Origin of the sequence: Apibacter sp. B2966 (assembly GCF_011082485.1) — a bacterium.
Classification (GTDB): domain Bacteria; phylum Bacteroidota; class Bacteroidia; order Flavobacteriales; family Weeksellaceae; genus Apibacter.
Genome location: NZ_CP049714.1, coordinates 692,060 through 749,730, shown reverse-complemented (window position 1 = coordinate 749,730; position 57,671 = coordinate 692,060). Strand labels below are relative to the sequence as shown.

General features: G+C 32.6%; 49 protein-coding genes (2 of these 49 running past the window's edge). 30 read left to right on the top strand and 19 right to left on the bottom strand.

The features are described from left to right. From G8C43_RS03200 to purB, 6 genes are all read left to right on the top strand, one after another. Positions 1-168: the 3' portion of a TolC family protein gene (locus tag G8C43_RS03200; RefSeq protein ID WP_166004127.1), read on the top strand. 1,119 nt of this gene lie to the left of the window's left edge; only the last 168 of its 1,287 coding nucleotides appear in the window; its start codon lies off the left edge, out of view; it ends in the stop codon at positions 166-168. Positions 169-173: 5 nt separating this feature from the next. Then, complete coding sequence (locus G8C43_RS03195) at positions 174-1,256, top strand: efflux RND transporter periplasmic adaptor subunit (RefSeq protein WP_166004125.1); 1,083 nt, start codon at positions 174-176, stop codon at positions 1,254-1,256. Positions 1,257-1,262: 6 nt separating this feature from the next. Further along, positions 1,263-4,361 carry an efflux RND transporter permease subunit gene (locus tag G8C43_RS03190; protein WP_160566635.1) on the top strand — a complete coding sequence of 1,033 codons (3,099 nt, stop codon included), beginning with the start codon at positions 1,263-1,265 and terminating at the stop codon, positions 4,359-4,361. 31 nt (positions 4,362-4,392) lie between these two features. Beyond that, on the top strand, positions 4,393-5,082 hold the full coding sequence (locus G8C43_RS03185) for a response regulator transcription factor (protein ID WP_160543362.1): 690 nt from the start codon (positions 4,393-4,395) through the stop codon (positions 5,080-5,082). Beyond that, positions 5,082-6,446 carry a sensor histidine kinase gene (locus G8C43_RS03180; protein WP_166004123.1) on the top strand — a complete coding sequence of 455 codons (1,365 nt, stop codon included), beginning with the start codon at positions 5,082-5,084 and terminating at the stop codon, positions 6,444-6,446. The genes G8C43_RS03185 and G8C43_RS03180 overlap by 1 nt, the downstream gene beginning before the upstream one ends. 266 nt (positions 6,447-6,712) lie before the next feature. Continuing rightward, positions 6,713-8,140, top strand: a complete 1,428-nt coding sequence (purB, locus tag G8C43_RS03175; protein WP_160543364.1) for an adenylosuccinate lyase — start codon at positions 6,713-6,715, stop codon at positions 8,138-8,140. A gap of 163 nt (positions 8,141-8,303) precedes the next feature. On the opposite strand, the gene G8C43_RS03170 is transcribed toward purB, so the two are convergent. The 5 genes from G8C43_RS03170 to thiL all read right to left on the bottom strand — a co-directional run bounded on the left by G8C43_RS03170 (position 8,304) and on the right by thiL (position 12,467). Then, the gene (locus G8C43_RS03170; RefSeq protein ID WP_166004121.1) at positions 8,304-8,951 is read right to left on the bottom strand and encodes an HD domain-containing protein; all 648 of its coding nucleotides are present in this window, start codon (positions 8,949-8,951) and stop codon (positions 8,304-8,306) included. 207 nt (positions 8,952-9,158) lie between these two features. Next, positions 9,159-10,112, bottom strand: a complete 954-nt coding sequence (locus G8C43_RS03165) for an acetyl-CoA carboxylase carboxyltransferase subunit alpha (RefSeq protein WP_105297870.1) — start codon at positions 10,110-10,112, stop codon at positions 9,159-9,161. Positions 10,113-10,220: 108 nt separating this feature from the next. Further along, on the bottom strand, positions 10,221-10,739 hold the full coding sequence (rimM, locus tag G8C43_RS03160; RefSeq protein ID WP_160543366.1) for a ribosome maturation factor RimM: 519 nt from the start codon (positions 10,737-10,739) through the stop codon (positions 10,221-10,223). Between the two features lie 8 nt (positions 10,740-10,747). Beyond that, entirely contained in the window at positions 10,748-11,305 is a 558-nt protein-coding gene (locus tag G8C43_RS03155; protein WP_105297868.1) for a 30S ribosomal protein S16, read from the bottom strand. A gap of 106 nt (positions 11,306-11,411) precedes the next feature. Continuing rightward, complete coding sequence (gene thiL / locus G8C43_RS03150; protein WP_166004119.1) at positions 11,412-12,467, bottom strand: thiamine-phosphate kinase; 1,056 nt, start codon at positions 12,465-12,467, stop codon at positions 11,412-11,414. 601 nt (positions 12,468-13,068) lie between these two features. On the opposite strand from thiL, the gene G8C43_RS03145 reads away from it, so the two are divergent. The 14 genes from G8C43_RS03145 to G8C43_RS03080 all read left to right on the top strand — a co-directional run bounded on the left by G8C43_RS03145 (position 13,069) and on the right by G8C43_RS03080 (position 31,814). Further along, positions 13,069-17,316, top strand: coding sequence for a PAAR-like protein (locus tag G8C43_RS03145; RefSeq protein ID WP_166004117.1), 4,248 nt, complete (start codon positions 13,069-13,071; stop codon positions 17,314-17,316). A gap of 9 nt (positions 17,317-17,325) precedes the next feature. Next, positions 17,326-18,594 (top strand): hypothetical protein, encoded by a 1,269-nt coding sequence (locus G8C43_RS03140; RefSeq protein ID WP_166004115.1) that lies wholly within the window; start codon positions 17,326-17,328, stop codon positions 18,592-18,594. A 470-nt stretch (positions 18,595-19,064) separates the two neighbouring features. Further along, a complete protein-coding gene (locus G8C43_RS03135; protein WP_166004113.1) occupies positions 19,065-19,871 on the top strand; it encodes a hypothetical protein in 807 nt (268 codons plus the stop codon). Positions 19,872-19,881: 10 nt separating this feature from the next. Next, positions 19,882-21,183: a hypothetical protein gene (locus G8C43_RS03130; protein WP_166004111.1), complete on the top strand. Its 1,302-nt coding sequence runs from the start codon at positions 19,882-19,884 to the stop codon at positions 21,181-21,183. Between the two features lie 120 nt (positions 21,184-21,303). Continuing rightward, positions 21,304-22,653 (top strand): hypothetical protein, encoded by a 1,350-nt coding sequence (locus tag G8C43_RS03125; protein WP_166004108.1) that lies wholly within the window; start codon positions 21,304-21,306, stop codon positions 22,651-22,653. A gap of 9 nt (positions 22,654-22,662) precedes the next feature. Then, positions 22,663-22,809 carry a hypothetical protein gene (locus tag G8C43_RS03120; protein WP_166004105.1) on the top strand — a complete coding sequence of 49 codons (147 nt, stop codon included), beginning with the start codon at positions 22,663-22,665 and terminating at the stop codon, positions 22,807-22,809. Between the two features lie 72 nt (positions 22,810-22,881). Continuing rightward, positions 22,882-23,961 (top strand): hypothetical protein, encoded by a 1,080-nt coding sequence (locus G8C43_RS03115; RefSeq protein ID WP_166004103.1) that lies wholly within the window; start codon positions 22,882-22,884, stop codon positions 23,959-23,961. Between the two features lie 387 nt (positions 23,962-24,348). Beyond that, a complete protein-coding gene (locus G8C43_RS03110; RefSeq protein WP_166004100.1) occupies positions 24,349-24,969 on the top strand; it encodes a hypothetical protein in 621 nt (206 codons plus the stop codon). A gap of 9 nt (positions 24,970-24,978) precedes the next feature. Then, complete coding sequence (locus G8C43_RS03105; RefSeq protein WP_166004097.1) at positions 24,979-26,256, top strand: hypothetical protein; 1,278 nt, start codon at positions 24,979-24,981, stop codon at positions 26,254-26,256. Between the two features lie 487 nt (positions 26,257-26,743). Further along, on the top strand, positions 26,744-27,613 hold the full coding sequence (locus tag G8C43_RS03100) for a hypothetical protein (RefSeq protein WP_166004095.1): 870 nt from the start codon (positions 26,744-26,746) through the stop codon (positions 27,611-27,613). A 7-nt stretch (positions 27,614-27,620) separates the two neighbouring features. Next, entirely contained in the window at positions 27,621-28,892 is a 1,272-nt protein-coding gene (locus G8C43_RS03095) for a hypothetical protein (RefSeq protein WP_166004092.1), read from the top strand. A 193-nt stretch (positions 28,893-29,085) separates the two neighbouring features. After that, positions 29,086-30,300 (top strand): peptidoglycan amidohydrolase family protein, encoded by a 1,215-nt coding sequence (locus G8C43_RS03090; protein WP_166004088.1) that lies wholly within the window; start codon positions 29,086-29,088, stop codon positions 30,298-30,300. 17 nt (positions 30,301-30,317) lie between these two features. Next, positions 30,318-31,586 (top strand): hypothetical protein, encoded by a 1,269-nt coding sequence (locus G8C43_RS03085; protein WP_166004085.1) that lies wholly within the window; start codon positions 30,318-30,320, stop codon positions 31,584-31,586. Positions 31,587-31,652: 66 nt separating this feature from the next. Then, positions 31,653-31,814: a hypothetical protein gene (locus G8C43_RS03080; protein WP_166004083.1), complete on the top strand. Its 162-nt coding sequence runs from the start codon at positions 31,653-31,655 to the stop codon at positions 31,812-31,814. Positions 31,815-32,156: 342 nt separating this feature from the next. On the opposite strand, the gene G8C43_RS03075 is transcribed toward G8C43_RS03080, so the two are convergent. Then, a complete protein-coding gene (locus G8C43_RS03075) occupies positions 32,157-32,597 on the bottom strand; it encodes a hypothetical protein (protein WP_166004081.1) in 441 nt (146 codons plus the stop codon). A gap of 102 nt (positions 32,598-32,699) precedes the next feature. On the opposite strand from G8C43_RS03075, the gene greA reads away from it, so the two are divergent. The 4 genes from greA to G8C43_RS03055 all read left to right on the top strand — a co-directional run bounded on the left by greA (position 32,700) and on the right by G8C43_RS03055 (position 37,319). Further along, positions 32,700-33,170, top strand: coding sequence for a transcription elongation factor GreA (greA, locus tag G8C43_RS03070; RefSeq protein WP_105297865.1), 471 nt, complete (start codon positions 32,700-32,702; stop codon positions 33,168-33,170). Between the two features lie 19 nt (positions 33,171-33,189). Further along, complete coding sequence (locus G8C43_RS03065; protein ID WP_160564843.1) at positions 33,190-33,579, top strand: HIT family protein; 390 nt, start codon at positions 33,190-33,192, stop codon at positions 33,577-33,579. Between the two features lie 67 nt (positions 33,580-33,646). Then, entirely contained in the window at positions 33,647-34,306 is a 660-nt protein-coding gene (gene clpP / locus G8C43_RS03060; protein WP_105297863.1) for an ATP-dependent Clp endopeptidase proteolytic subunit ClpP, read from the top strand. 109 nt (positions 34,307-34,415) lie between these two features. After that, complete coding sequence (locus G8C43_RS03055; RefSeq protein WP_166004079.1) at positions 34,416-37,319, top strand: DUF5686 family protein; 2,904 nt, start codon at positions 34,416-34,418, stop codon at positions 37,317-37,319. Positions 37,320-37,389: 70 nt separating this feature from the next. On the opposite strand, the gene G8C43_RS03050 is transcribed toward G8C43_RS03055, so the two are convergent. Then, complete coding sequence (locus G8C43_RS03050) at positions 37,390-38,004, bottom strand: NUDIX hydrolase (RefSeq protein WP_166004077.1); 615 nt, start codon at positions 38,002-38,004, stop codon at positions 37,390-37,392. Between the two features lie 29 nt (positions 38,005-38,033). Between G8C43_RS03050 and G8C43_RS03045 the strand changes: the two genes are divergently transcribed. Continuing rightward, entirely contained in the window at positions 38,034-38,426 is a 393-nt protein-coding gene (locus tag G8C43_RS03045) for an SRPBCC family protein (protein ID WP_160564849.1), read from the top strand. A gap of 69 nt (positions 38,427-38,495) precedes the next feature. On the opposite strand, the gene G8C43_RS03040 is transcribed toward G8C43_RS03045, so the two are convergent. The 3 genes from G8C43_RS03040 to G8C43_RS03030 form a co-directional block, all read right to left on the bottom strand. After that, the gene (locus G8C43_RS03040) at positions 38,496-40,190 is read right to left on the bottom strand and encodes a S8 family peptidase (RefSeq protein ID WP_160564850.1); all 1,695 of its coding nucleotides are present in this window, start codon (positions 40,188-40,190) and stop codon (positions 38,496-38,498) included. A 14-nt stretch (positions 40,191-40,204) separates the two neighbouring features. Then, complete coding sequence (locus G8C43_RS03035; RefSeq protein ID WP_166004075.1) at positions 40,205-40,804, bottom strand: WbqC family protein; 600 nt, start codon at positions 40,802-40,804, stop codon at positions 40,205-40,207. A gap of 120 nt (positions 40,805-40,924) precedes the next feature. After that, on the bottom strand, positions 40,925-42,964 hold the full coding sequence (locus G8C43_RS03030) for a TonB-dependent receptor plug domain-containing protein (RefSeq protein WP_166004073.1): 2,040 nt from the start codon (positions 42,962-42,964) through the stop codon (positions 40,925-40,927). A gap of 125 nt (positions 42,965-43,089) precedes the next feature. On the opposite strand from G8C43_RS03030, the gene G8C43_RS03025 reads away from it, so the two are divergent. Further along, positions 43,090-43,755: a metal-dependent transcriptional regulator gene (locus G8C43_RS03025; RefSeq protein WP_105297856.1), complete on the top strand. Its 666-nt coding sequence runs from the start codon at positions 43,090-43,092 to the stop codon at positions 43,753-43,755. Positions 43,756-43,841: 86 nt separating this feature from the next. After that, complete coding sequence (locus tag G8C43_RS03020; protein WP_166004071.1) at positions 43,842-45,098, top strand: DUF763 domain-containing protein; 1,257 nt, start codon at positions 43,842-43,844, stop codon at positions 45,096-45,098. Between the two features lie 22 nt (positions 45,099-45,120). On the opposite strand, the gene G8C43_RS03015 is transcribed toward G8C43_RS03020, so the two are convergent. Further along, entirely contained in the window at positions 45,121-46,128 is a 1,008-nt protein-coding gene (locus tag G8C43_RS03015) for a chorismate-binding protein (protein ID WP_166004069.1), read from the bottom strand. Further along, positions 46,128-46,565, bottom strand: a complete 438-nt coding sequence (locus tag G8C43_RS03010; RefSeq protein ID WP_160564860.1) for a hotdog fold thioesterase — start codon at positions 46,563-46,565, stop codon at positions 46,128-46,130. Before G8C43_RS03010 ends, G8C43_RS03015 begins: the two co-directional genes overlap by 1 nt. A 163-nt stretch (positions 46,566-46,728) precedes the next feature. On the opposite strand from G8C43_RS03010, the gene G8C43_RS03005 reads away from it, so the two are divergent. Beyond that, complete coding sequence (locus G8C43_RS03005) at positions 46,729-48,714, top strand: heavy metal translocating P-type ATPase (protein WP_166004067.1); 1,986 nt, start codon at positions 46,729-46,731, stop codon at positions 48,712-48,714. A 138-nt stretch (positions 48,715-48,852) separates the two neighbouring features. Here G8C43_RS03005 and G8C43_RS03000 read toward each other — a convergent pair whose 3' ends face one another. After that, positions 48,853-49,851, bottom strand: a complete 999-nt coding sequence (locus tag G8C43_RS03000; RefSeq protein WP_166004065.1) for a tyrosine-protein phosphatase — start codon at positions 49,849-49,851, stop codon at positions 48,853-48,855. Positions 49,852-50,144: 293 nt separating this feature from the next. Between G8C43_RS03000 and pnuC the strand changes: the two genes are divergently transcribed. After that, the gene (gene pnuC / locus G8C43_RS02995) at positions 50,145-50,762 is read left to right on the top strand and encodes a nicotinamide riboside transporter PnuC (RefSeq protein ID WP_166004063.1); all 618 of its coding nucleotides are present in this window, start codon (positions 50,145-50,147) and stop codon (positions 50,760-50,762) included. 11 nt (positions 50,763-50,773) lie between these two features. Then, on the top strand, positions 50,774-51,013 hold the full coding sequence (locus tag G8C43_RS02990; protein WP_166004061.1) for a GlsB/YeaQ/YmgE family stress response membrane protein: 240 nt from the start codon (positions 50,774-50,776) through the stop codon (positions 51,011-51,013). A 46-nt stretch (positions 51,014-51,059) separates the two neighbouring features. Here the strand turns inward: G8C43_RS02990 and G8C43_RS02985 are convergent, their stop codons facing one another. From G8C43_RS02985 to G8C43_RS02960, 6 genes are all read right to left on the bottom strand, one after another. Beyond that, positions 51,060-51,662, bottom strand: coding sequence for a superoxide dismutase (locus G8C43_RS02985; protein WP_166004059.1), 603 nt, complete (start codon positions 51,660-51,662; stop codon positions 51,060-51,062). 168 nt (positions 51,663-51,830) lie between these two features. Further along, positions 51,831-54,428, bottom strand: a complete 2,598-nt coding sequence (locus G8C43_RS02980; RefSeq protein ID WP_166004057.1) for a DNA gyrase/topoisomerase IV subunit A — start codon at positions 54,426-54,428, stop codon at positions 51,831-51,833. A gap of 39 nt (positions 54,429-54,467) precedes the next feature. After that, on the bottom strand, positions 54,468-54,953 hold the full coding sequence (locus G8C43_RS02975) for a hypothetical protein (protein WP_160543187.1): 486 nt from the start codon (positions 54,951-54,953) through the stop codon (positions 54,468-54,470). A 49-nt stretch (positions 54,954-55,002) separates the two neighbouring features. Beyond that, positions 55,003-56,841 carry a DNA topoisomerase IV subunit B gene (locus tag G8C43_RS02970; RefSeq protein ID WP_105297845.1) on the bottom strand — a complete coding sequence of 613 codons (1,839 nt, stop codon included), beginning with the start codon at positions 56,839-56,841 and terminating at the stop codon, positions 55,003-55,005. 130 nt (positions 56,842-56,971) lie between these two features. Further along, positions 56,972-57,664 (bottom strand): hypothetical protein, encoded by a 693-nt coding sequence (locus G8C43_RS02965; RefSeq protein WP_160543185.1) that lies wholly within the window; start codon positions 57,662-57,664, stop codon positions 56,972-56,974. Continuing rightward, positions 57,654-57,671 carry the final stretch of an RNA polymerase sigma factor gene (locus tag G8C43_RS02960; protein ID WP_160543184.1) on the bottom strand. Its footprint extends 483 nt past the window's final position, so the window shows 18 of its 501 coding nt (coding positions 484-501); its start codon lies beyond the right edge, outside the window; the stop codon is at positions 57,654-57,656. Before G8C43_RS02960 ends, G8C43_RS02965 begins: the two co-directional genes overlap by 11 nt.

Below are 57,671 nucleotides of genomic sequence, written 5' to 3'. Positions count from 1 at the left end.
TTAGATGCTTATACCAGAAACCTGATGAAAAGAAACATTAGCATGTTGGAATTTATAGATTTCATGGATGCCTATAAAACCAATAAAGAGACCCTATTAAATACCCAAAAAAATCTTTATACACAATTTGAAGAGTTACAATATACTGTTGGAAAAGAAATAAGATAAATCCCATGAAAAAAAATATATACATACTTTCCGTTCTGGCACTTGCCCTATCTTGCACCCATGTAAAAGATAACCAATCAAAAACTCAGGAAGAAGCAGCAATAAACCGGTCGTTTTTTAAACATGTAAAAACCATAAAAGCGGAATTAAAGCCACAAGAAGAGGAGTTAACACTTACAGGTAAAGTAGAATATGATCCGGATAAGATCGTTAATTATGTTCCATTAATTAATGGGGTGGTAACAAAAACCTATTTTTCATTAGGAGACCAAGTAAAACAAGGACAAGTATTGGCAAATGTTCGAAGTTTAGAAGTAAATTCTTTACATTCCGAAAAATCCGGGTTACAATCTGAATTGGAAGTCGCTAGAAGAGAACTAAAAAGTGCGGAATCCATGTATAAAGACAACATGCTATCCGAAAGCGAATTGGTTGAAGCAAGAGCTAAAGTAAAACAAGCTGAGGCCTCTTTAGCAAGGGTACATACGGATATGTCTGTGGTAGGATCCAACGGAAGCGGCAGCTCTTCCATCGTTTCTCCTATGACCGGGTATATTATAAACAAAAATATAACATCAGGCAGTACCATATCTCCGGATGCTGAGTCTATATTTACGGTTGCAGACCTAAGTAAAGTATGGGTGATAGCCAATGTATACGCGAGTAATTTACAATTTGTAAAAGTAGGAATGCCCGTAGAAATGAGTTCTTTATCCTATCCGGGTGAAATATTTCACGGAACCATACAATCCATCTCTCAAGTTTTTGATTCTGAAGAAAGAGTTTTGAAAGCAAGAATAGTTATGGAAAATGCAGATTTGAAATTTAAGCCCGAAATGTCCATGACCATCAAACTAAAAAACAATACAGAAAATACCCATGTGTCAATTCCGGTAAACGCACTCATTTTCGATGACGATAAATACTATGTAATCGTTGAAGAATCCAAAGAAAATTTCAAAGTAAAAGAAGTTCAACTTCAAGGTCACAACGAAGAAACCGCATATATCCTTTCCGGTCTTTCCGAAGGAGAAAATGTTGTGGTTAACCATCAATTACTAATTTATTCAGCTTTAAAAAACAAATAACAAAACATGCATAAGTTTGTTGAAAAATGTATTGCCTTTTCATTAAGGAATCACATACTAATACTATTTCTTAGCGTACTCTTATTTATCGGCGGAATTGTATGTTATCTAAACACACCTATTGAGGCCTATCCCGACGTAACCAACACAAGAGTACGAATTATAACCCAATGGCCGGGAAGAAGTGCAGAAGAAATTGAAAAATTTGTTACACTTCCTATAATGAAGGAAATGAATACCATTCCCAGAAAAACGGAAGTTCGTTCTACTTCTCTTTTTGGTCTTTCGGTGGTAACCGTAATTTTTGAAGATGGAGTAGATGATTTCTTTGCTCAGCAATATGCTTCAAATCGTATGCAGGATATGGATCTTCCGGAAGGAGCCGATCCATCGATAGAACCGCCTTCCGGTGCTACCGGTGAAATATACCGTTATACTATTAAAAGTGACCTTCCTGTTCGCGAAATATCTGCTCTTAACGAATGGGTAGTAGAGCGTGAGCTCTTATCGGTTCCCGGAGTAGCCAGTATTGTAAGTTTCGGTGGAGAAGAAAAATGCTATGAAATAAAAGTAAATCCTACAGAATTAGCTAATTACGGACTTTCACCTTTAGAGGTTTATGAAGCTATTTCAAAAAGTAATATAAATGTAGGCGGAGATGTCATACAAAAAGGAAGTCAAGCCTATGTAGTACGCGGAGTTGGCTTACTGGACAATATCAAAGACATTGAAAATATACTTATTGAAGTAAAAGGTAGCACACCTATACGAGTAAAACAAGTTGCCAACGTTTCTGTTTCTTCAAAACCACGTTTGGGACAAGTAGGGTTGGATGATAGAGATGATGTCGTTCAGGGAATTGTGGTAATGTTGAGAGGACAAAATCCGGGAGACGTGATTAAAAATTTAAAGGTTAAAATAGCCGATTTAAATGATCGTATATTACCGGAAAACGTAAAAATCGTACCTTTTTTAGATCGAACAACCTTAGTAGATGCTACTGTTCATACCGTAATGAAAAACCTGATCGAGGGTATTGTGTTGGTTTCCATTGTAGTATTTATTTTCCTGTTTAACTGGAGAACCACCTTGATTGTGGCTACGGTTATCCCGCTTTCTTTCTTATTTGCCATTATTATGCTTCGAATACAAGGACTTCCGGCGAACCTTATTTCAATGGGAGCGCTAGACTTTGGATTGTTGCTTGAGGGAACATTGGTTATTGTTGAAATCATATTTGTCTCGATGGTAAAGAGAACGGAAGAGTTGGGAGGAGAACGATTTATAAAATCGTCTAAAGGGGGATTAATTAAAAAAAGTGCCGGAGGAGTTGCTTCCCACATATTTTTTGCTCAGATTATTTTGGTCGTTGCCTTATTTCCTATCTTTTCATTTCAAAAAGTGGAAGGTAAAATGTTTTCACCGTTGGCATTTACTTTAGGATATGCTTTAATGGGATCATTAATTTTATCTCTTACCTATGTGCCTGTTATGTGTAAAATTTTACTTACCAAACCGGTTAAAGAAAAATCAAATGCAATCAGCAGATTCTTTTCCTCCCATTTATATAAAATATATCTATTTGCATCCCGACATCGTAAAGGAAGTATTATAACCTTTTGTATACTGTTAGTGCTTTGCATCGTAAGATTTAGTTTTTGGGGTACGGAATTTATACCCAGTATGAACGAAGGAGCAATTTATATACGTGCTACCTTACCTAACAGCATTAATTTGGACGAATCAGTAAAAATCACTCAACAAATGAAAAAGAAGTTGAGGAGTTTTGATGAAGTACAATTTGTATTGTCACAGACCGGACGTCCGAATGACGGAACAGATCCAACCGGGTTTTTTAACATAGAATTCCATGCCCAGTTGAAGCCGGAAAATCAATGGAAGAAAAAAGTTAAAAAAGAAGAGCTTATCCGAGAAATGAAAGATTCTTTAGATATTTATCCCGGAACAGTTTTCGGCTTTAGCCAACCCATACAAGATAATGTAGAAGAATATGTAGCAGGAGTAAAAAGTTCCTTAGTAATTAAAATATACGGAGATGACTTACAAAAGTTGGAACAAATGGCAGATCATGCAGCTTCTATCATACAAAAAGTGAAAGGAGTAGAAGATGTGAATGTGTTCCGAAGCATCGGTTTACCTGAATTACAAATCCGTTTATCCGAAGATCGTATGGCCCGTTATGCGGTGTCCATGGCAGATGCTCAGGCAGTAGTGGAAATGGCAATAGGAGGTAAAGCTGCCACCCAGTTTTATGAAGGCGAAAAAATATTTGATGTCAGAGTACGATTTCAAAAAGAATACAGAGATAATGAAGATAAGATCGGGGAAATTTTAATACCTACCATGGATGGAAAACATGTTCCGTTAAAAGAAATTGCCGATATCAAATTTGTAACCGGCCCGACGTTTATCTATCGAGATGGAAGCAGCAGGTACATCGGAGTTGGGTTTAGTGTTCGCGACCGTGATTTAGGGTCTACTATCAAAGAAGCCCAAGAAAAAGTAAATAAAGAGGTCAAACTAGGTCGAGGAAACCGCATGGTTTGGGCAGGAGAATTTGAAAGCCAACAAAGAGCAACACAACGATTGATGATTATTGTTCCTTGTGCCTTATTATTGATCTTATTTTTACTCTATATGAATTTTAGGACCATCAAAGACACTTTAATTGCAGCAAGCGCCATGCCTTATGCCTTTATCGGTGGTTTTATTTCCCTGTGGATAACCGGTACCACTTTTGGAATTTCTGCAGGAATAGGATTTATTATACTCTTTGGAATTACCGCTATTGACAGCATTTTGTTGATTGCTTTGATGAAGAAAAAGATGAATTCAACCGGAAATTTAAGATTAGCCATAGATAGTGCAGTTAAAAGCAGGATACGTCCGGTGCTGATGATAGCCCTTATGGGATCGATGGGATTATTACCGGCCGCTATGTCCAATGGAATGGGTTCTGAAGTTCAAAAGCCTTTGGCAATTATGATAGTTGGGGGTATAATCACCTGTATGCTTTTATCATTTACTATTTTACCGCAAGTTTTTTATTTTGCTTACCGCAAGAAAAGAAAAATTAAATCATAAAATAGTAACTTTATAAAGCAAAAAGTAAAATATGGAGTTGTTATTGGTAGAAGATAATAAAAAAATCAGTGAGTTCATGATCAAAGGATTAGAAGAAAGCGGTTTTTCAGTCACTTTGGTTGAGAACGGTGTGGATGCAAGAAGTCGTTTAAATGATACCAATTGGAATATGATCTTATTGGATATTATGCTGCCTGATATTGACGGAATGGAGTTGTTGCAGTATATCCGCTATAAAAAAATAACCACTCCTGTTTTAGTAATCAGTGCTTTAGGAGATCCCGATGATAAAGTAAAAGCCCTTAGTTACGGTGCCGATGATTATCTGACCAAGCCTTTTCATTTTAAAGAACTCGTAGCACGAATTCATGCATTGGACAGAAGAAGGAAAATGAATTATGATTCTTCTTCCAATGTATTGGTTTGCGGAGATTTAAAAATGTATTTGGATGAGCATAAAATTCTAAGAGGAGATATAGAAATAGTTCTAACCCATCTTGAATTTAAATTATTAAAATTCTTAATGGAAAATAAAAATAAAGTTGTTTCAAGAACCCAAATTCTAACTAGTGTTTGGGGAATTAACCATGATATAAACACCAATATAGTAGAAGTATATATTTCTTACTTACGAAATAAAATTGATGGCGAGTTTGAAACAAAAATCATAGAAACCATAAAAGGAAGGGGATATCGTATTAAATCTTTATTAGCTGAATAATGAAAATACAGACAAGATTAAGTTTACTAAGCTCCGGTTTTTGGGGAATTGTCTTTATAGCCGTAGCGATTCTGATATTCAGCTTCTACAAAAGGAGCATTGAAAACTCCGTTTACAGAAATTTACAAAAGACCGCTCAAATTATCGGCTATTACTTTTTTGAAGAAGATGAAATAAGTGCAAAAGAATTTCAAAAAATAAAAAAGCAATACGAAAAAATAAACAATCCCTACTTTGAAATTTACGACGATCTGAATCAATTAAAATATGGAAATATACAAGATGTTCCCGAATCGGTAATTAATGAAATACGCTATCAAAAAAAATTGTCCTTTACCACCGATAACTTTTTATGTTATGGAATGTATTATAATGACAACGAAGGCAATTTCGTAATCATTGCTAAGGAAAATAAACAGGATGTGTATCAATACATCAATCCCCTTATAGGAATATTAGTATCCGCCTTTATTGTCGGGTTATTGGCTACCATATTGCTAAACCGTTGGATAGCCCATATAGCCTATCGTCCCATAAGAGAAGCCATTAACCAAGTAAAACAAATGACTCCGGGCGATTCCATGGAATTGAAGACGAGCCGAAATACAGTTAAAGACGAATTGTACGATCTAACTGAAACCTTTAATGAATTGCTAAAAAAAATTTCCGATTCAATTAAAATACAACAAAATTTTGTGAGCTATGTTTCACATGAGTTCAAGACACCTTTGGCAGCGATTCAAGGAAATTTGGAGGTATTTTCCATGAAAAACCGTTCACCTGAAGAATATCAAGCCCTAGCCCAAACATTGATGGAGGAAATAGAACGGCTTCAAGAAATATTAGATATTTTGCTCATTGTTTCCGATTTGCGAAAAAATACAGACATATCAGAACAAATACGTATTGACGAACTCATATTTGAAATTATTAAACGGGTTTCAGATAAATATTCCGACTGCAGTGAGATCATAGATTATACTTTAGATGTTACTTCGGAAAATATAGAGTTGCTTTACATTAATATAGATAAAACACAATTATTTATAGCCTTGTTCAATTTAATTGAAAATGCGGTTAAATTCTCACAAAGAAAATTAGTACGTATTCAACTGTATGAACGTGAAGGAAAATTACATCTTTTGATACAAGATCATGGGATTGGAATTCCCAAAATGCAATTAAGCCAAATAAGTCGTCCGTTTTATCGAGCCCCAAATGCTGAAAAAGTATCTGGATCGGGGATAGGGCTTTCCATTGCCCTTCGTATTTTAGAAAAAAACCATATAGAATATACCATAGAATCCGAAGAAAATAAAGGAACTAAAATTACCTTAACTTTTTTCGGCATGAATCAGGAGTAAATTTACACTCATATTTGTTTTAGCTGTTTATTGTTAAGTAAAATTAGTATCATTTAAATACTAATTCACTTAGCTGGAAAAGGTGAATTTTAAGTAATTCACCTTTTCATTTTTTAACAATAGAATCTTTCCAAAAAAAGATATTTTTAATAATTACAAAAAGCAAAGTGAGTTAGTAAACTTTCATAATTTAAAATTTTTAAAGGAGCATCTTAATTAAATCCTTATTTTTGAGCTGATTTAATCCATTTAACCAAGAAGATAAAATGAATACGTATCAAAATCCGTTGGAAAGCCGCTATTGCAGTGATGAAATGTTGTACAATTTTTCTCCTGAAAAAAAATTTACTACTTGGAGAAAATTATGGTTAGCCCTGGCAGAAATACAAAAAGAGCTTGGTTTAGATATTTCGGATGAGCAAATAAAAGAGCTTAGAGAGCAAGTATCGAAAATAGATTTTAAGAAAGCAGACGAATATGAAAAAAAATTTCGTCATGATGTTATGGCCCATGTACATGCATATGGAGATGCAGCACCGGCAGCACGTCCCATTATTCATTTAGGGGCAACTTCTGCCTTTGTAGGGGATAATACGGATCTTATCCAAATACGTGACGGTTTCGAACTGGTGAAGAAAAAATTGATTAATGTTATTAAAGGATTGCATTCGTTTGCACTTAAGTATAAAGACCATCCTACCTTAGGGTTTACTCATTTTCAACCGGCACAATTAACAACGATTGGTAAACGAGCTACTCTTTGGCTGCAATCGGTTTTATTAGATTTGGAAGATTTAGAATATCGTTTGGAAACGTTGCGTTTCAGAGGAGTTAAAGGTACTACCGGAACGGCTGCCAGTTTTAAAGAATTGTTTGACGGGGACTTTTCAAAAGTCAAGGAATTGGACCGGAAATTATCAGAACGTTTCGGCTTTAAAAAAGTTTTTAAAGTAAGTGGACAAACTTATGACCGAAAGATAGATGCTCAGGCACTAGAAGTACTTTCCAATATTGCACAATCTGCACATAAGTTTACGAATGATTTGCGCTTGTTGCAAAGCTTAAAAGAAATAGAAGAACCGTTTGAAAAGAATCAGATAGGTTCCAGCGCCATGGCTTATAAGCGTAATCCGATGCGATCTGAAAGAATTGCTTCATTAGCTAAATTTGTAATCTCTTTAGCAACATCTCCTGCAATGGTTGCGTCCACTCAATGGTTTGAAAGAACATTAGACGATTCCGCAAATAAAAGATTGAGCATACCTCAAGCATTTTTAGCCATAGATGCCATCTTATTAATCTGGAATAATATCTTGGACGGATTGGTCGTATATCCTAAAATGATTGAAAAGCATATTAATGAAGAACTGCCCTTTATGGCAACCGAATACATCATTATGGAAGGAGTTAAAAACGGAGGAGACCGACAGGAACTTCATGAAATCATTCGTCAACATTCTATGGAAGCAGCCAAAAAAGTAAAAATGGAAGGAAAGCCTAATGATTTAATCGAACGAATTATCAAAGATGAAAAAATAAATATAGACAAAGAAAAATTGATGAAATTGATTAATCCATCCAATTTCATCGGATTTGCTCCGGAACAAACAGAAGAGTTTTTAGATCAGGAAGTAAATCCTATTTTACTAAAATATGAACATCTACTAGGAATAAATTCCGATCTTAGAGTCTAAAAATATATATACTGAATTAACCACTGTGGCAGTCCTGATTGTTTAAACTAATTTAAACTAAACATAAACTAAATATTTATTCTATTCGCCGATTATATGGCAAAGTAACGATCTTCGTGCCCGGTGGTTTTTCAGTATAGAGTTTATTTTTAATTCGGTTTTGTTATCTAGGATATCCGATTTCTTTATAAAATTCTCCCAAAAATTTCAGCATAAATAAATGCCTTTCTTCAGCCATTTCTTTAGCAATATCGGTATTCATCAAGTCTTTCAGCTTCAATAGCTTTTCATAAAAATGATTGATCGTACATGAGGTACTTTTTTGATAAGAAGCACTTTCCGTATATTCGATCGGTTTTTCGTTCGGATCAAACAATTCTCGACCTTTGGTACCACCATAAGCAAATGCTCGGGCTATTCCTACAGCACCTATTGCATCCAATCGATCGGCATCTTGAACAATTTTTGCTTCAAGTGAAGTAGGAGGGGGATTATGTCCGCCCTTATACGAAACTTCGTTAATAATTTTAATGATATCTTCAACGAAACTTTTCGGATATGATAAAGAAGACAGTAATGGAAATACGAGTTCTTCAGTACGGTCCGTTCCATTATGGAGTTTATAATCTCCGACATCGTGAAGCCAGGCTGCCAGTAAAACTTTAGAACGATCAGCCTTTTCGTGAAGGAGAATATTTTGGGCGTTGGTTACTACTCGCTCGATATGCCAATAATCATGTCCACTTTTATCCGAAGAATGTTTATTTTTTATATAACCACGAATGATTAATATTGATTGGTCTAATTCCATGCTTAAATATAGAATTTTAATAAGAATTATATAAATATAAGTTCAAAAATTTAACAGCCCTTTTATTATATTAGAGAGGTATAAAGATATTGAATAGGACTTTTCCACTTCAATTGAAAGTATTGAAATGAAAGAATAAAAAAGAAAAAAGCCCCTTTAAAAAGAGGGGCTTGTATTATTTTTAATATGGAAAATGTATGTAGATAACTATTCGCTATATACACCCATATTTATAAATTTATTTTGTCTGTGTTCCACCAACTCATCAGGAGACATTTTAGAAAGCTCATTATAGGCCTCTAAAACTTGATTTTTTAGAGACATAAAGGCTCCTTCCGGGTTGTAATGAGCGCCGCCAAGCGGCTCCTTAATAATTCCGTCAATAATGCCTAATTCCAAAGAATTTTTAGGAGTTAAACGAAGATTTTCGGCAGCAACTTCTTTGTATTCCCAGCTTCTGAATAAAATTGAGGAACAACTTTCCGGGGAAATTACGGAATACCAAGTATTTTCCATCATGTAAACCTTATTTCCTACACCGATTCCCAACGCACCGCCACTGGCACCTTCACCAATAACTACACAAATAATCGGAACTTTAATTTGGCACATCTGAGCGATATTATACGCGATGGCTTCTCCTTGTCCTCTTTCTTCGGCATCAAGTCCCGGATAGGCTCCCGGAGTATCTATTAAGGTTAGAATAGGAATGTTAAATTTTTCAGCAACCCTCATCAAACGTAACGCTTTTCGGTAGCCGTCTGGATTGGGCATACCAAAACGACGGTATTGTCTTTCTTTGGTATTTTTACCTTTTTGTTGACCGATAATCATAAAAGTTTTACCGTCAATTCTTCCCAATCCCCCGATCATGGCTTTGTCATCGCCATAGTTGCGGTCTCCGTGTAATTCAATAAACGTATTATCAGTGATGGCACTGCAATAGTCTAACGAATAAGGACGAGAGGGATGTCTGGATAATTGTACGGTTTGCCAAGGGGTAAGGTTATCGTATATTTGATGTTTGGTTTGTTCGATTTTCTTTTCGATTTCTTTGCAAGTAGAATTGATATCTACTCCGCTTTCTTTACCAAGCTCGATCCATTTTTTAAGCTGGTCTTCTAATTCTTTTATAGGCAATTCAAAATCTAAATATTCCATTTTATGAGTATTAGTGACTAAATATACTAACTTTTAAATAAATCAAATTAAATTCTCATTTTTGAAACTACTTAGAAATGGTATTTTCAAAAATAAATTTCCAATGAATTATAAATCCAAAATTCCTTCAGGTAAAGTCATTGAAATGTAATGATCATTTCTGTTTACTTCAATAATCCAATCATTAATAATAGGAATGTAAATAAATTTATCATTTTTAGATAGTTTTATAATAAAAAGAGCTTGTGCGCTGTTATCGTTTATTTCAGTAATTTCTCCAATCTTTTGTAGGTTTTCGTCTACTAAAGAAAAGTGTATAACTTCATGATAATAAAATTGTTTTCCTTTTAATTTAGGTAATGTATTTAAAGGAAGGTACAGCTGCGTTCCTATTAAGTCTTGTGAATTGATAGAAGTATCTTCAAATTTTACACGTAATGAATCTTTATTATAGAGTTGACATTCATTTAGAAAAAAAGGAACCGGCATTTCATTGATATTAATAAATACCGATTCCAAATTATTGTAAGCCTCCGGTTCATCTGTGTCTAGTTTAACAATCAGATGACCTTTCAGACCATGAGTTTTAGTGATTGTGCCTAGGTAGTAACAATCTTCTAATTGCATGAATCTAATTAGGCTTTAGGTTCTTCATTAGTTTCAGCCTGAGCATCAGTAGCTGCTTCATCTTCTGCGATGATTGCTTCTACTACTTCTTCTGCATCGTTAGCTTCTGCTTCTTCTGCTTTTTGTTGAGCAGCGATACGGCTTTCATTTACTTTTCTTTCAGCTTCAAGCTTTTCTTTTTTCGCTTGTTGCTTAGAAGAAGCCAATTTGTCTTTTTTCGCTTGAATGGCTTTTTCTTTGTCTTCCAACCAAGCTTGGAATTTTTTCTCTGCTTCTTCAGCCGAAAAAGCTCCTTTTTTAACCCCTCCGTTCAAATGCTTTTTTAATAAAGCACCTTTGTAAGAAAGGATAGATTTTGCTGTATCTGATGGTTGAGCTCCTTTTTCTAACCAGCTCACTGCTCTGTCAACATTTAATTCAATGGTTGCAGGGTTGGTCGTAGGAACGTAAATTCCTAATTTTTCGATGTTTTTACCATCTCTTTTAGCTCTAGAATCTGCTACAACAATGTGAAAAACCGGTTTTCCTTTTTTACCGTGTCTTTGTAATCTAATTTTTACTGCCATAATTTTTTATTTTGGGATCCCGTCCCGTTATTAGTTAAGTTTGCAAATATACTACTTGTTTTACTATTGCTGCAAATTTTTGCGTACAAATTATCGTTTTATACTCTTAGTTTTTCTTGGAAAAATGAGCATCCCAGCCTTGAGCATTCAACGGAATGCGCTGTGTATTTCCTTTAGTTATCAAAACATTTTCAACCGTTTCGGTAGCATGACCGATAATGGTGAAGTTAGGATTATGTTTGATCTTATCATGATCTTCAATAGGGATGGTAAATAAAATTTCATAATCTTCTCCCCCGTTTAGTACCCCTGTTACGGGATTGATACCGAATTCTTCCGCTGTAGTAATTACCTGGCTGTCCATCGGGATTTTTTCTTCATAAATGGAGAAGCCAACGTTACTTTGTTGGGAAAGATGAATGATTTCAGAGGCCAACCCGTCGGAAATATCGATCATAGACGTAGGATGTACGTCCATTTCTTTAAGTAACGCTTTAATTTCCGTACGTGCTTCAGGTTTTAATTGCCTTTCCAAAATATAATTATACCCCGATAAATCCGGTTGAAGGTTTGGGTTAACTTTAAAAACAGAATTTTCACGTTCCAATACTTGTAATCCGAAGTAAGCACCGCCTAAATCACCGCTGACAACCAAAAGATCATTGGGTTTTGCTCCTTTTCGGTAGACAATCTCGTCTTTATGAGCATATCCCACGGTAGAAATATTTATTACCAATCCCAGGTTGGATGAAGTGGTATCTCCTCCGACTAAATCTATAGAATAGTGTTTACACGCCAGGTGAATTCCGGTGTATATTTCTTCCAATGCTTCTACCGGAAAACGATTGGATACGGCTATGGAAATCAGTATTTGTTCCGGAACGGCGTTCATGGCAACCAAATCGCTGAGTCCGATAACTACTGACTTATAACCTAGATGTTTTAAAGGGGTATAAGCCAAATTGAAATGAATATTTTCCAATAGCATATCGGTAGAAACTAACACCTTTTTATCTTTTGGATCCAACACGGCGGCATCGTCTCCAACTCCTTGTAGAGTAGAGGGATGTTTAGGTTTGAAATTTTGAGTAAGATGTTCGATCAGTCCAAATTCACCATATTCTGAAATTGAAGTTTTATATGGGTTCTTATTATCAAGCATACTGCGGATATCTATTAATTTATTTTGAATTCGATTTTCGAATTTACGGCTTTTTCGGGTATATGCCTTATTATTTGTATTGCGATCCGTAATTTTTTCGATTTTTTGCTAAATAGTAGGAGTGTAATTAAAAGATTTTACAAGGATTGAATAATATAAAGTTTTTTTTAGAAAAAAATATCCATACAGATTCAATGAGTAATTTTTAAGGCGGTTACCCATAACAAAAACAACACCCCAACACTGTAAATTCATAAACTACAACAAGATATCCCATACTTATTTTCAAAATAAGACCCGAACCAACCCATAATTTTGTTCAGACAACCCAACAGCATCTTTTTGATGATCAACAAGTTAAAGTAAAAATAACCGTAAAAGTTATAAATTCTGATAAAAAAATCTTTATCTTAGCCGAATAATTTTCACAAAGCCTAACGTATGAATATAACGTCTCGTTGTTTCGTGTATAGTTTATTTAGTGTAAATCGGAATCTAATTCTTATGGAATTTTTCCGCTTGTAAAGCTTAAAAAATAAAAAAGTAAAGGGAATTTTAATTGCTTTACTCCCACTAACTCAACCTTAAAAAAACTAACTCCATGCCCGATAAAAAACCCGATCATTTAGCCTTAGTAGTAGAAGGAGCTTGCGTAAGCTGCAACCGAGGAAGCATTCCCGAGTGTATTTTAAAAGTAAAGCATAAGGACGATGACAAGTACCTGGCCAACCAAAAGAAAATAGCCACCTGGCTGGAAGATGACCAAGACCACATGAATTTTGGATTGTGTAACCGAAGCAGTCCCCAGCCGGCCTGCACCCCTCAAATTTCATGGAAAGATTATTATCAAAACGCCGAATTCGGCAAACAAAAACCACTGACGGAAGCTTCCTACGGGGAGTGTAAGTATAAGGGGAAAATCACCATTAAAAACCACGGCCAAAGGGTCAAACTCTCGGCTAAAATTTTTAAAAAACACCTCAGGGAATCGTATGATATTTTTATGATAAGTCCGAAGATTGCGGCTTCATTAGGAAATACCATTCCTTCGGTAAGCAAAATAGATTTGGTTTCTTCAAGCGTTCCCAAGCAAACAATCCCCTCCCACCGAGAAGTGTGCTTTGAAATAGGCGGAGCGGTTAAAACAATCACCCTTCAGGCCACGGTAAGGGAAAAAGACGATGCCAGTCTGGTCAATTGGGCCTACTACAAAGGAGATACTCAAAAAGACCGAATAAAAACTTATCTGGAATACGGAAGCACACACCAAGTAAACCTGGAAGAGTTACCTGAAGGCAAGACCACCATCTTCGGTTACGGAAAGGTTCCCATAGGAGATTCTACCAAAATAATCATCCATCGCAAAGCAAACAAACTCGAGGAAATCGTTGTCAACGCAAAGCAGGTTTCCAAAGAGAAAATCGTGGAACTTCCCAAAAATACTCCCACCTATTTTACCCCTCGCTATACCTTTCCCGATTCGCTAAAAACCAAGTTCTTTATATTGCAAGGCATGCGATGGCGCATCAAAGATTTGAACGGGACGATCTTATATACGAATGCTCCGGGATTTTCTGCCGATCATAAAAACAGTCCTTTGGGAGCGCAGATTCTCTCGGGAAGTCTGATGGCTTCTTTTCGCAACAGCGGCTCTTATGTTATAGAGTTGGAAGACCATAATTATGTTCCGATGGGAATGTTGCTTAATCGGCGCATGTTGACCGTAAAAATAAAAAACCGATCGGCAGAAAATATAGTAAACCTGGGAAGCGACAAGATACGAAAAGACGGCATTTTTCATCTGAAAGTCTCGAAAATCAAGTATAATTACGAAGGAATGATCGGATTAGGGAATCGGGTTTTTTGGATTGTTCAAAAAGACGGGGGAAAAGCCATACGGTTAGGACTTAAAGAAGAGTTAAAGATCAGTGTTGCAGCGCTTGTCGAAGAATTCAAAAAACAAGGGCAGCCTGTAACCGACCTTTACGGGATTTATAAATTCCGAGCCTTCGGGGAAGATAAAGACTCGGCAGCTGTTTTGGGAAAAGGTCCGGATACGGCATGGATTGAAGTGGGCAAGAACCGTTTGGAAAGCATCAGCGGTCCTGAAAAACTACCCGTGGGAGCTGAAGCTGTCTATAAGATCCAACCCTTGATGCCTCTGCAAGCGGGAGAAATGCCACAATGGACCGAACCGCATTCTGTCGAGTTGAAATGGAGTCTGTCCTCCGACCGTCAACAAGCGGTTTTACGAATGGACAGGAAAGATAAAGTTACTTTTTCGGCCCAACTGAAGGGAGAGGAAGTAAGTGATCGTTCAGTAGAAAAAACCGTACAAGCGGAAGAGGTTTTTCTGGAAAGAGCCTTGTGGTGTTACAAAAACGGAACCAGAAGGACCGAGACGGGCTGGGAGGAAGAAAATTATTTCTACCTTAGTTTGAAAGGGCTGGAGAGCGTTGGAATTAAAGTAACGATTTGGGCAGAACATCCCAACTTTGAACCATTGGAAACCTTCCGCCGACAAGAATGTTTGATAAAAGAACTGGATGCCGTCTTGGATAAAAAAGGAAGTTGTCAACTTTCCTTTATTGTGGACCGGGAAAGTAAAGAAAAGATACAAACCATCAATCCCGACCCTAAAGTACAGACCAAACTTTTTTTTACGGTGGAATTTACCTCAAAACAACCGTTGGATCTTTCTCGCATATCCTTGATCCACCGGGCAGACGGTCAAGAAGTGGAAACGGTGCATATAGACGGGAAAACGTTATATTTGGTATTGGATCGCAGAGAATATTTGAAAGTCCCTGCTCCTGCGCGCATTACTTCTTTGTGTTTTTCTAATGAGGCAGCGGATGATGTTCAGATAAAGACTACTGAGTACGGCATAAAACATACGGTTTGGGTACATACCGTGGGTATGGCTAAGGAAAAACTGACGGTGGTTGTGTATAAAAAATTGGGGGCGGATGATTGGGCGGATTCTTATAACGAAAAGCAAAAGTCCTTTATGGTGGCAACACAGGCAAAAAGGTATGAGGCAGAGGTGGTGGGGACCGACGGCTTACTGTCGCTGGATTTTACCCCGGAGAGGGACTCGAACTTTCCGAGCCCTCAGGTGTTCTATATCGCCGTTTTTAAGGAGGAAAAGGATACGAACGATGCAACGGTTTGGGTGGAATTGGAATCTCAGCTGAAAACGGTAAACAGGGATTCGTATGAAAAGGTTTTTAATGAGGAGTATTCGCAGGTGGGCATAGCCATGCCCACTTTGGAGGAAGGGCAAACTCCTACCGCGGAACAATTAAAAAAGGTGGAATCTGGTTTTTTTCATTTTTTTAATCCGCTCTATGTTTCTGATCTGGGAAATCTTGAAGATTTATCTTCTGTTTCTTTGGTTACCGTGGCCAGGGGGAAGAACTTGATGAAAAAACGTAATTGTTATTGTCATCGAGATTTTACCGAAGAAGAAATGGAACAATTGCTGATCCATATGAACGGGAATACGAAACTGTGGACCGACGGATTGATTAATGACAACAGCGTAAAAAGTTTGACTAGGGAATTAAATCAAATGTTTCGCAGGTATGGTATTAATACTTGCATACAAAAAATTACTTTTTTGGCTCAAGTAAATGCAGAGACGGGATTTTTTAAATTATCGCAAGAAAAACCTAGTAAATATAAATCCAGTACTTCCTTTTATAAAGGGAGAGGATTGATTCAACTTACCGGTAATTTAAATAAGGATGGAACCGCTTATAGTGTTCCCGGACCTTATGAAAAGTATGGAAAATATTTAGCAGACAATGGATATCTGGAAAAAGAAGAGGAAGGAATATTTATCAGCGATCCTGATTTGATATCCAAAGATCTACATTATGCCATAGACAGTGCCGGTTGGGAATGGGAGGTTTTTAAAAGGGTTTCAACATGGGGAGATAAAAAAGATGATTCAGCTGAAATAAAACAAATCAAAGCATGGAAAAGGGTGCGTTTTAGTAAAGGATTAGATCAAAGTTTAAACCGATTGGCTTTGGTTATGGAAGAAAGTGGAGAAGAGGAAAATTATTTTTGGTTGCAATCTAAAATACTTAACGGATATTCGCCCGATCATAAAGATAAACCCGATCCGCATGGTTGGGAAAAGCGCAAAGAAGGACTTAGAAAGTTAAAAACATGGTTTAAGTACGACAAGGCTGTTTGTAGAGGGGAGAAAGAGTTGGAGTTTATAAACACCAAAGGCAGAGCGCCGTGGATGGAACTTGCAGAAAGTATAGCTAAAGAAATGAAAGGTTGTAAAGAAGGTAAAGAGCCCATGTACTCAAATGCTAAAAAGTATTTACAATACTGTGGACTTGAAACTAAACCCACAGATGGGGAAAATGGTCCTTGGTGTGCTGCTTTTATGAATTGGGTAATAGGACAGACTATAAATCCTAAGACAAATATGCCATATAACCATGCAAAATCAGCAGCCTCTTTAGCTCCTACAAAAGATGCAACAAAAAATAATTATAAGCAAATATCTGAACCTATTTATGGTTGTTTGGTTGTATACAAACATTCCAATGGCTCTAATGGGCATACGGGATTTTTAATGGGCAAAACGAAAGATGGAAGATATATTTTATTAGGTGGAAATCAAGATGATACAATACGTTTTGATGCTTATGGAGAATATACAAGCAAAAGTAAAATAAAAAAATTATATGGATTTTATGTTCCTAAAGACTATGAGATAAAAGATCAAGACAAATTAACGGATAATGATATATATGAAAGTGCAGATGCATTAAATATAAAATTCGGAATTATAGCAGAACCATCAACAGGAAAAACAAATTAATTATAACTTATGAAAAAACAGATAATAAATATATTATTTCTACTGGGAAATATTTTAACTATTTCTTGTCAGGAAACACCAAAAAACGAAACAGTACAAAAAAACAAAAAAGAAATTCAATCTATTGATACCCTTACTTTAAAAAAATCGGATACTATGTTGAATATAGAAGAAATTAAAAAGCATATAGAATTACAAAAAAGACTAGAAACAGCTGAATTAGAGTTTGATGATCCGTATGAATATACCGAAAAAGACTTAGAATTAGCCTTAAAAGTTATACATATAGGATTACTGAACAATGGTTTTAAAGATATAACTGATCATGATTTCAAATTAAAGATGCAAAAAATATTTAATTATGAAAGGAAATATAGTGATAAATGTGCTTATAACTGGTATTATTTAAACGATAATAATTATAATTATATATTATATGGATTATCATATAAATTGGATAATGAAATACTAACAGCTGAACGACTTAAGTTTGGATCTTTTATAGAAATAGGAAACTATTTTTTTAGCAAAGATTATCATTTTGTGACAATTATACCGTATCTAAAAAATTTAATCCAAATTAATCCCGATAATTCGTATAAAATAAAATTACCACAAGAATTAATCTCACGAAACAAATACTTATTTACTGACGATAAAAGCCAGTTTCCATGGTTGGTTACGCATGATAAGTTTTTTATGCGCAGTTTGGTAACAGACTTTGGATATACGGAAGATAAAAAACTATTACAATGGGTGATTGAAAATACCCATCTTCCACGCTTTTATACTTATGCAAAAAAAAATGACTTAGAAGAATTGGGGAAATTATTATGGACTAAAGATTGTAATGGAGAAATACGAGTTCATCAAAATACCTTAGATATTCTAAAAGAAATGTCTACACCGGATGAAAATTTATATATCATGTATGTAGCTGAGTATCTTACAAATATAGAATACCTAAATGCTAACGAAGAATTAAGTGATGCGCAAAAAGCAAAAATAGCAGCTCATTTATTGTATTGGGGAGAACAATATAAATACGATGAACTTTATGATTATAATCAAATGTTTATGGGGCATTTTTGGCATTATATGGATGATGGCACATATGATAAGGAATTTAAAAAGAACAATTATTACGGTTTACCCAAATTTAAAGAATGGTATGAAATAGCTAAAAATGAAAAAGATTTATTTTTAGATGATCAGACTATACCCGATTCACCACAACCATTAGATTATGAATTTAAATCAGATCGATTAAAACGATAATCCCTTTTTAAATAAAATTTAAAATAAAGACAACTTTAACATAGACACTTGTGCTCGAAAAGCACATTTTTTTCCATAATTTCGCGAAGAATCGGGCTTAGATTTGAAAGGAGCCTTGGAAGGTGAAAGTTTATATATAGTGCAAATATAATTCCAGCAAATCTAAATATAAAGGAAGAGGTTTCCATCAGTTAACAGGAAAACAAGATGATACCGGATTATATAATGAACCAGGACCTTATGAAAAATATGCGGAATTTGTAGAAAATAAAAAAATAGTAGAACAACCGGATTTAATTTGTACTCAAATTCACTATGCTATAGATATTGCCGGGTGGTTTTGGACTAATAAAGAAAGCTGAAAAACTGTACCTAATTGGTCTTCATTATCCCAAAAAGAATATATAAAATTCCGTGCAAAGCATTTTTCAAAAGCATTAGGTAAACCTTTAAATGAAGTATCTCATTTAGTGGAAGAAGATGAAAAATATTATTGGCTTCAAGCTAAGTTACTTAATGGATATCCAAAAGGACAAAAACTTGAAACAAATCCTATAGGATGGAACATTCGGGAAAAAGCATTTAAAATACTCAAAAATGAGGTTTTTGAGTTTGATAAACTTTGCAAAGGAGATAAAGAACTAGAATTTAGTATAAAAGAAAGAGCCCCGTGGATGGATACAGTCGTTAATGAAGCAAAAGTTTATGGAGGAAAGAAACAATCATTAATTGAAGAAAGAGTATCATTATATCATAGAAAGGGAGCTAACTACAATGGTGTAAAAGACGCTTGGTGTTCATCTTTTGCCTGTTGGTGTCTAGAAAACACCACACCACCATTTCAAACACCACATTCAGCAGCCTCCTCATCATTTATTAATCACAAGACTGTAGAAAGATGTGAAGCTTTCTTTGGTGCAATCGCTACTTTTTCAGATTGTGATAAAAATGGCAATATAGAAAGTACAGGGCATGTTACTTTTGTTTATGGAAAATTGCCAGGCTCTAAAATATATGCTGTATTAGGAGGAAATCAAAATAATATGATAAAAGTATCATTTTACGATTGTAGTGGTAATGTATTTTATAGCCATTATAGTGTAAAAAGAAAAAAACATGTATATAAAAAATTTAGAGGTTTCTTTAAACCAAAAAATTATGTTATTAAGTCTGAAGAACTATTAACAGATTCAGATAATTATAAAACGGTTGATGATGCAAATAAAAAAATCGGATTAGGTTTAATTAAAACTTCAACTGGTGAAAAAGATGATTAAAAAATTTATAATGAAATACAAAATATTTTTTATCGGTTTATTTTTATCTTCCTTATCATTATATAATTGTCAAGATAAAGAAAATAAATCATTTTTTGAAAAAAAGCAAATTAATATGAATATAGAAAATATATTTCCAATATTGGTAAAACAAATTGAAGCTGGAAATGATCAAAAATATAGTTGTTATAGCGAATATGGTAAAGAAGATTTAGACGCTTTAATATCTATTGAAGATACCTTATTAAAAAACAATGGGTATAAAATTCCTAAAAAAGAGATTTTTAATGATAAAATAAAAAATATTTTTGGAAGAATTATCGATAATAACTCTGAAAATCAATATTTAAAAATTGATACAAATGAAGAATTAATATGTAATAAAGAGTTAAAGTTTTACCCCTATTCAGTAGATGCACAATATCTATATGTTGATAAAAAACATTATTTTATTACTTATTTTTACGCTCTACCTCAAATTTTAGATTATATTAAGTTATATCCTGATATTAAAATATATGAGGAAGAAGATATAATAATAAAAGATGAAATTGAAAAAGTTCAGGTAAAAGCTTCTCAGTGGAAAGATGATAATGATTTACATAAAAATAGAAATTTTAATAAGCAACTATTAATTTCTAGAAACAAATATTTATTTAATGATGATAAAAGCCATTTTCCATGGCTGGTTACCCATGATGAATATTTTATGGAATCTTTAGTAACCGTTTTCGGCTATACAGAGGATAAAAGATTACTAGAATGGGCTTTTAAAAAACAAGGCTTTAAATATGTGAAATATCCATCAGATAAAATCTTGGAAAATTTCGGGAAATTTTTATGGACAAAACAATGTAATGGTGAAATTAAAATTCATGATACAACATTAAACCTAATAAAAAAATTATTAGTACCTTCTTCTCAATCAGGAAATGAAGTTAATATATTGTATTTAGCAGAATATATAAATTATTTGTCTAATGAAGATAAAGATATTCCTCTTGATTTTTCGCAAAAAGCAAAACTAATAGCCACATTATTAGCCTTTGGAGAACAATATAAATATAACAAAGAATATGGTTATAATCAAATGTTTTTAGGTAAGTTCATACATTATCAAGATATCGAAAAAAAATATAAAAAAGAATTTGAGAAAAACAATTACTACAACATACCTAATCTAAAAAAATGGTTTTTAGAAGCAGAGCAGGAAAAAGATATGTTTGAAAATGATCAAACCTTATCAGATGATCCACAACCTATGGATTATCTATACAAAGCTACATATAAGAAAGGGCCTTTTTCAAAATAGTTTAAAAAATTTAATATTCTCCAGTATAAATTAAAGGGTGAATATAAAATTTAAAAGAAAAAAGGTTGTTATTGTCATCGAGATTTTACCGAAGAAGAAATAGAACAATTGCTGATCCATATGAACGGAAATACGAAACTGTGGTCCGACGGATTGATTAATGACAACAGCGTAAAAAGCTTGACTAGGGAATTAAACCAAATGTTTCGCAGATATGGAATTAATTCTTGCATACAAAAGATTACTTTTTTGGCTCAAGTAAATGCAGAGACGGGATTTTTTAAATTATCGCAAGAAAAACCTAGTAAATATAAATCCAGTACTTCCTTTTATAAAGGGAGAGGATTGATTCAACTTACCGGTAATTTAAATAAGGATGGAACCGCTTATAGTGTTCCCGGACCTTATGAAAAGTATGGAAAATATTTAGCAGACAATGGGTATCTGAAAAAAGAAGAGGAAGGAATATTTATCAGCGATCCTGATTTGATATCCAAAGATCTACATTATGCCATAGACAGTGCCGGTTGGGAATGGGAGGTTTTTAAAAGGGTTTCAACATGGAAATATGATTCAAGAGATTCTAATCAAATAAAAGAAGTTAAGGCATGGAAAAGGGAGCGTTTTAGTAAAGGATTAGATCAAAGTTTAAACCGATTGGCTTTGGTTATGGAAGAAAGTGGAGAGGAGGAAAATTATTTTTGGTTGCAGTCTAAAATACTCAACGGATATTCGCCCGGTCATAAAGATAAACCTGATCCGCATGGTTGGGAAAAACGCAAAGAAGGGCTTAGAAAGTTAAAAACATGGTTTAAGTACGACAAAGCTGTTTGCAAAGGAGAGAAAGAGTTGAAACTAGATACAGGAAATAGGGCGCCATGGATGTTATTTGCTGAAGAAGAACTTAAAAAGTATGGAGGTATAAGACAAAATAGAACTCCTTTAAAAGAAAGAGTAATTGAATATTTTAGAACTTCTAAAGATACCTGGGATAATGAAAAAGGGTATTGGTGCGGAGCATTTGTTAGATGGTGTTTTGCACAAACAACAGATTATAATTATGTGTTTGATTCATATGATTCAGTAACGGCGTTTAATTGGCTTTCATCAGAGCATAAAACAAATAAAGGGATACATAGTAAAAGATCTAATGATGTTGAAGCAATCCTTAACATAAAAGATATATTTGTTGGTGCTATAATTATTTTTAGTTATAGCCACGTAGCTTTTGTATTAGGACAGTCAGAAGATGAAAAATTAATTTATTATTTGGGTGGAAATCAATCTGATAAAACTGATGATGATGGTCCTGGAAAAAGAACAATTTGCATCGGCAAAATTTCCAAGTCTAAAATGAATAGTGAATTTTGGTTATCTAAGCCTAAAAACTATACTCCGACAAATGAAGATAAACAATTGCCAAAACTAAATGTTTCTGCTTATACATTAGATTATACAAGTACTCGTTAAATATTATATATGAAAAAAATAACAATTATTCTATCTCTAATCATATTGCCAAACTGTAAAGGTCAAGATAGTAAATTAAGCGAAAGAATATCCGAAAATTTAAAAACTCAAAAAAATATGTTAACTGTAGAAAATATTTTGAAAGATCAATTATAGTCAGGCTCATCAGGCTTATATGAGGAAACAGCTGATGGAGAAACATATAATTATAAAAATAAAGATTTAGAAGTGACAATTCCTATATTAAAGGAAAAATTAGAAATTTCAGGATTTAGATTTCTTAATAATGAAGATTTTAATTCGAGAATTAAAGTATTATTTGGAAGAATAATAAATTCTAACTCAGATTTAAAATATTTATATTTATCTCCAATAGATAAATGTGAAAGAGTAATCAATTTTTATAGAAATAAAAATACTGCTAGTGCAAATCTACCATCATATTATATAATAAAGAATATAAATTTTATAACAGATTTGTATGCACTACCAGAATTAATAAATTATCAAAAAGAATATCCAAATTTAGCTAAAATTGAAGATTCAATTAAAATTCATATAGTTAAAGATGGTAACAATGTAAAATTGAATCTTTGGAAAAATGAAAAAGACTTAGCAAAAAGAAGGTTTATAAATCAACAATTATTAATTTCCCGAAACAAATACTTATTTAATGACGATAAAAGTCAGTTTCCATGGCTGGTTATGCATGATGAATTTTTTATGCGCAGTTTGGTAACTGAATTTGGTTATACTGAGGATAAAAAACTATTGAAATGGGTGATTGAAAATACGGATTTACCACTGTTTTCAAAGTTTGCCGAAACAAAACATTTGAAAGAATTGGGAAAACTATTATGGACCAAGGATTGTAATGGAGAAATACGAGTACATCAAAATACCTTGGATTTACTGAAAGAATTATCTACCCCACATGACGATTTATATATTATGTATGTAGCAGAGTATTTATCAAATTATATGGCATCCTTTGCAATTAAAGAAGAAAATTTGACAATAGAACAAAAAGCAAAAATTGCTGCTTATTTATTGTATTGGGGAGAGCAATATAAATACGATAAACATTATGATTATAATCAAATGTTTATGACCCGATTCTATTACTATCATTTTGAAAGAGAGGCTTACGAAAAAGAATTTAAAAAGAATAATTATTACGGTTTACCTAAATTTAAAGAATGGTATGAGGCAGCGAAGAAAGAAAAAGATTATTTTAATGGAGGAGAAGGAATGGAAGATGATCCAAACCCTTATGATTACAGGCGTATTGCAGAACCAATAAAATAAAAAATATATTTAAATATAACAGGTTTAATTCAACAAACAATGTATAAAAGAAGATGATCATATAAAATAAAAACACATTACAGTTTAAATTGAACTATATATATTAAAATAAAATTCTATGTCTATACGACATTTATGCTGTTATAACCAATTTTTTAAATATAGAGTTTATTATAAAATTCAAAAATAATCTCTAATAATATCTTTAAAAATATTAATTCAGAGGAAGAAAAATACTTTTGGCTGCAATCTAAAATACTTAACGGATATTCGCCCGATCATAAAGATAAACCCGATCCGCATGGTTGGGAAAAACGCAAAGAAGGATTTAGAAAGTTAAAAACATGGTTTAAATACGACAAAGCTGTTTGCAAAGGAGAGAAAGAGTTGGAGTTTATAAACACTAAAGGGAGAGCGCCGTGGATGGAACTTGCAGAAAGTATAGCTAAAGAAATGAAAGGTTGTAAAGAAGGTAAAGAGCCCATGTACTCAAATGCTAAAAAGTATTTACAATATTGTGGACTTAAGACTAAACCCACAGATGGGGAAAATGGTCCTTGGTGTGCCGCTTTTATGAATTGGGTTATAGGACAGACTATAAATCCTAAGACAAATATGCCATATAACCATGCAAAATCAGCATCATCATTAGCCCCAACACATAATTTAACAAAAGATAAATATAAACAAATATCAGAACCCATTTATGGTTGTTTAGTAGTTTACAAACATATAAAAGAATGGAAAGGGCATACTGGTTTTCTTTATGGTAAGACAAAAAGTGGAAGATATATTTTATTAGGAGGGAATCAAGATGATACAATACGATTCGATTCCTATGGAGAGATGATAGGAAATGTTAAAAAAATTCATGGATTTTATGTTCCAAAAGACTATGAAATTAAAGATCAAGACAAATTAACGGATAATGATATATATGAAAGTGCAAAAATATTAAATATAAAATTTGGAATTATAGCAGAACCATCAACAGGAAAAACAAATTAATTATAACTTATGAAAAAACAGATAATAAATATATTATTTCTACTGGGAAATATTTTAACTATTTCTTGTCAGGAAACCCCGAAAAACGAAACCGTACAAAAAAACAAAAAAGAAATTCAATCTATTGATGATACCGTCAAATTAAAAAAATCGGATACTATGTTGAATATAGAAGAAATTAAAAAGCATATAGAATTACAAAAAAGACTAGAAATAGCTGAATTAGAGTTTGATGATCCGTATGAATATACCGAAAAAGACTTAGAATTAGCCTTAAAAGTTATACATATAGGATTACTGAACAATGGTTTTAAAGATATAACTGATCATGATTTCAAATTAAAGATGCAAAAAATATTTAATTATGAAAGGAAATATAGTGATAAATGTGCTTATAACTGGTATTATTTAAACGATAATAATTATAATTATATATTATATGGATTCTCAACAGTGTTAGATGGAGAAGTAATAAAAGCTGACAATATAAAATTTAGCCCTTTTATTGATGTGGGAAACTATTTTTTTAGTAAAGATTATCATTTTGTGACAATTATACCGTATCTAAAAGATTTAATCCAAATTAATCCCGATAATTCGTATAAAATAAAATTACCACAAGAAATAATCTCACGAAACAAATACTTATTTACTGACGATAAAAGCCAGTTTCCATGGTTGGTTACGCAAGATGAATTTTTTATGCGCAGTTTAGTAACAGAATTTGGTTATACGGAAGATAAAAAACTATTGAAATGGGTGATTGAAAACACCCATCTTCCATTTTTTTATACTTATGCAAAAAAAAATGATTTAGAAGAATTGGGAAAATTGTTATGGACTAAAGATTGTAATGGAGAAATACGAGTTCATCAAAATACCTTAGATATTCTAAAAGAAATGTCTACACCGGATAAAAATTTATATATCATGTATGTAGCTGAGTATTTATCAAATTATTTGGTATCCTCTGCAATTAAAGAAGAAAAATTGACAATAGAACAAAAAGCAAAAATAGCTGCTCATTTGTTGTATTGGGGAGAGCAATATAAATACGATAAACATTACGATTATAATCAAATGTTTATGGGGCATTTCTGGCATATTATTGATAATGGCAATTATGAAAAGGAATTTAAAAAGAATAATTATTATGGTTTACCTAAATTTAAAGAGTGGTATGAAGCAGCGAAAAAAGAAGAAAATATATTTGAAGGTTATGAAGATTATTTAAATGATGAACCACAACCTTTAGATTATAAGCATAAAGCGAGACCGATAAAATAATAATCCCTTTTTAAATAAAATTTAAAATAAAGACAACTTTAACATAGACACATGTGCTCGAAAAGCACATTTTTTTGCACAATCTCGGGAAGAATCGGGCTTAGATTTAAAAGGAGCCCTAGAAGGTGAAAGTTTAAATTATGCTGCGCAAGATTTACCCAAACATTTTATTAACTTCAGCAGCACAGGAAAATTAGAGGGGCCTCCTAATGAATTAGCCTATCAATATGGAAGGACGGCTCAGCACCCGGCCAATCAAAGAAAAATAGCAGAAATAGCTTACGGCAATCGTAAGGAATTAGGAAATAAAGGAGGAGAAGACGGCTGGAGATTTAAAGGAAGGGGACTTCTTCAGATAACCGGAAGAGAGAATTACGGTAAAATTCAAGAGCAAATAGATCAACAAGCGCCCGACAGTGGTTTTAATGTATTTACCTCCGCAATTAATGAAAAAGGCTATACCCCATATCAGGCTGCCCTAACCGGAATGGCCGACTGGTATAAAGATAAAATGTATTTGGAAGCAGATGAAACCGGTAAATTTTCTGATGATGGTATAGTTGAGAATATTATTGAAATTTTAAATCCTGGAACTACAGAATTGTCAAAAAATAAAAGAAAAGTATGGTACAGAGGAGGAAAAGAAGGGAAATTATCCGTAGCCGTTGAAAACTCAACCAAAGTCCTATTTAAAGTAGCAGAATGTGGGAAAGTAGACGAACCTTTAAGTTTTTCAGAAGGCAGGGCGCCATGGATGGAAACCGCTATTCAAGAGATAATTAATTACGGCGGTAAACATGAGAAAGCAATTGACAAAAGAATAAGAGAATATCACAAAGCAGGAGGACTTTCAGGTAGTGGTAGTAAGATAGCATGGTGTGCCTCATTTGTATCCTGGTGCTTAGAAAATTCAATGCCCAAATTTGAATCACCTCATTCAGCTAGTTCAAGTATATTTTTCAATCACAGTACATTAGAGCCTTGTGAGGCGTTCTTTGGTGCCATAGCTGTATTTTCAGATTGTTATTCAAATGGAAAAATGAAAGGTTCAGGACATGTAACCTTAGTATATGGAAGATTATTAGATAAAAACACCTATATTGGTTTAGGGGGAAATCAAGGAAACATGATAACCCTTTCACCTAATTATAAATTTGATGGTAGCACATTCTATTCTTATACCGAAAAAGGAGTAAAAATATATAAAAAACTTAGAGGTTTTTTTAAGCCTAAAGGATACGTTATTAAAGAAGAAGATAAACTGAATAAAAATGATGAATATGCCACTATCAATGAAGCAAATAAAAAATTAAACCAAAAAACTCAAGATACCAGTAAAGGAGAAAGTTCAAGATAAAAAATATATGAAAACCAAATTATTATTAATTAGTACAATCACCCTTTTTGCAATAATGAATTGTCAAGAAAAAAAAGAAGTGAGTCTGACAAACAAAAAAATAGAAGAAAAAAAAATGGAAACATCTAAAATAAAAGACGTACTAATAAAACAAATTAAAGAAGGTGCTAGTTCAGAATATTGGGGGGAAACATATGGAAAGGAAGATTTAGATGCCTTAGTACAAATTGAAGACACTATTTTAAAAAATAATGGATATAAAACACCTGAAAGGGAGGATTTTAATCAAAAAATAAAAATGATTTTTGGAAGAATTATAGATAATAATTCTAAAAATCAGTATTTAAAAATAGATGCTTATGAAAATTCTAAATGTAATAAAGAGTTAGAATTTTATCCATATTCTGCAGATGCACAATATTTATATGTTGATAAAAAAGATCATTTTATAACTTATTTTGATGCTATCCCTAAAATTATAGATTATCAGAAAATATACCCTGAATTATCAAAATATGAAGAAAATTCATATACGATTGATACTGCAGATGGTGTAATTGAGGTATCGATGTGGAAAGATTTAAATAATTTACCGCAAGAAAGATATTTTAATCAACAGCGTTTAATCTCACGAAACAAATATTTATTTACTGACGATAAAAGCCAGTTTCCATGGTTGGTTACTAAAGATGACTATTTTATGAGGCGTTTAATAACTGTTTTTGGTTATACTGAAGATAAAAAACTATTGAAGTGGGCACTAGAAAATACCCATCTTCCATTTTTTCATACTTATGCTAAAGACAATGATTTGGAGGAGTTGGGAAAATTATTATGGACTAAAGATTGTAATGGAGAAATACGAGTACATCAAAATACCTTAAATCTTCTAAAAGAAATGTCCACTCCAAATGAAAATTTATATATTATGTATGTAGCTGAATATCTTTCAAATATAGAACATCTAAATGCTAACAAAGAATTAAGTGATGCACAAATAGCAAAAATAGCAGCCTATCTATTAACTTGGGGAGAACAATTTAAGTACGATAAACACTATGATTATAATCAAATGTTTATGGGGCATTTTTGGCATTATATGGATGATGGCACATATGATAAAGAATTTAAAAAGAATAATTATTACGGTTTACTCAAATTTAAAGAATGGTATGAAACAGCTAAAAAAGAAGAAAATATATTTGAAGGTTATGAAGATTATTTAAATGATGATCCCCAACCTTTAAATTATGAATCCAGAGCCAAACCGATAAAATAATAATCCCTTTTTAAATAAACTTTAAAATAAAGATAAATTTAACTTAGACACTTGTGCACGAAAAGCACATTTTTTTGCACAATCTCGCGAAGAATCAGGCTTAGATTTAAAAGGAGCCTTAGAAGGAGAAAGTTTAAATTATGCTGCGGAAGATTTACCCAAACATTTTAAAGCTTTTCGGGCCAATCCGGCCTTGAATGAAAAAAGCCCTCCTAATGAATTAGCTTATCAATATGGAAGGACGGCTCAGCACCCGGCCAATCAAAGAAAAATAGCAGAAATAGCTTACGGCAATCGTAAGGAATTAGGAAACCAAGGAGGGGAAGACGGCTGGAGATTTAAAGGTCGGGGATTGCTTCAGATAACCGGAAGAGAGAATTACGGTAAAATTCAAGAGCAAATAGATCAACAAGCGCCCGACAGTGGTTTTAATGTTTTTACCTCGGCAATTAATGATAAAGGCTATACCCCATATCAGGCAGCCCTAACCGGAATGGCCGACTGGTATAAAGATAAAATGTATTTGGAAGCAGATAAGACCGGTCAATACTCCGATGATAGGGTTGTGGAAATGATTGTAAATATACTAAATAAAAAAACGAATTCTCGGGATAAAAGAAAAGTATGGTACAGAGGAGGAAAAGAAGGGAAATTATCCGTAGCCTTAGAAAACTCAACCAAGGTCCTATTTAAGGTAGCAGAATGTGAAAAGGTAGACAAGCCGTTAGACTATATTGATGGCGATTTAAAGATACAACAGGGAATAGACTGGTTATTAACCAAGGCCATAAGCCAGGAAGAAGCAAAAGCAGGAAAATCGTATAAAGTAAGATATGCCAACGATCAAAACCGAGTAGAAGAATCGGGAGAAAATACGATGGATTGTTCGGAATTAGTGTGCCGATATTTACAAAAAATAGAATGGAGTCAAAAGGTAATGGCAGGAAATACAAGGATACTGCACGACTTTGGTGAAACCTATTCGGAATATTTACTGAAACATGATGATATAAATTACAAACCTCAAAAGGGAGATATATTTATATGGAAAAATAAAAGCGGAGGAATGGGCCATACCGGGGTAATTATCGATTATGAAGAAAAAAAGATAAAAAAGAAAAATGAAGAAGGAAAAGAAGTAGAAGAAACCCTGGAAATAGTCACCACCATTGAAGCAATCAGTTCTTCTGAAACTCCTTATGGAATGAGTTCGAAATTATTTATGAAAGGGGTTATTAAACTCAAATGGTTAAGAATTTCTTACCATTTGCTCGATCACCCTCTAACTAAAAATGGGCAAAGCTTTACACCCTGCCGTTTTTATACCCCAAAAGTTCACTTTAGTAAGGCAGATAAAAAAATACGGTGGAAAGATCAAGGGTACACCTTTGAAATAAAGAAAAAATAATAAAAAAATAAAGAATTATGAGAAAGATATTGGTCTCATGTATACAAGTATTGGTTTTATTTTCTTGCCAAGGCCAAGAAACTAAAACGGCAATACAAATTAATAATGAAAATAAAGAAACAACAACAAAACCTATTGAAAAACCGACAGAAAATAAGCCCGTTATGAATAATGATATAGATTTAAAAAAAATAGCCGAGCATATTGAATTACAAAAACGGGTTTTTGTAGCAGATCATATTCCGGATAATGAGTATGTTGCCACCCGGGAAGATTTAGACTTGCAACAACCCTTAATTGAAAAAACGCTGTTTAACAGCGGATATAAATTTCCGGAGTATGCCGAATTCAGAGAACGTGTAAAATATCTTTTTGGAATCGATCTGGATAAAAGCAAAGAAACGATAGTTACCTTATATCCACTTCGTTTTGCCAATCATAGAGGGGTAGCTTATACAGATAAAGAAATAAAATATATACTTTCCCAAACAACGAATCTAACCTTTGATGAATATAAATATACGTTTGCCTGGGATGGATGGAAATTGTTTATAGACAAGGAAAGAAAAATAATAACCCCCATGGTTTTTTTGGAGGATTTAATAAAAATAAATAATATCGATAAAAAAGAGTATTCGGTTAAACAAAACTTGAAAGTAATAACCTTAAATAAATACTTAATGTATGGAGATAAAGCCGGTTTGACATATTTACTTTCAAGGGAAAAAGAATTGGCCCATGACTTATTATTAAATTTCAATTTTGACAAGGAAGATAAAATTAATAAAAGTGTTTTAGATAGTTTATATAATCGATATAAATCGGATGGATATAGGTTTGGGCAAGAGGTTAGAAATTTAATTTTTGTAGATAATTTTAAAACGGATGATAAATTATATATCAGAGAAGGAATATTAAAAACGATAGAACATATAACTAATGAGAATGAAGGCACCTATGCGATTGAATTAATCGACAGTACATTAGATTTATTTTGGAATTTGGATAAAAGTGATTTAACTAAAGCGCAAAAAGGATATAGTTATAAAATAATAGGGTATATGGCCAATACCTGTGATCCGCTTTTTAGGAAATATCATTTATCAAGAACCGTAAGGTGGGGAAACGGAAATATCTTAGGTGCATATCACGCCTCATTAGAAGATTTGGAACCTTGGTATGATTTAAAAAATACCTTTATAGAAAACAACTACTATAATTTACCCCATTTAAAAGAAATGGTAGATTATGCGGAACAATTTACTGATAAGGAGACTCCCGAATAATTCAAGCAAGGTACACGTAAAGGCTCAGATATAATATAAATATTGGTATTCAAAAAGATTACTTTTTTGGCTCAAGTAAATTCAGAGACGGGATTTTTTAAATTATCACAAGAAAAACCGAGTAAATATAAATCCGGTACTTCCTTTTATAAAGGGAGAGGATTGATTCAACTTACAGGTAATTTATACGAGAAAGAAGAAACCTCTAATTGGTTTAGAAAAGCTTAATTGAAAAAAAATTCATAACTAAATGAAAAAATTAATAACAATAATTCAGGCTATCAAATTAATTTATAATTTATAAAATTTTAAAACAATTCACAACAAGCTTCTGATTACTATCATAAAATAAAATTTATATTAATTAACATAGTATCAGAATATAAGAATCATTATCTCAAATTTATTTAAAATTTTATACCACATTACTAGTTTATTTGAAAAAAAGGCGTGAATAAGTAGTTAAATAAATTTGAAAACAATTCACAGCTGCTCAGGCAATGCATTAATTTTTGTATACTATACAAGTATATTATTATAACTGATAAGTATAAAAAATATTATATAAAATTAATACGATATTATAACCGTATTTCCAATCAATTGTGCAGGATAAATTTTAGGTGCTCGGTCAGCTATTTCTAACGGTTGACCGGAAGTAAGAGACCATTTTGCTCCATCTTCAGGACAATAGATATAAAAATCGTCTTTTACTTCCAATCGGGTATTAGGTCCCGGGCAAATATGCGGTGCATTTCTGTCGTAGGCTAAAAACTTATTAGCCTCAATTCTAACCAATATTAAGCCCTTAGTACCGGTTAAAGGACCCGCTTCAATATAAGCATAACCATTAATACCGGATAATTTTTGGAATTGAGGTAAATTGAGATCGGCTGAATAACTTATAGAAGAATTAGGAAAACAACTAATTGTTTTGTTTCCATTTTCGCATTGGATGAAGAAGAATAACTGTGAAATTAATAATATATAAAGAATTAATTTTTTAATCATAATAAATTTGCTAAATTTGCATACGGATAATCCGACCGTGAAGAGTCGGGTTATTTTTTTTATGTTTATAAATTACAACGCAAAATTACAAAAAATAGTATCATGAATTATGTAACGAAAGAAGGTCTAGATAAATTACGTAAGGAACTTGATCAATTGGAACAAGTTGAAAGACCTAAAATCACACAGCAAATTGCTGAAGCTAGGGATAAGGGTGATTTATCTGAAAATGCGGAATACGATGCGGCTAAAGAAGCACAAGGTCTGCTTGAAATGCGTATATCTAAGCTTAAAGATATAATTTCTAATTCTAAAATAATAGATCAATCGCAAGTTGATACTTCTAAAGTAGCTATATTATGTTCTGTTAAAATAAAGAATACTGCCAATGGACAGGAGATGAAGTATACCTTGGTTCCGGATACGGAAACCGATTTAAAAACCGGAAAAATCTCTGTTAATACACCCATTGCTAAAGGACTTTTAGGAAAGGAAGTAGGAGAAACGGCAGAAATAAATTTACCGAACGGTAATCGAATTAATTTTGAAATTTTAGAAATTTCATTAGATTAATAAGCTAAATTTACAACCTATGGCAAGTATATTTTCAAAAATCGTAGCAGGAGAAATTCCCTGTTATAAAGTTGCAGAAAGCGAAAAACACCTTGCTTTTTTAGATGCATTTCCGGTAGTTATAGGACATGTCTTAGTAATTCCTAAAAAAGAAACCGATAAACTGTTTGATTTGCCCAAAGAAGAGTATGATGAATTAATGGATTTTACCTATAGGGTTGCTCAGGCAGTAGGAAAAGCTATTCCATGTTTACGGGTAGGAATGTCTGTACAAGGATTGGAAGTTCCCCATGTTCATGTTCATCTGATCCCATTAAACGCTATCGGAGACATGAATTTTGGTAACAAATTGACACTGAGTTCGGAAGAATTTACTGAAATTGCTGACAAAATAAAGTCTTATCTATAGGGACTCTTGTTTGGTATAGTTTTAGTGAGAAAATTAAGTAAAAAATTTTAGAAAAAGATTAATAAAAATGGATTTAGGAAAAGAGTTCCATAAATATGCAGTAAAACACCAGGGAATTAATAGTCTGGCGGTAGATCAGTACGTAAATTCAATGACTCCATATATTACTGAAGAACGAAAATTAAATGTAGCACAAATGGATGTGTTCTCTCGGTTGATGATGGATAGAATTATATTCCTGGGAACAGGTATAGACGATCAAATAGCCAATATTGTAACCGCTCAATTATTGTTCTTGGAAAGTACAGATGCCAATAAAGATATTCAAATATATATTAATTCTCCCGGAGGAGGAGTGTATGCCGGACTAGGTATATACGATACTATGCAAATTATTAAGCCCGATGTGGCTACTATTTGTACCGGTATGGCTGCTTCTATGGGAGCCGTATTATTGACAGCCGGTGCTGCCGGAAAAAGATCAGCATTAAAACATTCCCGAATTATGATTCATCAACCATTGGGAGGAGCTCAAGGGCAAGCCTCCGATATGGAAATTACATTAAAGGAGATCTTGAAGCTGAAAAAAGAATTATATGAAATTTTGGCAGAGCATTCCGGTCAACCTTTTGAAAAAATTGAGAAGGATTCAGATAGGGACTATTGGATGATTGCTTCAGAAGCTAAAGAATATGGACTTATTGATGAAGTTCTTGAAAAACGGTAAAGCTTTGTTTTGTTGAGAACCACATACATATAATATAATATTTATACTAAGACTTTCGTTTGTTCGATATCTACAAACGAAAGTTTTTTGTTTTTTTAAATAACGTTCAATGAGTAATAAATTACTTTTTTTGTTTGCATTTTTATTTAGTTTATCTTATAATGCACAAATCAAAATTACGGGGGTAATTATAAATCAGGATACCCAGCGTCCTATTGAAGGAGCAAAAATATCTTTTCCTGAAGCTCCCGAGATTTCAACCCTTTCAAATAATATTGGATATTTTTCACTCGAATCTAAAAATAACTTTGATTCTATCGTTGTTCAGATTGTAAATTATAAGAAAAAGTCATTTCCTGTCAATAAAAAACAAAACTTAAATTTAATTATTAAATTCTCTGAAAAAGATAAGATTGGTACATCCTCAATTCCTCCATCAATTACCAATCAAACTAAAATTGATACGGATAGTATATCACTATCTTCAAACCAGCAAGTTAATTACGTTAGAGTTTCCGGTCAATTGCTAGATGAAGATACAGAAAAGCCAATTACGGATGCTGATATTTTTCTTAAAAATACTCAGGTTTACGCCACTACCGACAGTGACGGTAATTTTGAATTACAATCCAATAAATTCATTGACACGTTACAAATTATTACAGATAAATACCCGACAAAATATATACCCTTACAAAGAGGAGATAATCTAGGCTTAATTGTAAATCTCAAATTAAAAAGCAAAAATAGTAGCCAATCAACCGATAAAGGAACCGTAAGTAAAGAAAAAGAAATAGACGAGGTAGTAGTTACCGGTTTTCCGAAAAAACGTTTACCAAAAAAAGAAAATCCGGCATACCGCATACTGCGTGAATTATGGAAAAGAAGAAGAACCAACGGTTTGACTAATTTTAAGAATTATCAATATAAAGAATATGAGAAAATCGAATTTGATTTAAATAATGTTGATAGTGCTTTTATAAGTAAAAAAATCTTTAAAAAATTAAACATTTCAGCCAAAGACATAGATACATTAGATATCTCAGGAAAAACGTACATTCCCGTTTTTCTTAACGAATCCCTTTCCGATATAGTTGGACAAAATACGCCTTCCAAACGGGAAAAATCCTTTTTAAGAGGAAATAAAGCTTCCGGAATTCCTAATAATGATATTGTAGCCAATACGGTTAAAAATTTGTATAAAGATGTTAACATATACGATAATGTGTTAAACTTTTTTAATAAAGGATTCACCAGTCCGGTAGCTACTATTGGATTTTCCGTATACGATTATTTATTAGCTGATACGGTTTCCGTAGATGGAATTGATTGTTATTATATTAAATATAGGCCTCGAAGAGAAAATGAGCTTACTTTTAAAGGAGATTTATATATTACTAAAGATACCTATGCAGTAAAGCAAGTAACTTTACAATCCACTTCGGGTATTAATGTAAACTTCGTTAAAGACATATATATGGAATTGAGTTATGACAATGTCAATGATTCAATCTTTATTCCATTACGAAATTACACGGTTTTGGATATGTCTCTTATAACTAAAAAAGAAGGAGGAAAAGGTATGTTTGCAAAACGTACCATAACTTACAATGATTATAAATTCGATGAGCCGCAAGGCACTGTAGAAAAACTTTTAGATCAACAATGGGAACCTATTTCTGAAGGAGCTTATAACAGGAAAGATGATTTTTGGGCCGACAATCGTCCGGATCGTCTTAATGAAGATGATAAAAAGGCATATGAAATGGTAGACAAGGTATCTAAAACCCGATTATTTAGAAATATTGTTGATGCTGTACAAATTCTTTCTTCAGGTTATGTCAATGTGGGTAATGCCATTGACATTGGAAATCTGTATCAAACACTAGGATATAACGATGTTGAAGGAACCAGAATTCGTTTAGGAGCCAGGACTTTTTTCTCTCCCAATGATATGTGGAGAGTGGAAGGATATACGGCATACGGATTTAAAGATAATCAATTTAAATATGGTTTTGAAGGGCGCTTGATGTTAAACAAATACAATCGTTTTACGATAGGTGCTGGAACAAAAAGGGATATAACTCAGTTAGGGACTTCGCTTACAGAAAATGAGGGAATTATGACCCGTTCTTTTGCGTCATCTTCCATCATATCCAGAGGAAGTAATGAATATTTGAGTTCTGTCAATCAAACCAATGCATTTTTGTCTATTGAACCGTGGAAAAATGTACAATTGCGATTAGATGGAACCTATCAATACATAAAATCGGCGAATCCTTTCAAATTTAATATCGGTTATTACAACAAAAAAGGAGATATTAAAAACGATTTGTATGATTCTCATTTAACATTTAGTATTCAAGCGAGACCGGGAGCTAAATATTCTCGTTTTGGATTAGACAGATATGAGCATACGACTTTATCTCCAACCTTAATTTTAAAATATATAAAAGGATTCAATGGAGTATTGGATGGTGATTTTAACTATGATAAAATACAATTTTTATACAATCATCCGATCCTTTGGGGACCGATTGGTAAATCGAATGTTACTTTTGAATTCGGTAAATCGTTTAATAAATTGCCCTTATCCTTGTTAGGAATTATACCGGGTAACCAGTCTTACGGTATCGTAAATAATACCTTTGCATTGCTGGATTACTATGATTTCGTAACCGATATTTATACGGCATTGCATGTTGAACATCACTTCAACGGAAGGATATTTTCTTATATTCCTTTATTGAAAAAATTACAATTAAGAGAAGTAGCGATTTTCAGAGGTGTTTGGGGAGATATATCCGAAGGCTCCAAGAATATGAATGCTTCTAATATCAGATATGTAGCGCCTAATAAAGATATCTATTATGAATATGGATTTGGTATCGAAAATATAGGGTTTGGAAATTTAAGAATCTTTAGAGTAGATTTTAACTGGAGAGGGAATTACTTACATATGCCGGATGTTAATAAATTCGGAGTTAAATTTGGAATGCAATTTACATTCTAAAAATCATACGATTTAAAAAGAAAAAAAGGAGTAATTATAGTACTCCTTTTTTTATTGAATTTTATATTAATTATTTTTTAATTCGAGAATTAGTTAAAACATAAATGCCGACTAATTCCCTGATATTTACATAGGTTTTCTTCATAAGTTTAGGGATATCCTTTTTTCTAATCCATTGGGCTTTATCAATTCCTTCATTTTTTTGAGGTTTAGGTTTTTCATTTCCATCATACTTCATTTCAAACCATTGAACTATTTTTAAAAAGTATTTTTTTTCAGATTGATACACATGATAAGTTGTCGTTAGGTATTTTTTTAATTTTAGATTAGAAATAGAACATTCTTCTTCTACTTCCCGTTTGGCAGCTTTTTTAAAAGTTTCATTTTCTTCCACATGACCTTTCGGTAAATCCCAATAACCGTTTCTTTTAATAAATAAATAATTGTCTTTACTATTATTAACTAATCCTCCCGCTGCATACACGGGTGTAGCTATTTTTTGTAATTTTTTCCAAACTTTTTTTGTTTCAGATGAGTAAACATGAATGGAATTTATTTTCGTATGGTACAAAATATCCAGAGCGTATACCAAAGTTTTCGAATTTTCGTATGGAAGGTTAATGGCACCTTTTCTCTTATTTTTACCAAGGGTAAGAAATCTTTCGTTTACAGAAATTTTGTACATTTGTGTTTGTTTTTACCAAAATTACAAAAATGAATATTAAAGGAGAAAAAATACTGGTTAATAAATCGGCAGAAGATATTTACACGTTAGCATCTCAGCCTTCTGAATTTAAAAAGTTCATGCCTGAAACCATTGATAAGTTTGAGGCTGATGAAGATGGATTTGTTTTTGCATTAAAAGGAATGCCTGAAATTGCCTTGAAAATGAAAGAAAGAATTCCTTATTCAAAAATTGTATTAAGTTCAGCTAAAGAAACTTTGAATTTTGACTTAAGTTTATTGATAGATCAGGTTACAGATAGTACAAGTGAAGTTCAATTTACTTTCGATGGTAAATTTAATATGTTTATTTCTGCCATGGTTGAAAAACCTTTAAAAAATTTAATTAAAGCTTTAACGGAAGGAGTTACTAAAATTTCATAACGTTAAATTTGAAACATAAAAAAAGCTATTTTATTTAAAATAGCTTTTTTTATTTAAAGAGTATTCAACTTATTTTTTTCCTTTTTTACTTCCTTTTTCAGGGTTGAAATTATCATACGCATATTTCACGGCTCTAAAAACATCTACAACACCTCCGGTTGCTGAAAGTTGATCAAAAGTTGTTTTAATCATAGGACTGTTTTCACTCTCGCCACCTGCCGTTACTTCTATAGTGGATTTATTTGCTGTTATGAATAATATATTTTTCACTTGTTCAGCAGTTAACTGAGGAAAATAAGACCATAAAAGGGCAGCACATCCCGCAACAACCGGAGAAGCCATACTGGTACCTTGTAAAAATTTATATTTTCCTTTGGTAACGGTAGAGTAAATTTCTAATCCGGGTGCAAAAATATCAACTTTTTCTTTTCCGTAGTTAGAAAAAGATGCTTTCAATGCATTATTATATCGAGTACTGGCTCCTACGGTAATCCAATTGTTTACAAAAGATTTATGCTCATTATCCTTAAAATTGGTTGGATAATTATACTCAGTATCTACATTTTTATTATCATTACCGGCAGCATGAACCATTAATACACCCTTTTTTTCCGCGTATTTCATAGCTTCCCATACTCTCTCTTTATTAGGAGAAAAAGGCTTACCAAAACTCATATTGATGACTTTAGCACCATTATCAACGGCATAATATATAGCATTGGCAATATCTTTATCTCTTTCATCACCATCCGGAACGGCTCGAACTACTAAGATTTTTGCAACATCACCGGCAATACCGTCCATACCTATATTATTATTTCTAACTGCTGCAATTATACCGGAAACATGAGTTCCATGTAATGCATCCGGGCCTTCCACTTCATTGTTACCGTAATGTTTTTCCTTAATATCAGTATAATCATCACCTACAATGTAGCGAGGATCATAACTTTTATTAAGCATGTAATCTACTTTTCCGGAATAATAAGCAACTGCTTCACCCATTTCACTATCCGCCAACATATTGATTTGAGTTGCATTTTTTCCTTCCAAATCGCTATTATTTGCAATCATCTGAAGGAAAGCTTGTTTATATTGAGGAACAGTAAAAGTTGCCTCATTTACATTTTCAAGAGTCAAAGGTTTGTCACCCAGAGCATTTTGTAATTCAGTGGTCATTTGTCTTATCAAAGCTTTTTGCTCTTCAATATTAGATAGGGCATCTTTAGCTTCACCTAAATCTTTATCATATATAAATTTAGCTCTTTGATATTCTTTGAATTCGTTCGGATACTTTTCCCGATTTTTTTCATTCGTTTTCAGATCACCGGTTTCGAATAGTTTTTCATATAAAGAAACAATACGGGTTGATTCCATAGTATCGTGGTCTACATCTTTTCCATCTTTTCCACCGATAAAATCCCATCCATGAACATCGTCAGCATATCCATTACCGTCGTCATCTTTACCGTTATTAGCGATTTCTTTTGGATTATTCCAAATATTATTTTTCAAATCCGGATGATCAATTTGTACACCACTATCAATTACTCCAACGATAATAGGAGAGGGCTTGAGTCCTTTAGACTTTAAAAACTCAATAGCATCAGTAGTCCCTACACCATAAATACCGGTTTTTTCATAACTTTGATGATACCAGTTTTTTAAAGCAAGGGAATCAACTGCCGGAACGTTATTTTGAGCAAATGCATTGGCAGTAAAGAATGCAAAAGCGAAGCTTAGGCTTAATAGTTTTATCTTCATTTAAAATTATTTATTTATTCGACATTAGTAAGGTAAGTAGCAGATTTCGGGCCAAGATTGCATATAAGATCTAGTATGGAAAGATCATTCATAAACTCGAAACGGTCTGAAAATACCTGAATATATTTTTTATTTTTATAGGGACTTTCTTTTTTTGCATTGAATGCTTCTCGCGCATCGGTAAACGGAGGATTTTTTACATATTCATCCGTTAGTTCGTACGAACATTCCAACTTTAGGATAGAACATGCCCATTCTAATGTGTTTAGATTTAAATCTAATAAAAAGGTTTCTTTTTTTTCCAATAATTGGATTAGCTTATCTTCGTAATATTCAAAGTAAGGAGAACTTTGATATGCTGATTGTAATGATTTAATGTGTAATTTTTGCCATGAAGACGCATAGGAAATCTTAATATCTTTTATAATTCTGGCTCCTGAATGTTCAATAGGAACAATAAGAGGCAATTTTCCATTAGCTCCTTGAACAATGCAACGATTACGATAAGTTTGTTTAGGAAAATTTTCCCACTGTTCCAAATAGATCTTTTCCGAATGGATCCATTTTTCAAAATAAGAAACAGGAGGAAAATAAAAACAAGGTAAGACGATCATAGTTATTTTTTATGAAAGTGCTAATTTACCATAAAAATAAATATGATCTTCTTATTTTAACAAAATATGTATGCGATCTATTTTATATGAAATTTACTTTTTTTCTGTCTTTAAAATTAATTAGAAAAAATTATATCGTATACCCATAAATCCTCTTAATTTTTGCAAGGACGCATAATTATAAGAAGTATCAAAAGTGTACCCGTTAGGATTGGTAATCGGATTATCTACCTCTTTATTGAATGGGTCAAAAGGACGCATGATCGGGTTTTTGGGCGTAAAATTAAATAGGTTTTTAATTCCTCCGTAAATTTCCATTCCATTATGGAATTTCTTGGTTACCTGTATATTTGCAATGCAATACCACGGGGAATATTCACTTCTAAAATCATTAGGCTCGATAGGCAACCTCATTTTTCCGTTCCATTGTCCTGAAAAGTCCAATATATAATTTTTAGGAAATGTGTAAGTCATAACAAATGTTCCGGACCATTTAGGTGCATAAAGCTGATCTGTTCTAAAATAAGAACCCTTGTCATCTTTTTCTTTGGTGTAAACATCCATATAAGTAACACCCGCCATAATTTTAAAAGGAATTAAAAAAGACCATTCCGTATTTAAAGATATACCTTGCGAAACAGCATGTCCGTCTAAGTTATCATAAATGATTTTAGTAGGATCGGAATCGAAATCACCAATAATTTTATTAGTAAAATAAGAATAAAAACCGGTGATATCCAGATTTATATTCAGATCATCGAACATCATTTTTTTAACATAGTTCAAATTTCCGTTATATGAACGTTCAGGCTTTAAAGAATTCAAGATAACTACATCTCTGGCTCCCGTAAGAGCAGAATGATCTTCCGTAAAGATATTTACAACTCTAAAACCGGTTCCAAAACTGGCTCGGAAGGTATTCGTATAATTGGGTGAAAACTTATAGGCAATTCTGGGAGAATGTACATTTCCATGATGTTTATCGTTATCGTATCTATACCCAAGTAAAAGTTTATTTTTAGTATTTATAGACCATTCATCTTGTAAAAATAATCCCGGTAACGGTGTTTCTGAAGGTCTGTTTTTCGAGCCGTCAGGAGAAGCGGTCGCAGGTGTATTGTCATCGTAGTAAGTATATCTAAAAGAAGCACCTGCTAAAAAGTTATGATTTTTTATGGTTTTATCCCAATAACTTTGGATAAAGGCTACTTGTTGAGTTGCCATATACGGAGTATTCCCATACCATGAATTTTGATCATGCCAATTATATGAAAATTGGGTGTATATTTTTTCATGTAGAGGTAATTGGTAAAGTCCGATCACTTCGGCACGTTTCGTATATATACTTTCTCCGTAAACCTCGTCACTTCCTCGATATTTTTTACTCCAGTTCATTTCTCCACCCCAGCGATCTTCATTGACCCATCGCAGCCCTAAACTGGCAACTCTGTTTTCTTTTCGTTTAAAACTCCATTTATTAAAAACCGATATTCTGTTTTGTAAAGTTAAATCGGTAAATCCGTCGTGATTGGCATCGATAGGATTATCATAATAAAAATGATTGATACCCAGTAAACTGGTTACTTTTTTACCGGCATTAAATTTAAAGGATAAATCCGTACTTAATTCTCCCCAGCTTGTACTGAAAATATCCGCTGCAAATTTGGGTGCTTTTTGCGGGTTTTTAGTGATTACGTTTATAATTCCCCCCATAGCTTCTGAGCCGTATAAAGAAGAGGCGGGACCTTTAACTACTTCAATTCTTTCTACCAAACTATTGGGAATCCCACTTAAACCATAAACAGTAGCTAATCCGCTAACGATAGGCATCCCGTCAATTAATATCATAGTATAAGGACCTTCCATACCGTTTATGTGAATATCTCCCGTATTACAAACGCTGCAATTTATTTGAGGTTTAACTCCGTTAATCATTCCTACGGCATCGAAAAGACTGGGAGTAGGATTTTTTTTGAATAGTTTTGGTGTAATAATTTCAACAGGCACCGGGCTGTCAGATTTTCTAACTTCCTTCAAGGTTCCTGTCACGACAACATCGTCAATCGATTTTTCTTTAGAGTTTTTAATTGAATCTTTAACTTCTTGGGAATATAGTGTGCAAAGGGATAATGCAAAAAGTACAGTCAATCCTCTTTTCATAATTATTAATTTTAGACTCGCAAATATAAAAAATTAGATTAGTCTAACAAATTTATTTTACGATTGTATTTTGGAAAAATAAATTATTTGGTCTTGAAAAATTAATATTTTAAATATATTTGTAAATGTTCTCATCTATAGAAGAAAATTATCTAAAAGCCTTATATAATCTGTCTGACGAAAAGGGAGAAGTATCTACTTTGGCGTTAAGCCAATCCTTAGATATCAAAATGCCTACTGTGAACAGCATGATGAAAAAATTCTTGAAAAAAGGATTGGTATACTATCAGAGCTATAAACCGTTAAAACTGACAGAAAAAGGTAAAAAAGAAGCCGCTTTAATTCTTAGGAAACACCGTCTAACAGAAATGTATTTGGTTGAAAAAATGGGATTTAGTTGGGAAGATGTTCATGAAGTAGCCGAACAAATCGAACATATACATTCAGAAAAATTTTTCAATAAAATGGATGAATTGTTAGATTATCCTAAGTTCGATCCTCACGGTTCACCCATACCGGATAAACAAGGAAATATTGAAGGGGGACGCTTTAAAAAGTTAAACGAATACCAAATTGGTGAAATCGTGGAATTATCCGCTATCATTCACAGTTCTAAAGAATTTTTAAAGTATTTAAATTCTAAAAATTTCAATTTAGGAATTAAATTTCAGATTGAATCAGTCGAAGAGTTTGACGGAAGTGTAACTGTTCAAATTGTAGGTCAAAATAGAACAGAAGTTTTAAGTAATATGATTGCTGAAAAACTTTTAGTCAAAAATTGTTTAAATTAAAGTTACCGCGCAATTACTATCATTTAATTATAAGGTAAAAGTGCAGTAAATGAGTTAATTAATTTAATTTTTACTATATTTACTATATGAAGAAGGGATATGCAGATTTACCTTTACACTATGGAACAGTTCCCGCCTGGTTAGCTAAAAGAATGGCTTTATTAGGTGGAGCGATTGTGGAGGCTATAGTTCAAGAATACGGAAGAAAAACTTTCTTACAAAAATTAAGCGACCCGTTTTGGTTTCAATCTTTAGGATGTGTTTTAGGAATGGATTGGCATTCTTCAGGAATAACCACTTCCGTTATGAATGCTTTGAAGAAAGCAATAAATCAAAGATCCTCGGAACTTGGTATTTATGTATGCGGGGGCAGGGGGAAATCTTCACGAAATACTCCAACAGAATTACTTCATATTGCCGATAAAACCGGTTTAGATGGAAATGAACTTATTACTAAGAGCAGATTGGTAGCTAAAGTTGATAATTGTGCGGTTCAAGATGGTTTCCAAATATATTTACATTCTTTTGTAGTTACTACAGATGGGGATTGGACAGTTGTACAGCAAGGAATGAATATCAACGATAAATTGGCAAGAAGGTATCATTGGCTGTCTTCCTCAGTTCAATCCTTTACAGAAACTCCCCATACTTTTATTTATGGTAAAAACAAAGGAGAAATCCTTAATCTGACCGATAAAGATGCTTCTACTACCAAACAGGGAATTTTGGAACTAACTAAGGAAAATCCGGATCGTTTAATGAAAGAAATATCTCTTATACTGCCTTCTCATCATGAGGTACGCGAAAAAGACGTCAATTTGAAGAGATTGGGCGCTGCTTTGGTACTTGCTCATGAAACAGATGTTCAAGATGTGGAGTCTCTGTTGCTTTTGAATGGAGTAGGACCCAGAACGCTTCAATCGTTGACCTTAGTTAGTGAGGTAATACATGGAACTCCTTCCAGATTTTCAGATCCCGCCCGATTTTCTTTTGCACACGGAGGAAAAGATGGACATCCTTTTCCTGTACCCACTCGAGTATATGATGAAACCATTGAAATTTTTGATAAAGCATTGCAACGATCTAAATTAGGAGATACCGATAAATTGGAAGCATTGAAAAATCTTTCCAAAGTATCTATGGAAATTGAAAAGAATTTTAAACCCAGTGACAATTTTCATGAATGGATTGAAAATGAAAGAAAAAATTCCTGGAAATACGGTGGTAAAACCATCTATGGAGATGCCGTTGAAAACAGCAGTCTTATAAAAAAAACCGGCAAGAAAACTAATAAATCTGTAATTAAAAAAATTGATAAAAACCAACTCAGCCTGTTTGATTAATCAATTAATCATAAGAAGGTATTTAAAGACTTTCACCAATAAATTTAGACTTTAATTCTGTTTCCGTCCATTCTTTTTGCGGATTACTTTGCGCTGTAATACCACCACCTACATAAAGTAAAGCTCCATTAGCATATAGTTTAGCACATCGTAAATTAACGAAATACTTTTTAAATTTCTGAGTTTCCAATCCTATATATCCTGCATAAAAATCACGATTATATCCTTCATTCTCCAAAATATAACTTCTACTTTTATTTAACGGAATTCCACAAACGGCAGGTGTAGGATGCAAATCTGCTATCAATTGAGGTAGTTGATCAGAAGTGTTTAATTTTGCAGTAAGATAGGTTATCAAATGTTTAACAAGTCCTAAATGAAGTGTTTCAGGGCCTTTTATCGTTAAATTCGAAGTATAGGCTTTAATTTTTTCACAAATATAATCTGTGACATATTTTTGCTCTTCTATTTCTTTGCTTTCCCATTGAACCGAATCAATATCCGGTAACGTTCCGGCAAGTGCCATCGTTGTAAATAAAGAATTTTCAAAAGAACCTAAGAGTTCAGGAGTAGCCCCCATCCAAATTTCATTTTGATTCCAATAGCTTACTTGGCAAAAGGAGGATGGATATTTTTCGCATAAAAACAAAAACGATTTGAAAGGGTTGATCTTATCCTTATCGATCCATTTTTCGCGAGAAATTACAATTTTATCTGTTTGATTTTGTTGAATATAATGAATAGTCCGTTGAAGAAGATTTAAATATTCATGTTCTGAAATAACCTTTGTATTTTCATTGTTAGGTAGAGGAAATATAAGGTCATTTGTTGGTAATAAATCTTTTACCTCTGTAAATGTTGAAAAATGGAAAGTATATTTCTTTGAATTATCAAAAGATTGAAAAGAATATTCATATAAGCCGCCCTCTTCCTTTTTAATTAAAAATATTTTTTTGTCTTTAGGAAGTCGAATAAAAGCAAAAGGAATATTTTTTTTAATGCAATTTTTAACTGTTTCAGAAAGTACCATTATTCAAAATTATTTTTAGGAACAATGCGGTTAGTCATGGTAACATAACAATTTTTAAAGGTATTTCCCTCATCATCCGTACAAAAAATATTAATTTCAACCACATGGGATGTGTTACCTTTGTTGATAAATTGGGCTGTAGCTGAAATTTTTCCGTTTTTAACAGATTTTAAATGATAGCCGTTTACTTGCGTTCCGAAAACATAATAATTTGAAGGATCAACCGTGGTAATAGATAAAACCGAACCTACAGTTTCAGCAAGAGCTAATGAGGCTCCACCATGTAAAAATCCTATCGGTTGGTGTACCCGGGAATTTACTTCCATTTCTGCAGTTAGTGTATCTCCTGTAAAATCAGTGTATACGATCCCTAAGGTATCCATTAGTGTATTTGGTGAAGATTCATTTAGCTTGGCCAAAAGTTCTGCCTTATCCATTTTTTATTATTTACGTTTCATGCAAATTTATAAAAAATTAAACTCAAGGATTGGGCGAGAGGAAAGAATAACGATTCTAATTTTTTTACTATTTCTTTCTTTGCAATCTAATTGCAACATAGGGGAATTATTTTTGTTATATAATTAAAAAATACAGATAGTTATGTCTTCTTATAAACCCGGTTGTGCCTGTAATGACAACGAAAGAAAAAATATTACTAATCAAGGAGATCATGAATCTTCTCATGGACATACCCATGATCACGAACTAGATTTCAACATAAATATTTTTCAATTATTTTTACCGGCCATCATAAGTTCTGTCCTTTTAGCTCTCGCTCTCATTTTAGATTATTCTAAAACTTCATTTTTCAATTCTTGGATTAGATTGGGAGCATATATACTAGCTTATTTGCCTGTAGGGTATCCTGTATTTAAAGAAATGTTAGAAGAATTTAAGCATAAGGATTTTTTCAATGAGCTATCGTTAATGTTTTTAGCTTCGGTAGGTGCTTTTTATATAGGAGAATATCCGGAAGCGGTTGCAGTTATGTTATTTTATTCCATTGGAGAGAACTTCCAATCGTTGGCAGTAGCTAAAGCTAAAAGAAATATTAATGCTTTATTGGATCAAAGACCCGATGAAGCGACAATTATTGAAAATCAAACTACTAAAGTCGTAAAAGCTAAAGAGGTTCAAGTAGGCGAAATTATACAATTGAAACCGGGAGATAAAGTAGCATTGGATGGAGAATTACTTTCTTCATCTGCTACGTTCAATACCTCTGCGTTAACCGGGGAAAGTACTCCGCAAAGTAAAGAAAAAGGGGAGACCATTTTAGCAGGAATGATAAATCTCAATACTTCATCACTTGTAAAAGTAACTACTCCTTACTCAGACAGTAAACTATCTAAAATATTGGATTTAGTTCAAAATGCTACCGGTCAAAAAGCGAAAACAGAATTGTTTATCAGAAAATTTGCGAAGATTTATACTCCGGCGGTTTTCTTTATTGCCTTGTTGGTGTTTATATTACCTTATTTTTTTGTTGCAAACTATGAATATGAAACCTGGTTATATCGATCCTTAATATTTTTAGTTATATCCTGTCCATGCGCTTTGGTAATCTCAATACCTTTAGGATATTTTGGAGGCATAGGTTTAGCTTCAAGAAACGGTATTTTGGTTAAAGGTTCCAACTTTTTGGATATCTTGGCTGAAGTCAAACAAATTGTATTTGATAAAACAGGAACTTTAACTCTAGGAAATTTTTCTGTTCAAAATGTACATGTTGAGCAAGGTTTTGATCGGACTCAATTATTACAATGGGTTAATATAGCCGAATCTCATAGTAATCATCCGATTGCCACCGCAATTCAAGCTTATATTAATCATAAACCTGAGGTAACAAAAATTACTTCCATGGAAGATATTCCGGGAAAAGGGATTAAAGTGGAAATAGAAGATAATGAATTGTTAGTAGGTAATTTTAAATTAATGGATGCCTATTCTATTTCTTATCCGGATGCTTGTAAAGAAATCATAAATACTGTAGTTTTAATTGCAGTAAATAATAAGTTCGCCGGATATTTGGAAATTGCAGATCAAATTAAATCAGGAGCTCAACAAGATATTAAAAAAATACATGATTTAGGCATCGGGGCAACAATTCTTAGCGGTGATAAAAATACAATCGTACAAAAAGTTGCCCGGGAATTAGGTATAGATCATGCCTATGGTGAACTTTTACCGGAAGATAAGGTAAGTAAAATGAAGGAAATAAAATCAAGAGTGATTGGTAAAGTAGCTTTTGTAGGTGATGGATTTAATGATGCACCGGTGATCGCTTTAAGTGATGTTGGAATTGCCATGGGAGGTTTAGGCAGTGATGCGACGATTGAAGTAGCCGATGTCATAATTCAAGACGATCAGACCTCTAAAATTCCTTTAGCCGTTAAAATAGGAAAAGCCACCAAACATGTTGTATGGCAAAATGTGATATTAGCTTTTGGTATTAAAATTATTGTAATGATTTTAGGAATTTTTGGTGATATCCATCTATTGGAAGCTGTATTTGCCGATGTTGGTGTAGCCCTTTTAGCAATATTAAATGCCGTTCGTCTACAAAAAGCCAACCTAAATAAATAGAATTTTCTCTACCATTTGTACGAATAAATTTTAATACATTCTTCATTAAAACAGGTAAGTAAACTAGGTACTTATCTGTTTAAAATTCGATATATGTTGATTGCCGATTAATTTTTGATTCTAATGTTTAAACAGATATTAATACAATAAATTATTTTTCAATTTATCAATATTTAAATGCATTCGGTTAATCAAAAAATTTTGAATGGATCCATACTCATTTTCTATTTCGTTTAATGCGCTTTCTAAATAATCCGGTATGACCGTATATAAATATTTGTTGGATGGATTTTGTTCAATTAACGGATGGTATTTATCCGCCAGATAATCGTTAGATGCTAAATAATCCTTTAAAATAATATCTTTTGGAATATCTAGAGCATATAGCAACAATGCGGTAGCCAATCCGGTGCGATCTTTCCCTGCTGAACAATGAAAAAGGAGCGGTAATTTTTTTTGATCTTGTATATAGGTAAAAAATTCTTCATATGCGTTCAAATATTTATCTTCTGTAACTAAAAGTTTGTATAAATGCTTCATAGCATTTATTACATCATTTTTACTCGTATGAATACTTTTAGCATATGCTTTTAAACGACCGGGTTCAATACACAAATAGTAATGATTTTTAACTTCTGCAGGAATTTTGTCGGGTAAGGCCTTATATTCTTCTTCGCATCTGAAATCAACCAGAGTAATTATAGGAATACTGGATAAATATAGTAAATCATTATGAGTTAGATTATATAAATCGTCTGTTCTAAATAATTTTCCCCATTTAATTCGTTTTCCGTCTTTAGACTCTAAACCTCCTAAATCCCTAAAATTATATCCTCCTTCCATCGGAAGGTGTGTTTCCGCAAGTATAGCCGATCCTTCCGAAGTCTCTAATTTAAAATAACTTCTTTTGGATGGTAATATATATAAAGGATAAGTTCCATAATCTTTACCTTGCGCGATCGGTTTTTTAGTATCAATAGTTTGAACTGAATCGCCTGAATATAATTTCCATTCTCCCGAAATATTTATATTTAAATAAGCTGATTTTGTATGCTTTTCTCGTATAATTTTACATCTTTTTAGAATGTCAATAGGGTTATCTGAATTTTCTTTTTCTTTAGTCATACCTGCTATCATACTAATTTTTGGATTATATTACTTATTAAAAACTTAAATCACATCAAATTTATTGCCATAAAAATTATTGAAATAATCTATATTTTAATTATTTGTAAAAGAATACTAATTAAAGTAGGTCTTTTTAATATCTTTGCAGGTAAAATAATAATTTACTATACGAATTCAGGAATACTACGTTTTAATTAATCGGATTGATTTTAAAATTTATTTTAAAATCATGACTTTCTAAGAAAATAAAATATCTATATATAATGTATGTTTAAGTACTAAAAAATAATAAAGGTATAACTATGGTTTCAATACATGAATGGTGGACAATTTTAAAACAACAATTTTATCAAATTTCTTTTTTAGAAGCCATAGGAGTTGCTTTTGGTATAGCGGAAGCTTTATTCGCCAAATATAATAAGGTTTGGTTGTATCCTTGCGGAATACTTAATATACTCATAACCATGTATGTTTATTGGGATTTTCGTTTATACGCGGAAATTTTATTGCAAGTATATTATTTTGTAATGAGTATATACGGATGGTTTTTATGGACAAGTAAAACTAAGAATAGTAGTACGGTAAGTTTATGTACTGTAAACGATAGATTAATCGCATGTTGCATCGTGATATTTTCATGGATTCTTTTGTATTTTTTCTTAACGAATTATACTAATTCAGATGTTCCTGTATGGGACTCATTGGTGAGCGCATTTGCTTGGGCCGGTATGTGGCTATTAGCAAAAAGAAAACTGGATAATTGGATTTTTTTAAATATTAGTAATTTTATAGCCGTTCCGTTATTACTTCATAAAGGACTTTTATTATATTCTCTTTTAACTATATTTTTATTTATCATCGCAATTTTTGGATATTTAGATTGGAAAAAAATTATTAATTCACAAAAGTTAAAAAATTAGAACATAAAATAATGTGGACATTACTTATAGGGATTTCATCCGGTTTTTTAGCAGGGACTTTAATTAAAGGTCGAGGTTTTGGATGTTTTGGAAATTTAATGATTGGTATTTTAGGTAGTTTTTTAGGAAATTGGCTATTTAGACATCTTCAAATACCGGTTAATGAAAATGATAAAACTCTTATGTTGGCTATGTCCACTCTTGGCGCTATTTTCCTTTTAGCATTGGTGTCAATCTTCACTAAAAGATAAAAAGCCATCTAAATTAGACGGCTTTTTATTAAATCTTTATACTGATTTATTTACTTGATTCAAATAATTCAGAAACTTTATCCCAATTTATCACGTTAAAGAAAGCACTGATATAGTCTGCTCTTCTGTTTTGATAGTTAAGATAGTAAGCATGCTCCCAAACATCCAACCCTAGAATAGGAGTTCCTGATGCACCTACTCCCGGCATTAAAGGATTGTCTTGATTTGCCGTTGAGCCAATGCTTAATTTTCCATTATTGGATAACAACCAAGCCCATCCGGATCCAAATCTTCCGGCTGCTGCTTTTGAAAATTCCTCTTTGAAAGCATCAAAAGATCCAAAAGATTCGTTGATTGCTGCAGCTAAATTTCCTTCCGGTTTACCTTTACCATTAGGGGTTAACCATTCCCAAAATAAACAATGGTTCAAATAACCACCGCCATTATTTCTTATAGGGGTTTTATCAAAACCTTTAATTATAATTTGTTCTATAGGTAGATTTTCAAGTTCTGTACCGGCGATTGCATTATTTAAATTTGTAGTATATGTACCATGATGTTTTGTATAATGGATTTCCATGGTCTTTGCATCGATATAAGGCTCTAGCGCATTGTATGCATACGGTAATTTTGGTAATTCAAATGCCATATTCTTTTTTTTAATTAAAAATTAAACTTAACTTAAATTTATTAAACAAATCTAGTGAATTTAAGAGTAAGTATGCGGTAAAGGCATTAAATTATTTAATAAAGATATTTGAAATTAATATGTAAACAAATATTTATTGTTTTATTGAAATAAAAAATATTCAGATTATTAGAAAAGATTTATCTGTTCACCATCTGTACCGGAGTTCCCATCTTGAGAATTTTTAGGTTCAGTTGGGGCGTCTTCAGTTTCAGCATTGGCATTTGCTTCATTTTCCTCTTCGGAAGGTTCTTCTGTAATGGTTATCTTTTTTATTTTTTCTTTAGAAATTTGATTCCCTTGTGCCTTAATGCCTTTAATAGCTATAAAGTCTTCTAAATTAATAGTTTCCGGACTTTTATCTTTTCCAAAATTGATTTCAGCAATTAATTTCCATCCGGTTCCAACCCATTCTATAAAAGATCTTGGATTTTCTGAGATAAAAAATACTTGCGGATTCAAGGTATCATCTAATAAGAAGCGTTTAATATAATAAATGGATTTATCTCCGTCGTAATATATACAACATACCGGTTTTTCCGGATTCCATTTTTCAAGTACTAAAAATTCATCATCAAAATGATTTAGGAGATCAAAAGTATGAAGTTTTGCAATTCCGGTAGAAGAGAGGGTAACTATTTTATCGGCTCCTTTAAAAGCACCTAAATATTTGCCGCGGCCTTCAACGTTTAAACGTTGTACCGATTCATCAAACCAAATTTTTCTAGGGGCTAAAGTAGAAATACCTGATTCTTTTAATTCAATTTTCTTTATATAATTTTTTGATACCAAATTTCCTTTAGAGCTTCTTCCTTTAATGGCTAATTCTGAAAAATCTATGTCAAACTTTAATTTTTTCAACCTTTGGCTGGGTTTAAGGAAAATGGTAACTGATTCCGCTTCACCATTGGGATTCGCAGTAAAATATTGGACTTCCGAACCTTTAGCGGTAGAGGCTAAATTGTATTCTTTATCTCTGGTTATGGAGGTAACCGGAAATCTTTTCATATACCAAGGACCTAGTTTACCTTCACGATAAATCATATTGTAAATAGTACGGGTATCATTTTTCTTCCAAATTCCTACATGGATGATGTTTTTTCCTACAAAAGTTTTAGCATCTGCTTTGGTAACCAGCATTACCCCGTCTTTTCTAAACACAATTATATCATCTATATCCGAACAGTCAAAAAGGTATTCATCCTTTTTAAGGGAATATCCAATAAATCCTTCTTCGCGATTGACATAGAATTTAATATTTGCAACTGCAACTTTTGCTGCGTCGATTGTATCAAAAGTTCGAATTTCGGTTTTCCTTTCTTTATTTTTCCCGTATTTTTTCTTTATATTGGTAAAGTATTCAATTGCATATTGGATTAAATGATCTAAATGGTGTTTTACTTCTTTTATTTTTCCATCTAATGCTGCAATATTTTCCTCTGCTTTATCCAGGTCAAATCGGGTAATTCTTTTAATGCGTATTTCAGTTAACTTATTAATATCCTCTTCGGAAACTTCTCTAATCAAATGGCCGGTAAAAGGTTTTAATCCGGCATCGATAGTTGAGATCACATCTTCCCACTTATCAAGTTCTTCAATTTGATGGTAGATCCTGTTTTCGATAAATATTTTTTCTAACGAAGCAAAATGCCATTGTTCCTGCAATTCGCCGAGTTCAATCTCTAATTCTTGTTTAAGAAGATTTACAGTATGATTGGTATTTCTTCTTAATATTTCAGAAACACTTAAAAATTCCGGTTTGTCTACATTGATGACACATGCATTCGGAGAAATTGAAATTTCGCAATCTGTGAATGCATATAAAGCATCAATCATTTTGTCCGGAGATACATCGTTAGGTAAGTGTATTAAAATTTCAACTTCAGATGCGGTATTATCTTCAACTTTTTTTATTTTAATTTTTCCCTTCTCATTGGCTTTAAGGATACTGTCTATAAGAGAACCTGTATTAGTTCCATACGGAATTTCATTTATTAGAAGAAGTCCTTTTTCAGGATTTGAAATTCTGGCTCGAGCCCTTATTTTTCCTCCGCGTTCTCCGTCATTATAATTCGCAACGTCAATTAAACCTCCTGTTTGGAAATCTGGATATAAGGTAAATGGTTTTCCTTTTAAAATCGCAATAGAAGCATCGATTAATTCTAAAAAATTATGTGGTAAAATCTTAGTTGATAATCCCACGGCAATACCTTCCACTCCTTGAGATAAAAGTAAGGGAAATTTTATAGGAAGGTTTTCAGGCTCTTTATTCCGTCCATCATAAGATGGTTTCCAAACCGTAGTTTTAGGATTAAAGACAACTTCCAAAGCAAAAGGAGTTAATCTGGATTCAATATAACGGGCAGCAGCTGCTCCGTCTCCTGTGTATATATTACCCCAGTTTCCTTGGGTATCAATTAATAGTTCTTTTTGTCCTATTTGAACGATAGCATCAGTAATAGCAGCGTCTCCATGTGGATGATATTTCATGGTATTACCCACCACATTGGCAACTTTATTATACCGGCCATCTTCCAATTCCCTCATTGAGTGAAGGATTCTTTTTTGAACCGGTTTTAAACCGTCGAAGATGGATGGAATAGCCCTTTCAAGAATGACATAAGAAGCATAATCTAAAAACCAATTCTGGTACATACCAGATATTTTTTGAATAGTTTCAGTGTTTTGATTATTTTTATTTACGTTTTCTTGATTGTCTTCGTTCATTATTAGTTTAAAAGTGTTTTTTTATGCTTGTGTAAAATTTTATTGATATATTTCCTTTTTATTTTCGCTAATTACTTTATTGAGAGAAATTCGTATATCTCTAATCTGTCGGGAATCTAGATAAGATATATCAAAATTCACTTTAGATTGTCCCGAACTTACTCGTTTGCTTGATATGTAAATTTCTAAAACTTTTTTGAATAAAGGTTTATTTTTAATTACAAATTTAATAAGTTTTCTTTTAGGAAAGTCAGATAATGATTCTTTAACCATAAAAGCAATCGGAAGAGATTTTTCATTTTGAAATATTAATGTTTCTCCGTCACTGTCATACCTAAAGAAAGGACAACCTAAATAGGCCAAATAAACAAGTACTAACAGACTCATTAATAAAACAAATTCATCTCCTCTGCCAAATGCAGGCACATTTAAGTAGATAAATACAAAGCTGGTAAAAAAAATGATCAATATTACAATGTTAATAATTGCAATTTTACTTTTAGTTTTTGGATTTTGAAATTTCATAAAATAGTAGCTTTTAAGTCATTATTCATATTTAATTTTGTTTATATCACTAAAAGGTATCTATTACTAAATTATTAATTATAAATTCTTGCCTGGTTTGTGTATTTTTTCCCATGTAAAAGTCCAATAGTTCTTCAATAGAAGTATTTTTACTTAACATTACGGGTTCTAATTTTATATCTTTACCGATAAAATTTTTAAATTCGTCAGGTGATATTTCTCCCAACCCTTTAAAACGAGTTATTTCGGGATTTTTTCCTAATTCTTGAATTGCTTTAATTCTCTCTTCATCAGTATAACAATACCGTGTTTCTTTTTTATTTCTAACCCTGAATAAAGGAGTTTGGAGAATATATAAATGTCCGTTCTTTATTAAATCAGGGAAAAATTGTAAGAAAAAAGTTATCATAAGCAAACGGATGTGCATTCCGTCAACGTCGGCATCAGTTGCGATAACTACATTATTATAACGTAAATCTTCTAAGCTTATTTCAATATTTAAAGCAGATTGAAGTAAATTAAATTCTTCGTTCTCATAAACTATTTTTTTGGTCAATCCATAGCTGTTCAATGGTTTTCCACGAAGGCTGAATACCGCTTGGGTTTCCACGTCTCTACTTTTAGTTATGGATCCGGAGGCTGAATCACCTTCCGTAATAAATATAGTAGATTCTAATTTTCTTTGAGACTTCTGATCATTGTAATGTTGACGACAATCTCTTAATTTTTTATTGTGTAAACTTACTTTTTTTGCTCTTTCTCTTGCCAGTTTTTGAATGCCGGAAAGTTCTTTCCTTTCTTTTTCAGATATTATAATTTTTCTTTGAAGAGCATCTGCCACTTCCGGATTTTTATGTAAAAAATTATCTAAATGTTTTTTAAGAAAGTCATTCATAAAAGTTCGAATCGTGGGTAAATCGGGGCCCATTTCACTACTTCCCAATTTAGTTTTAGTTTGCGATTCAAAAACCGGTTCAATAATTTTAATTGAAACCGCAGCTATTATTGATTTTCTAATATCAGATGCATCGTAGTTTTTATTATAAAATTCGCGTATAGTTTTCACGAAGGCTTCTTTAAAAGCATTGAGATGTGTTCCTCCTTGTGTGGTATGTTGACCGTTTACAAAGGAAAAATAAGCTTCTGATTGAGAACGTTCGCTGTGAGTGAAAGCTACTTCAATATCTTCATCTTTTAAATGGATGATAGGATAAATCGTTTCTCCTTCAATATTATCTTGAAGTAAGTCTTGCAAACCATTTTCAGAATAGTATTCTTCTCCATTAAAGAAAATTTTCAGTCCGGGATTAAGATAGACATAGTTTTTAAGCATTTTGTCTATATATTCTTTCCTGAACTTGAAGTTTCCGAATATGGAAGAATCAGGTTCAAAAGAAATTTCGGTACCTTTTCTTTCTTTGGATTCTGTTTCAGGGCTTTCGTATGTCAGTACACCTTTTGAAAATTCAGCATATCGTGAAACTCCGTCACGTATAGATTTAACCTTAAAATAGGAGGATAATGCATTTACGGCTTTTGTACCCACTCCATTCAATCCAACGGATTTTTTAAAGGCTCTGGAATCATATTTTCCTCCCGTATTCATTTTAGAAACAGCATCAACCATTTTTCCTAAAGGAATACCTCTTCCGTAATCTCGTATTTTTATTATGGTATTATCAAGGGAAAGATCAATTTTTTTTCCTGCTCCCATAACATATTCATCGATGGAATTATCGATTATTTCTTTTAAGAGAATATAGATACCATCATCCGGGGAAGATCCGTCACCTAATTTTCCAATATACATTCCCGGACGGATACGAATATGCTCCTGCCATTCGAGAGTTTTTATATTATCCTCGGTATATTGAGTACTTTGATTCATCTTCTTCCAACTAAATATGTGCAAAAATACGATTTTTCATTTATAAAAAAAATCATACACAAATTGTATATTGTATATGATTTTGTAATAGGGTAGACCACTGGTCTACCTCTTGTATTTTTAAAATAAATTATAGATTGTCTTTTTCCAATTTTTTAATTTCGTTTAAATTTTTCTTTAATTTTTTTAGTAATATTCCATAAATTAATAAATAGTAGGCGATAATTATTAAAAATAAAATTATGCAAATGATAATAAAAACAAATATATTTTCAGGATAAGAGAAATTAAGTCTTATTTGATCAATATTTAAAATATCTGTAGAATTGAATCCTCGTCCCAATCTTTTTCCATACATAAATTCATAAAAGCCGGTTAAAATAAGTATTAATACACCCAGCAAAATATTAATACAAATGAACCAATTAACGCTTTTTCTAAATCTTAATATATTATTGATTAAATCTTTGGTTGAATACAGGAGATTGATTTTTTTATAGCATCTGTAAAAATAAAATATAAATCCAATGGAAGTTATAAGATTAAAATAGATGAGCAATCTGCTAATATGGTAGTTACGAATGTAAACTTTTAGAGCTTCCCCTCCCAAATTGGGCATAATAAGGTTCATATCCGCTGCTGTAAACAGAAGAGAGGTCATTAAAATTATAAATTCAATAACACTTATGATTACAATGTATTTTACATTATTACGTGATTTTTTATTAAGCATCAATATTAATTCTGCCTGAGAATATTGATTGGTCTCACTTTGCTTTTGCCAAGATTTTTTTAGACTGTCTATATCCAATTCATTCTTCATTTTTGTT

What these genes read in the sequence shown, in the direction of transcription:
- G8C43_RS03195 (WP_166004125.1), top strand. Translation starts at nt 174, where the DNA reads ATGAAAAAAAATATATACATACTTTCCGTTCTGGCACTTGCCCTATCT.
- G8C43_RS03190 (WP_160566635.1), top strand. Translation starts at nt 1,263, where the DNA reads ATGCATAAGTTTGTTGAAAAATGTATTGCCTTTTCATTAAGGAATCAC.
- G8C43_RS03185 (WP_160543362.1), top strand. Translation starts at nt 4,393, where the DNA reads ATGGAGTTGTTATTGGTAGAAGATAATAAAAAAATCAGTGAGTTCATG.
- G8C43_RS03180 (WP_166004123.1), top strand. Translation starts at nt 5,082, where the DNA reads ATGAAAATACAGACAAGATTAAGTTTACTAAGCTCCGGTTTTTGGGGA.
- purB (WP_160543364.1), top strand. Translation starts at nt 6,713, where the DNA reads ATGAATACGTATCAAAATCCGTTGGAAAGCCGCTATTGCAGTGATGAA.
- G8C43_RS03170 (WP_166004121.1), bottom strand. Translation starts at nt 8,951, where the DNA reads ATGGAATTAGACCAATCAATATTAATCATTCGTGGTTATATAAAAAAT.
- G8C43_RS03165 (WP_105297870.1), bottom strand. Translation starts at nt 10,112, where the DNA reads ATGGAATATTTAGATTTTGAATTGCCTATAAAAGAATTAGAAGACCAG.
- rimM (WP_160543366.1), bottom strand. Translation starts at nt 10,739, where the DNA reads ATGCAATTAGAAGATTGTTACTACCTAGGCACAATCACTAAAACTCAT.
- G8C43_RS03155 (WP_105297868.1), bottom strand. Translation starts at nt 11,305, where the DNA reads ATGGCAGTAAAAATTAGATTACAAAGACACGGTAAAAAAGGAAAACCG.
- thiL (WP_166004119.1), bottom strand. Translation starts at nt 12,467, where the DNA reads ATGCTTGATAATAAGAACCCATATAAAACTTCAATTTCAGAATATGGT.
- G8C43_RS03145 (WP_166004117.1), top strand. Translation starts at nt 13,069, where the DNA reads ATGCCCGATAAAAAACCCGATCATTTAGCCTTAGTAGTAGAAGGAGCT.
- G8C43_RS03140 (WP_166004115.1), top strand. Translation starts at nt 17,326, where the DNA reads ATGAAAAAACAGATAATAAATATATTATTTCTACTGGGAAATATTTTA.
- G8C43_RS03130 (WP_166004111.1), top strand. Translation starts at nt 19,882, where the DNA reads ATGAAATACAAAATATTTTTTATCGGTTTATTTTTATCTTCCTTATCA.
- G8C43_RS03125 (WP_166004108.1), top strand. Translation starts at nt 21,304, where the DNA reads ATGAACGGAAATACGAAACTGTGGTCCGACGGATTGATTAATGACAAC.
- G8C43_RS03120 (WP_166004105.1), top strand. Translation starts at nt 22,663, where the DNA reads ATGAAAAAAATAACAATTATTCTATCTCTAATCATATTGCCAAACTGT.
- G8C43_RS03105 (WP_166004097.1), top strand. Translation starts at nt 24,979, where the DNA reads ATGAAAAAACAGATAATAAATATATTATTTCTACTGGGAAATATTTTA.
- G8C43_RS03100 (WP_166004095.1), top strand. Translation starts at nt 26,744, where the DNA reads ATGGCCGACTGGTATAAAGATAAAATGTATTTGGAAGCAGATGAAACC.
- G8C43_RS03095 (WP_166004092.1), top strand. Translation starts at nt 27,621, where the DNA reads ATGAAAACCAAATTATTATTAATTAGTACAATCACCCTTTTTGCAATA.
- G8C43_RS03085 (WP_166004085.1), top strand. Translation starts at nt 30,318, where the DNA reads ATGAGAAAGATATTGGTCTCATGTATACAAGTATTGGTTTTATTTTCT.
- G8C43_RS03075 (WP_166004081.1), bottom strand. Translation starts at nt 32,597, where the DNA reads ATGATTAAAAAATTAATTCTTTATATATTATTAATTTCACAGTTATTC.
- greA (WP_105297865.1), top strand. Translation starts at nt 32,700, where the DNA reads ATGAATTATGTAACGAAAGAAGGTCTAGATAAATTACGTAAGGAACTT.
- G8C43_RS03065 (WP_160564843.1), top strand. Translation starts at nt 33,190, where the DNA reads ATGGCAAGTATATTTTCAAAAATCGTAGCAGGAGAAATTCCCTGTTAT.
- clpP (WP_105297863.1), top strand. Translation starts at nt 33,647, where the DNA reads ATGGATTTAGGAAAAGAGTTCCATAAATATGCAGTAAAACACCAGGGA.
- G8C43_RS03055 (WP_166004079.1), top strand. Translation starts at nt 34,416, where the DNA reads ATGAGTAATAAATTACTTTTTTTGTTTGCATTTTTATTTAGTTTATCT.
- G8C43_RS03050 (WP_166004077.1), bottom strand. Translation starts at nt 38,004, where the DNA reads ATGTACAAAATTTCTGTAAACGAAAGATTTCTTACCCTTGGTAAAAAT.
- G8C43_RS03045 (WP_160564849.1), top strand. Translation starts at nt 38,034, where the DNA reads ATGAATATTAAAGGAGAAAAAATACTGGTTAATAAATCGGCAGAAGAT.
- G8C43_RS03040 (WP_160564850.1), bottom strand. Translation starts at nt 40,190, where the DNA reads ATGAAGATAAAACTATTAAGCCTAAGCTTCGCTTTTGCATTCTTTACT.
- G8C43_RS03035 (WP_166004075.1), bottom strand. Translation starts at nt 40,804, where the DNA reads ATGATCGTCTTACCTTGTTTTTATTTTCCTCCTGTTTCTTATTTTGAA.
- G8C43_RS03030 (WP_166004073.1), bottom strand. Translation starts at nt 42,964, where the DNA reads ATGAAAAGAGGATTGACTGTACTTTTTGCATTATCCCTTTGCACACTA.
- G8C43_RS03025 (WP_105297856.1), top strand. Translation starts at nt 43,090, where the DNA reads ATGTTCTCATCTATAGAAGAAAATTATCTAAAAGCCTTATATAATCTG.
- G8C43_RS03020 (WP_166004071.1), top strand. Translation starts at nt 43,842, where the DNA reads ATGAAGAAGGGATATGCAGATTTACCTTTACACTATGGAACAGTTCCC.
- G8C43_RS03015 (WP_166004069.1), bottom strand. Translation starts at nt 46,128, where the DNA reads ATGGTACTTTCTGAAACAGTTAAAAATTGCATTAAAAAAAATATTCCT.
- G8C43_RS03010 (WP_160564860.1), bottom strand. Translation starts at nt 46,565, where the DNA reads ATGGATAAGGCAGAACTTTTGGCCAAGCTAAATGAATCTTCACCAAAT.
- G8C43_RS03005 (WP_166004067.1), top strand. Translation starts at nt 46,729, where the DNA reads ATGTCTTCTTATAAACCCGGTTGTGCCTGTAATGACAACGAAAGAAAA.
- G8C43_RS03000 (WP_166004065.1), bottom strand. Translation starts at nt 49,851, where the DNA reads ATGATAGCAGGTATGACTAAAGAAAAAGAAAATTCAGATAACCCTATT.
- pnuC (WP_166004063.1), top strand. Translation starts at nt 50,145, where the DNA reads ATGGTTTCAATACATGAATGGTGGACAATTTTAAAACAACAATTTTAT.
- G8C43_RS02990 (WP_166004061.1), top strand. Translation starts at nt 50,774, where the DNA reads ATGTGGACATTACTTATAGGGATTTCATCCGGTTTTTTAGCAGGGACT.
- G8C43_RS02985 (WP_166004059.1), bottom strand. Translation starts at nt 51,662, where the DNA reads ATGGCATTTGAATTACCAAAATTACCGTATGCATACAATGCGCTAGAG.
- G8C43_RS02980 (WP_166004057.1), bottom strand. Translation starts at nt 54,428, where the DNA reads ATGAACGAAGACAATCAAGAAAACGTAAATAAAAATAATCAAAACACT.
- G8C43_RS02975 (WP_160543187.1), bottom strand. Translation starts at nt 54,953, where the DNA reads ATGAAATTTCAAAATCCAAAAACTAAAAGTAAAATTGCAATTATTAAC.
- G8C43_RS02970 (WP_105297845.1), bottom strand. Translation starts at nt 56,841, where the DNA reads ATGAATCAAAGTACTCAATATACCGAGGATAATATAAAAACTCTCGAA.
- G8C43_RS02965 (WP_160543185.1), bottom strand. Translation starts at nt 57,664, where the DNA reads ATGAAGAATGAATTGGATATAGACAGTCTAAAAAAATCTTGGCAAAAG.